Here is a 55547-nt window from a genome sequence, read left to right on the forward strand (position 1 = left end):
GCGACACCGGACCACGACGGTCCGGACACCCCGAGGAGTCCCGGCGTCGCCGCCCACGAGCCCGCGCAGCCGGTCCTCACCCGTTACTGGCTGCACAACTCCGGCCCGGCGCCGCGCGGCAACATGCCCGTCACGGCGTACCTGTCGCCCACGGCGCTCACGGCTTCCGGGCCCGTCACCGCCACGGTCCGGGTCGCCTCGGAACTCACGGACGCCCCCGTGTCGGGCACGGTGCACTTCGGGCTGCCGCCCGGCTGGTCCGCCGAGCCCGCCGAGCTGCCGTACGCGCTGGGCCCCGGCGGGTTCACGCTCACCGAAGTCACGGTGACGCCGCCGCCCGACGCGGCGCCCGGCCGCCACTGGCTCGCGGCCCGGCTGCCGTACGGCGGTCAGGTGTACGAGGACGTCGTCGCCCTCGACGTGCCGGGCGCCGTGTCCGAGGGCGAGCCGGACGGACGCACCGGGCCCACGCTCCTGACCCGGCTGGGAGCCGAGCGGGTCACCCTGCGCCGGGGCGAGCGGGTGCGGGTTCCGGTGACCGTGCGCAACACCACCCGCGGTCCGGTCGCCGGCACGCTGTGGGCCGTGTCGTCCTGGGGCACCTGGCCCGGGGTCGCACCGGGCTGCCAGGGCTTCACGGCGGGCGCCGGGGAGCTGCTGGAGTGCGGCATAGAGGTGGACGGAGCGGCGGTGCCGGCCGGCTCGTACTGGCTGATGGCGAAGGTCGCCTGGCACGGCTGCGTTGCCTACACGGAGGCCGTCGTGCTGGAGGTGACGCCATGAGCGGGCACGCGGCCGTGGTGCACGGCGAGGAGGTCCCGAAGGAGCGTGTGGACGCGTTGCTGGCGGCCGTCCCGCCCCGCGACCGGGAGACCCGCCCCGAATCCCTCGCCCGGGCCGAGCGGCAGCGGCGGCGCTGGGCGACCCAGGTGGTGGTCGCGGACGAACTCGCCCGCCGGGCCTGTGCGGAAAGGGGGCTGAAGCCTCCCGAGGAGGCGCCGCCGCCGCGGCTGCTCGCCGTGGACGGGACCGACGTCGCCGACCTCGGCAGCATCGTCGCGGCGGCCCTCGCCCACTCCCCCGCCGCACGCGTGCTGCTCGCCCATCTGGAGGGCCGGCAGCACGTCCCCGAGGAGGCGGTACGGGACTACTACGACCGCAACCAGGACCGCTTCCTCAGCCCTGAGGCACTGCGGCGCGGCGTCGACCCGTTCGGCGGCGGGGCACCAGGGGACTTCCTGCCCTACGAGCGGGTCCGCGACGGCATCGAGCGCGAGCTGCGCAAGGCGGCGGGCCGGCGTGCCTTCGTCGACTGGCTCGACCGGGCGCGCGCCGGGGTGCAGTACGCCCACGGCCACGAGCATCCGGGCGACCCCTCGCACCCGGACCACGAGCACCGGCACTGATCCCACACGCACGCTCGCCCGAGGACGCGCGTGCGGAACCGAAAAGCAACACGCAACCCATTGACCTCCGATGAATTCTGGTCCACCTTTTCATCAATCAGAGTCCAACTTGGTGATTTGAACCGACCGTCGAGTTGTGACCGTCCCAGGAGGGCAGCAATGCACGTAAGAAGACTCACCGGATCCCTGACCTGTCTGATCGTCCTGTCGCTCACGGCCGCCGGGTGCGGCCTGTCGGGCGGCTCGGACAGCGGCGAGGCCACCGCCGGCGGCTGCAAGGTCAACAAGGAGAACGTCGGATCCGGCAAGCTCTCCGGAGACGTCAAGGGCGACATCACCTTCCAGACCACCAACCTGAAGAAAGACTTCGGCGGCTTCTTCAACGGAGTGATCAAGGCCTTCGAGAAGGCCCACCCCGGCACCGAGGTCAAGTGGATCGACGACCCCGGCGACAACACCTTCACCCAGCGCACGGTCGCCGACGCGCAGGCCTGTACGTTGCCGGACGTCATCAACGTCAACGCCCCGACCGCGACCGCGCTCACCAAGGCCGGCTACCTGCTCGACCTGAGCGCGAAGGACCCCGACGTCGCGAAGCCGTTCGTCCCGTCGTTCTGGAAGTCCGCCACCTTCCAGGACCCCTCCGGGAAGGCGATCCACACCACGCTCCCCTGGTACACCGGCGGCGTCCTGCTGACGTACAACAAGGACCTGCTGAAGAAGGCCGGCATCGACCCGGCGAAGCCGCCGACGACGTTGTTCGGGCTGTTCGCCGACTACGAGAAGATCGCCAAGGCGGGCAACGGCGACTTCTACGCGACGATGGCCAACCCGGTCTGGCGCATCCCGTCCGACTGGGACCAGATGAACATCAAGATCCTCTCGGCGGACGGCAAGTCGGCCGTGTTCGCCGACGACCCGCGCACCACCCAGTGGGTCGCCTGGATGGCGAAGCTCTACAAGGAAGGCGCGATGCCGAAGGACTCGCTGTCCTCCAGCAACGACCCCTCCACGCTCTACAGCCAGGGCAAGGTCGCCTACGGCTCGACGAACCCGAGCTTCGTGCGGTTCGTGAAGCAGAACAGCCCGTCGATCTACTCCAAGACGGCCGTCGGCCAGCAGCCCTACGACGCGCTCGGCCGCGCCTCCGCCGGTGCCCCGCAGTTCATATCGGTCGCCGCTACCAGCAAGCACGCGCCGGTGGCGCTGGCGTTCGCCGAGTTCCTCACCAACGCCGAGAACCAGACGGCCTGGTGCAAGGACCCCAACGTGGTGATCTTCCCGACCACCTCGGCCTCGCTGGAAGACCCGTTCTTCCAGAACGTGACCGGTGACGATCCCTTCTCGCAGGCCCGCAAGCTCGTCGCCGACCAGCTCAAGACGGCCGACACCAACCAGACCAACCTCTCCCCGGCCGTGCAGAACGCCATCGTGAGCCAGGTGCAGCTGGCCATGCAGGGCAAGAAGAGCCCTGAGCAGGCCGTGAAGGACGCCCAGGCGAAGGCCGACGAGTTGCTGAAGCAGGGCAGCTGACCGTGGCGACGCAGACCGTGAAGCCGGTGCCCGTGCCCGGGGCGGAGTCCACCTCCGCGCCGGGCACGGCCCCGTCCCGCATCCGCCGGCTGGCCCGGGCCGTCACACCCGGCGCCGCCCCCGGCGCCAACGGCGCGGCGCTGTACCGCCGCTGGTGGCTGCCCTGGCTGTGGACCGCCCCCGCGCTCGTCTGTGCGGCGGTCTTCGGCGTGTTCCCGTTCCTCAACACCGTCCTGCTGTCGTTCACCAACGCCAAGCCGCTCGGCGGCGCCGCGAACTTCGTCGGGCTGTCCAACTACACCCGGATGCTGGACGACTCCGACTTCTGGCTGGCGACCCGCAACAGCCTGCTGTACGCGCTGGTCGTGGTACCGCTGATGGTGCTGCTGCCGCTGATGCTGGCCGTCCTGGTGGAGAAGAAGCTGCCCGGCATCGGGTTCTTCCGGTCGGCCTTCTACACACCGGTGCTCGCCTCCAGCGTGGTCGTGGGGCTGAGCTGGCAGTGGCTGCTGGCCGACGACGGGCTGATCAACACCTGGCTGCAGAGGGCCCATCTGATCAAGCAGGCCATTCCCTTCCTGTCCGACTCGTGGCTGATCCTGTTCTGCGCGATGGGCCTGACGCTGTGGAAGGGGCTCGGCTGGTACATGGTCTTCTACCTGGCCGCCCTGGGGAACGTGCCCCAGGAGCTGCACGAGGCGGCGTCCATGGACGGCGCCGGTGCGATCCGGCGCTTCTGGCACATCACCGTGCCGGGCGTGCGGCAGGCCATGATGCTGGTCGGCACGCTCACCGGCATCGGCTCACTGCGGGTGTTCACCGAGATCTTCATGCTCGGCAGCTACACCGGCGGCCCCGGCGGCGCCGACCGCACCCTGCCCTTCTACATCCGCGACGTCGGCCTGGACCCGATCACCGGCAACGCCGGTTACGGGTCGGCGGTCAGTGTGGCGCTGTTCCTGCTGACGCTGGGGCTGACCCTGCTGGCGCAGCGCCTGACGAAGGAGGACGAGTCATGACGACGGCTGTCGACAAGCGCGGGCGCCTGATGCCCCGCTGGCGGGACTACGGCCGCCCCCGGGAACTCGTCGTCCGCTATCTGCTGCTGCTGTTCGTGCTGGTCATCACCGTAGGACCGCTGCTCTGGCAGTTGCTGGCGTCGCTGAAGAGCACGAGCGAGGACGTCTTCGGGGCGAGCGCCACCCTGCTGCCGCGCCACCCGACCCTGCGGGCCTACGAGGCGATCTTCGAGCAGGTGCCGGTGGCCACGTACATCAGGAACAGCCTGATCGTGGTCGTCCTGTCGATCACCAGCCAGCTCGTCTTCTCCACCACGGCCGGCTACATGCTCTCCAAGCCCGGCTGGAAGGGCCGCAAGGCGGTCTGGGTCGTCCTGGCCGCCTCCATGATGTTCCCCTTCGAGTCGATCATGGTCTCGCTGTTCCTGAGCATCCGCGACCTCGGCCTGATCGACAACCTGGTCGGCGTGTGGCTGCCCGGCTTCGTCGGCGCCATCAACGTCCTGCTGATGCGCGGGGCGTTCCTGGCGGTGCCGCGCGAGATCGAGGACTCGGCGATGCTCGACGGGGCGAGCGAGTGGCAGCGCTTCCGGTACCTGTACCTGCCGTCGGCGTGGGGCGCGATCATGGTGGTCGTCATCAACACCTTCATCAGCGCCTGGGACGACTTCCTGTGGCCGCTGATCGTGCTGCGCTCGGAGAACCACATGACGCTGACGCTGGGTCTGTCCCGGCTGCAGAGCTCGTCGTTCGGCTACGACCAGCGGATGGTCATGGCCGGGTCGGTGATCTCCGTGATCCCGGTACTCGTGCTGTTCGTCATCACCCAGCGCTGGTTCTACAAGGGCGTCTCGGCGGGGGCCGTCAAGCTCTGAGGTCCAGCACGGCGGGTACGGCGGTCAGCGCGGCCCGCGAGGACTCGGCGACCCGGATCTCCACGGCTCCGGCGTCGCCGAGTCGCTCCGCGTCCAGGGGCAGGGTGACCGCACGGCACTCGCCCGGCGCGAGGTCGACGCCCTCGAACGCGCACAGTTCGAGGGTGCGCGGCCAGACGGACGTGATCAGGCGCCTGAGATAGACCTGCACGACCGTGCGCCCGTGCCGCTCACCGGTGTTGGCGACGTCGACGGTGACGGTGTGCCGGTCCGCACGCGGCGGGCCGTAGGAGAAGGTCGTGTACGACAGCCCCTGGCCGAAGGCGTAGAGGGGCTCGGCGTCGACGTCGACATAGGAGCCGTACTCGGTGTCCTTGTGGTTGTAGTAGACGGGGAGTTGGGCCGCCGAACGGGGGACGGAGACGGGGAGGCGGCCGGTGGGTTCCGTGTTCCCGAGCAGGACGTCGGCGATCGCCTCGCCGCCCCACGGCCCCGGGTACCAGGCGGTGAGCAGGGCGTCCGCACGCTCGGCCGCCTCGGGGACGGCGTGCGGGCGGCCCTGGACGAGCACGACCGCCGTGGGGGTGCCGGTCGCGGTGACGGCGTCCAGGAGCGCGCGCTGGGCCCGGCCGAGCCGCAGCCCGGCGAGGTCGACACCTTCTCCGCAGGTCATGTCGGAGCGTGTACGTCGTGCGGCCCCGTTGGCGTCGAACTCGGTGTCGGGCGTACGGGCGCTGCTGCCGCCCAGCACGAGGACGGCCAGGTCGGAGCCGGCGGCGAGGGCGACCGCTTCGGGTATGCCGGAGAGGTCGTCGCCGGTGAGGGCGCAGCCCCGGGCGTGGCGTACGTCGGTGCCGGGCGGGGCCAGCCGCCGCAGTCCGTCGAGCACGCTGCTGCCGGTGCCGGGGCGCTGCGGGGCGGTGTAGTCGCCCAGCTGGTGCGCGGTGGTGGCGCCGTGGGGGCCGATGACGGCGATGCGAGTGGCCCGTACGGGCAGCACGCGGCCGTCGTTGTGCAGGAGCGTGACGGCGGCCCGGGCCAGTTCGGTGCTCAGCTCGCGGCCGGCGTCCGGGTCCGGCGACGGGCTGTGGGCATACGGCTCTTCGAACAGGCCGAGCTGGAATTTCAGGCGCAGGACGCGGGCGACGGCCGTGTCGAGGACGTCCTCGGCGACGAGGCCGCGCTCGACGGCTTCCTCCAGGTGGGTGAAACCCTCGTCCCACAGGCTCAGGTCGACACCGGCGCCCAGGGCGAGGGCACCCGCGGAGACCTTGTCGCCGGTGATACGGGCCAGCCGGTCGACGGCCAGCCCGTCCGCCATGACGAGTCCCTGGAAGCCCCAGCTCTCGCGGAGCAGGTCGTGCAGCAGGGTCCGGTTGCCGCAGCAGGGCATCCCGTCGACCTCGTTGTACGCGGCCATGACGGCGGCGGCACCGGCCCGGATTCCGGCGCGGGCCGCAGGCAGGTGGATCTCGTGCAGCTCTCTTCGGCCGAGCTCGGACTCGGCGGAGTTGCGGCCGCCGACGGTGGCGCCCTGCCCGGCGAAGTGCTTGAGGACGACGGGCGCCTTGTCGGGGGCGAAGTGGGGTGCCGGGGCGCCCTGCATACCGCGGACGAGAGCCTCGGTGAGCCGGGCGGCCAGGTACGGGTCCTCGCCGAAGCACTCCTCCGTCCGCCCCCAGCGCGGATCGCGGGCGATGTCGAGCGCCGAGACGAGGGCGACGTGACCGCCGCGGGCGCGCAGTTCGGCGGCGGCGTGCGCGGCGGCACGCTCGTACAGCCCGGGGTCCCAGGTGGCGCCGACGGCCAGGTTGACGGGCAGGACCGTGCCGTCGAGCGCCATGAGGCCGTGCGGGACCTCTTCCACGAACAGCGCGGGGATGCCCAGCCGGCTGCGTTGAAGGACGTGGTGCTGGACGAGGTCGGCGAGTGCCGGGCCGTCCACGGCGACGGGGCCGCCGGTGTGGTCGACGCCGGACCAGGCGTCGGCACGCAGCAGGCCGTACAGCGCCCCGAGCCCGGCGAAGCGTTCGGTCTCGGCGTACAGGGCGTCGGTGAGCTCGAAGCCGCCGTCGGGGGTGCGGCGGTAGGCGTCCCAGCCGTACATCCGCTGGTTGAGCTGCCCCACCTTCTCCCGCAGGGTCATACGGGAGAGCAGGTCCCGGACGCGGACGTCGACGGGGGCGGCCCGGTCGCGGTAGACAGGGGGAGCACCAGCCTCGGTGAGGGTCATGCGGCCGGTCCCTTTCGGTGGGTGTCGTCGTGAGCGAGCCGGGCCAGGGCCGCGGCGCCCGCGCACCCGTCGGCCACCCTGTCGAGCGTCAGGCCGAGGAGGTCCAGCCGGGGGGTGAGGAGTGCGGTCAGCGGACTGTCGGGGCCGAGCAGGCCACCGGTGGCGACGATCCGCTCGCCGGGGAGCGGGTCGAGGGCGCGAACGGTGTCGACGAGGTGGCCGGCCGCTTCGGTGAGGATCGCCTCGGCGACCGGGTCCTTGTCCCCTGCGGCCTCGGCCACCAGCGGTGTGAGCCGCGCGAGTTCGACCGGCGGCCGGGCCATGACGGCGGGCAACAGGTGCATGCGGTAGGCCTGGCGCCGCTCCCGGGACCAGTCCTGCCCCTCGTACGGCACGACGTCGTCCGGCAGCCCCAGCGCCCGCCCGGCCGAAGCGGCCAGGGCCGTCGGCCCGCCGCGCCCGTCGGCCATGCGCAGCGCCGCCCGGACCGCGGCGCGGCCGATCCAGAAGCCGCTGCCGTCGTCCCCGAGCAGCCAGCCGTCACCGCCCGCGGTCGCCGTGCACAGGCGTCCGGTGATGCGGGCCGCGACCGCGCCGGTGCCCGCCACCAGCGCGAGGCCGTCGGCGGGGTGGCCGGGCGCGGAGGCGAACGCCGCCTCGATGTCGCTGCAGATCTCCACCGTCACGGCGGGCATGCCGAGCCGTTCCAGCGCGGCGGTGAGGGCGGAGTGCGCCCTGAGCCGGCCCGGCTCGGACGGCGCGGCCCGGGAGGCGCCGGCGAAACCGCCCGCCACCGCCACCACCCGCCCGCGCAGCCGTTCCGGCACGGCCCGGCCGACGGCCTCGGCGAGGTGGTCGGTGAGCTGCGGCACCGGAACCGTCAGCGCGTTACCAGGACCCGCGCTGCCCTCACCCACCGTCCGTCCGTCACGGGCCGCCGCCAGGACGGCGCGCGTACGGGTGCCGCCGGCGTCGAGGCCGACGACGTAATCCTGGTTCAATTCACTATTCATCAACGACCATGGTGGTTGATACATTCGCCAGAGACAAGGCCCGATGCACTCCCCGCTCCTAGGAGGCCGCCATCCGTACCCTTCGCTTTGGCGTCAACTACACCCCGCGCCGCGGCTGGTTCCACTCCTGGCACGACTTCGACCCGGCGCACGCGCGCGAGGACCTGGCGCAGATCGCCGGACTCGGCCTCGACCACGTGCGGGTGTTCCACCTGTGGCCGCTCCTCCAGCCCAACCGCACCCTCATCCGCGCCACCGCCGTCGACCAGTTGGCGCGGCTGGTCGACCTGGCGGCCGAGGCGGGTCTCGACGTCCTCGTGGACGGCGTCCAGGGTCATCTGTCCAGCTTCGACTTCTACCCCGAGTGGACACGCGCCTGGCACCACCGCAACGTGTTCACCGATCCGGAGGCGATCGAGGCGCAGGCGGACCTGCTGCGCACGCTCGGCCGTGCGCTCGCCGGCCGCCCCAACCTCATCGGGATCCAGCTCGGCAACGAGCTGAACAACCTGGTCGAGCACAACCCGGTGAGCGTCCAGGAGGTGGACCACTACCTCGACACCCTGCTCGCCGCCGCCCGGGGCGGCATCGGCGAAGGCCCCCTGGTCACGCACTCCGCCTACGACGCCGCCTGGTACGGCGACGACCATCCGTTCACCCCCGAGGCCTCGGCCCGCAAGGGCGACCTGACCACCGTCCACCCGTGGGTGTTCTCAGGCGACTGCGCCCGCCGTTACGGCCCCCGCTCCCCGCAGGTGCTGCACCTCGCCGAGTACGGCGTGGAGCTGGCCACTGCGTACGCCGACGACCCGGCTCGGCCGGTGTGGGTGCAGGAGACCGGAGCGCCCGAGCCGCACATCCCGGCGGCCGACGCCCCGGAGTTCGCCCGCGCGACCCTGTTGAACGCGGCCGGATGCGCGGGGCTGTGGGGCGTGACCTGGTGGTGCTCCCACGACGTGGACCGGTCCCTGGCCGACTATCCCGAACTCGAGTACACCCTGGGCCTGTTCGACTCCGCCGGCCGGGCCAAGCCGATCGCGGACGCCCTCGCCGACACCATCGCGAAGCTGCGCTCCGAGCCGCGCCGCGTGACCGGGCGACGCACCGCTCTGGTACTGGAGTGCACACGGGCCACGCGGTCCGTGTCCGGGCCGGGCGGCGCCTTCTTCGAGGCCTGGATGCGGCTGCGCGCGGAGGGCGAGCGCCCGGCGGTGGTCCTCGCGCAGCGGGCCGAGGACACGGCGTACCTGGCGGCCCGGGGCGTCACCGACGTGGTCCGCGTGTCCTGACGGGGGTGTCCAGGGTTCACGCCCCGGCCAGCGCCTCCGCCACCGCCTGCAGGTTCACCCGGCCGCGTCCGTAGGAGCGGAGCGCGTCGCCCTCCTCGGGCATCCCGGTGGACACCCGTACCGCGTCCGGCCGTCCGGCCAGCAGGGCGTCCCGCACCGCCGTCTGCCAGGGGTGCAGCCCCGCGTCGTACGTGGCGACGACCAGGGGTGCGCCCTGCGCACGGCGCAGGACGGCGGCGCCGAGCGCCTCGGGGTCGGCCGGCTCCTCGGTGACCGCCGTTCCGGTGGCCGTCGGATCGACGGCGCGCAGCTCCGTCAGGAGGTCCTCGCCGCCCCAGTTGAGCGCGGGATGCGGCGGCGGGAAGAGGTCGACGACATGGGCGCCCCGAACGGGCGCCGGGCCCGGGCGGGCGCGAACGGCCCGGCGCGCCGCTTCCAGCCCGGCGGCGCCGTCCCACCCCGCGACGGCCGTCGGCGCGGACGCGTACCGCTCGGCCAGCCGCCGCACCCGCCCTGCCGCCTGGTGCACCCGCTCCGCCGCCAGGTCTCCCGCGCCGAGCGCGTCGAGGACCGCATCCCGGCAGGCGAGGGTGGTCGCGAGATCCGGTACGGCGACGATGACCTGGTCGGCGCCCGCGGCGAGCGCGAGCCGTGCGCCCGCGGCCTCGCCGTAGCGGTCGGCGATCGCCTTCATCTCCAGGGCGTCGCTGACCAGGACGCCGTCGAAGCCGAGTTCGTCGCGCAGCAGGCCGGTGAGGATGCGAGGGCTCAGCGTGGCGGGCCGGCCGGGGTCCAGCGCCGGGAAGACCACGTGGGCGCTCATCAGCATCGGCACGCCCGCGGCGATGGCGGCCCGGAAGGGGGCGAGGTCGAGTTCCTCGTACGGCCGCGGGTCGAGAGCCGTCTCGTGGTGGCTGTCGGTGACGGTACCGCCGTGGCCCGGGAAGTGCTTGGCGCAGGAGGCGATGGAGCGGGCCTCGGTGGCGGCGATCCAGGCGCGCAGGTGGCGGGAGACCAGCTCCGGGTCGGACCCGAAGGAGCGGGTGCGCACGATCGGGTTGTCCGGATGGTGCTGAAGATCGGCGACGGGGGCGTAGGAGGCAGTGATGCCGAGCGAGGCGAGGTGCCCGGCCAGCGCGTCGGCGCATCGGGCGGTGAGCCCCGGGTCGTCGACGACGCCGAGCGCCCAGGAGCCGGGGACGTCGGGTGCGCCTGCGCTCGCCAGGTGGCCGATGCCCCCGCCCTCGTTGTCGATGGCCACCAGCAGATCGGGCCGGATGGCCCGCAGCGTGTCGGTGAGGTGGCGGACCTGTTCCGCGTCGCGCACGTTGCGGGTGAAGAGGATGACCCCGCCCAGGCCGCGGTCGATGAGTCGCTTCAGGGTGTCGGGGACGGTCGTGGTGCCCTCGAATCCGGCGACCAGGCAGCGGTGAGCGGCCTCCTCCAGGTCGGCGGACAGAGCGTGCGTGTGCGGGGTGTGGGTCACCCCGGCAATGTTCTGGCTCATTCATCCAGAAGTCAACAAGTAGATGGCTTGCCGATTCAGAACCTCCTCCTCGACACGCGGGATGCCGGAATCCGATGGCCTCGCGGCAGCAGGACAGTGCCACACCCGGGATGCGGCTCGGCGTTGAGGACGAGCACACGGTCGACCGCGCACGGCCGGCCGTAGACCGCCCGGGCGCACCGGATCACCCACATCTGGGCGGTGCGCGACCCGGACAAGCTCCGCCCCCTGGTGCTCTCCTGAGCGTCCCGGCGGTCTTCGGCGCTGCGCGAACTCTTGCCGCACCAACTTCCATACTGTAGACAATATTTCGTCGACACTCCGTATCGACCCCTTCGGCAGTTCTTGCCACCTCCGCGGTACTCCCTCGACCGAACGGAGTTGTTCCTGTGAAAGTCGCAGTTCTCGGCGCCGGTGCGATCGGCGCCTACGTCGGCGCCGCACTGCATCGTGCGGGCGCCGATGTGCACCTCATCGCCCGTGGACCGCATCTGGCGGCCATGAGGCGGCACGGAGTGCGGGTGCGCAGCCCGCGCGGCGACTTCACCGCGCACGCCCACGCCACCGACGACCCGGCCGAGATCGGCCCGGTCGACTTTGTGTTCCTTGGGCTGAAGGCCAACTCGTACGCGGCGTGCGGGCCGCTGATCGAGCCTCTCCTGCACAGCACGACGGCGGTCGTGGCCGCCCAGAACGGCATCCCCTGGTGGTACTTCCACCGCCACGGCGGCCCCTACGACGGCCGTCGCCTGGAGAGCGTGGACCCCGACGGCGCGGTCAGTGCGGTGCTCGCGCCGGAACGGGCCATCGGCTGCGTGGTGTACGCGGCGACCGAGCTCGAAGGCCCCGGTGTCGTGCGGCACTTGGAGGGCACCCGGTTCTCCGTCGGCGAGCCGGACCGCAGCATCTCCGAGCGCTGTCTGGCCTTCGGTGAGGCGATGCGGGCGGGCGGCCTGAAGTGCCCGGTCGAGCCGGACCTGCGCAGCGACATCTGGGTCAAGCTGCTCGGCAACATCTCCTTCAACCCGATCAGCGCGCTGGCCCGCGCCACCATGCGGCAGATGTGCCTGCACGGCGGCACCCGCAGGGTCATCGAGATCATGATGCGGGAGACGCTCACGGTCGCCGAGGCCCTCGGCTGCACGGTCGGCGTCTCCATCGAACGGCGCCTCGCGGGCGCCGAGCGGGTCGGCGACCACCGCACCTCCACGCTCCAGGACCTGGAACGCGGCAAACCGCTCGAACTCGACGTACTCCTCGCGGCCGTCGTCGAGCTGGCGGAGATCACCGGCGTCGAGGTGCCCACCCTGCGGACCGTGCACGCCATCTCGGACCTGCTCGCGCTGAGGAGCGCCGCATGAGGAAACGCCAACCGAAGACCTACACCCGGCTCACCCACCCGCTCGTGCGTGACTCCCGCGACGAGCCCTTCCGCCCCGCGACATGGGAGGAGGCGCTGGACCGCACCGCCCGGGGCCTCACCCGCAACCGCGGCGCGTTCGGCATGTTCTCCTGCGCCCGCGCGACCAACGAGATGAACTACGTGGCGCAGAAGTTCGCCCGGGTGGTGATGGGCACCAACAACGTCGACTCCTGCAACCGCACCTGCCACGCCCCGAGCGTCGCGGGCCTGTCGGCGGCGTTCGGCTCGGGCGGCGGGACGTCGTCGTACGAGGAGGTCGAGCACACCGACGTCATCGTGATGTGGGGCTCCAACGCGCGCTTCGCGCACCCGATCTTCTTCCAGCACGTGCTGAAGGGGATCAGGAACGGCGCGCGGATGTACGCCGTCGACCCGCGCCGCACGTCCACCGCCGAGTGGGCGGAGAGCTGGCTCGGTCTCAACGTCGGCACGGACATCCCGATGGCGCATGCCATCGGCCGCGAGATCATCCACGCGGGCCTGGTCAACGAGGCGTTCGTCGAGCGGGCCACCACCGGTTTCGAGGAGTACGAGGCGCTGGTCGAGCCGTGGACGCTGTCGCTCGCCGAGAAGGTGACCGGCGTACCGGCCCGCGCCATCCGGGAGCTGGCCCACGCCTACGCCCGCGCCGAGCGCGCCCAGCTGTGCTGGACCCTCGGCATCACCGAGCACCACAACGGCACCGACAACGTCCGGGCCCTGATCAACCTGGCCCTGCTCACCGGTCACGTGGGCCGCTACGGCTCCGGGCTGCAACCCCTGCGCGGCCAGAACAACGTGCAGGGCGGCGGCGACATGGGGGCGATCCCGAACCGCCTGCCCGGCTTCCAGGACATCCTCGACCCCGAGGCGCGCCACCGGTTCGAGTCCGCCTGGGACACCGTCATCCAGCCGCACTACGGGCTGAACCTGACGGAGATGTTCGAGGCGATGGAGGAGGGCTCGCTCCGGGCGGTCTACTGCATCGGGGAGAACCCGGCGCAGTCGGAGGCGGACAGCGAACAGGCCGTGCGGCGGCTGCGGCAGCTCGACTTCCTCGTCGTGCAGGACATCTTCCTGACGAAGACCGCCGAGCTGGCGGACGTGGTGCTGCCGGCGACGGCCGGCTGGGCGGAGACCGAGGGGACGACGACCAACAGCGAGCGCCGGGTGCAGCGGGTACGCCGAGCGGTCACGCCGCCCGGCCAGGCGCGCGAGGACATCGACATCCTCTGCGCCCTGGCGGCACGCCTCGGCCACGAGTGGAAGTACGCCGACGCGCAGGCGGTGTGGAACGAGCTGCGGTCGGTGTCGCCGGACCACTACGGGATGACGTACGCGCGCCTGGAGGAGCACCAGGGCATCCAGTGGCCGTGCCCGAGCACGGACCGGCTCGAACCCACCTACCTGCACGGCCGGTTGTGGGACACGGATCCGGAAAGGCGTGGCACGCCCGCGCCGTTCGGGCTCGTCCGGCACGACCCGCCCGTCGACCTCACCGACGAGCAGTACCCGATCCGGCTGACCACCGGGCGGCGGCTCGACTCGTACAACACCGGCGTGCAGAGCGGCGGTTACGCCTCCCCACTGCGGCGCGGCGAGTACGTCGAGCTGTGCCCGGAGGACGCGGAGCGCTACGGGGTCGTCGTCGGCGAGGAGGTGCGGGTGACCTCGCGGCGCGGGTCCGTGGTCGCCCCGGTGTGGATCGACACCGGCCTCAGGCCCGGGCTCGCCTTCATGACCATGCACTTCCCCGACGAGGTGGACACCAACCAGCTGACGATCGAGGCGAACTGCCCGATCGCCGGCACGGCGGAGTTCAAGGCGTCGGCGATCCGGATCGAGAAGCTGCCCGTCGCGACCATCGTGAGGTGACGCAAGTGGACCTGCACTTCGGTGACAGCAAGCCGACGGACGAGGAACGGGCGGCCGTCGACGCCCTGTTGGGCCCGCCAGAGTCCTCGTGGGAGGGCGCCGACCGTACGGACGCCGACCTGAGGTGGGCCCGCGGCGGCCGCGCGGCCCGGGACCGCCGCGACCTGCTGTTGCCGGGGCTCCACGCGCTCAACGACCGGGTCGGCTGGATCAGCGAGGGCGGCCTCGACTACCTGTGCCGGCGGCTGACCGTGCCGCCGGCCGAGGCGTACGGCGTGGCGACGTTCTACGCGATGTTCTCGGTCGGGCCCCGCCCGGCGACCGTGCTGCACGTCTGCACGGACCTCGCCTGCACCGCCGCCGGGGCGGGCGAGTTGTGCGCCGGTGTCGAGGCGCGGCTCGGCCCGGGCAGCGGGGTGAGCGTCGAGCGCAGCCCGTGCCTGGGCCTGTGCGAACGCGCCCCGGCGGCACTCGCGATCAGGGCGGGCGACCCGGTGCGTACGGCGGTGTCGGCACCGGGGACGGTGGAGGGGGCCGTCCTCGCCGCCACCGCGCCCGACTCGGCACCGGAGGAGCCGGAGGCGGCGATGGCGGTGCCCCAGGCCGGAGACCCGTCGTTGAAGCTGCTGCACCGGGTCGGCGTCGTCGATCCGTCCTCCCTGGACGACTACCGCGCCCGCGGCGGTTACACGGCCCTGCGGCGCGCCTTCGCACTCGGCCCCGCCGGGGTGATCCGCGAGGTCACCGACTCCGGTCTGCTCGGGCGTGGCGGCGCGGCCTTCCCCACCGGCCGCAAGTGGCAGGCCACCGCGTCCCAGCCCGACCACCCGCACTATCTCGTGTGCAACGCCGACGAATCCGAGCCGGGCACCTTCAAGGACCGGGTGCTCATGGAGGGCGACCCGTACGCGCTCGTCGAGGCGATGACGGTCGCGGGGTACGCGGTCGGAGCGCACCGGGGCTATCTGTATCTGCGCGGCGAGTACCCGCGGGCACTGCGCCGCCTGGAGCACGCCCTGGCGCAGGCACGCGCGCGGGGCCTGCTCGGTGACGACGTCCTCGGCCAGGGATACGCCTTCGACATCGAGATCAGGCGCGGGGCGGGCGCCTACATCTGCGGAGAGGAGACCGCCCTGTTCAACTCCATCGAGGGGTACCGGGGCGAGCCGCGCTCCAAGCCGCCGTTCCCCGTGGAGAAGGGCCTGTTCGGCAAGCCGACGGTGGAGAACAATGTCGAGACCCTGGTCAATGTGCTGCCGATCCTCACGATGGGCGCGTCCGCGTACGCGTCGATCGGCACGGAGACGTCCACAGGGCCGAAGCTGTTCTGCGTGTCGGGCAGCGTGGAGCGGCCGGGGGTCTACGAGCTTCCGTTCGGCGCCACCCTTGGCGAACTGCTGACGCTCGCGGGTGCGCGGGAGCGGCTGCGCGCGGTGCTGCTGGGCGGTGCGGCCGGCGGTTTCGTACGCCCCGACGAGCTGGAGATACCGCTCACCTTCGAAGGCACGCGAGAGGCGGGCACGACGCTCGGCTCGGGCGTCGTCATGGCCTTCGACGACACGGTCCCCCTTCCGCGGCTGCTGCTGCGCATCGCGCAGTTCTTCCGCGACGAGTCGTGCGGGCAGTGCGTGCCGTGCCGGGTGGGGACCGTGCGCCAGCAGGAGGCGCTCCAGCGGATCGTGGAGCGTACGGGCGCCGACGCCGCCGACGACATCGCCCTGCTCCGGGAGGTCGGCCGCGCGATGCGGGACGCCTCGATCTGCGGTCTCGGGCAGACCGCGTGGAACGCCGTGGAATCCGCCATCGACCGTCTGGGGGCGTACGCATGACCGCGATACCGGTGGGGGTGCCGCGCAGGCTCGTCGAGTTCACCCTCGACGGCCAGGAGGTCAGGGTGCCCGAGGGCTCGACGATCCTGGAGGCGTGCCGTGCCGCCGGGAAGGACGTCCCGACCCTCTGCCAGGGCGACACGCTCACCCCGAAGAACGCCTGCCGCGTCTGCGTGGTGGAGGTAGAGGGGTCGAGGACCCTCGTCCCGGCCTGCTCGCGGAAGGCCGAGCCGGGCATGGAGGTGCGGACCGGCACCGAGCGCACCCGGCACAGCCGGAAGGTCGTGCTCGAACTGCTGGCGTCCTCGGTGGACCTGTCCACCACGCCGCAGGTCGCCGAGTGGATCAAGGAGTACGAGGCGAAGCCGGACCGTTTCGGCCCGGACGCGGCCCGCGTCGACGAGCAGCCGAGGATCGACAACGATTTGTACGTGCGGGATTACGGTAAGTGCATCCTCTGTTACAAGTGCGTGGACGCGTGCGGCGAGCAGTGGCAGAACACCTTCGCGATCTCCGTCGCCGGGCGCGGCTTCGACGCCCGGATCGCCGTGGAGCAGGACGCGCCGCTGACCGACTCGGCGTGCGTGTACTGCGGCAACTGCATCGAGGTGTGCCCGACGGGCGCGCTGTCGTTCAGGTCGGAGTTCGACATGCGCGCGGCGGGTACGTGGGACGAGTCGGCGCAGACGCGGACCACCACGGTGTGCGCCTACTGCGGTGTGGGCTGCAACCTCACACTGCACGTGCAGGACAATGAGATCGTGAAGGTCACCTCCCCGCACGACAACCCGGTGACCCACGGCAACCTCTGCATCAAGGGCCGTTTCGGCTACCAGCACGTACAGAACCGGGGCTGATCAGGACATGGGACGAGTCACGGAACGACGCAAGGTGATCCGCATCCGGGACGGGGCGGTCTCCACCCGCCCGGACACGCTGGTCGCCGAGGAGCCGCTGGAGATCCGGCTCAACGGCAAGCCGCTGGCGATCACCATGCGCACACCCGGCGACGACTTCGCGCTCGCCGCCGGGTTCCTGGTCAGCGAGGGCGTGCTGGGCGACCACCGTGACCTGCAGAACATCGTCTACTGCGCGGGCGCCACGGTGGACGGCTCCAACACGTACAACGTGGTGGACGTGAAGACGGCGCCCGGTGTCGCGATCCCGGACATCACGCTGGAGCGCAACGTCTACACGACCTCCTCCTGCGGCCTGTGCGGCAAGGCCAGCCTGGACGCGGTCCGTACGACGGCTCGCTGGCCGATCGCGGACACGCCCCCCGTGCGGGTGGAGCCGGCCCTGCTTGCGAGCCTCCCGGACCGGCTGCGCGCGGCCCAGCGGGTCTTCGACCGGACCGGGGGCCTGCACGCGGCGGCCCTGTTCGCCGAGGACGGCGAGCTGCTCGACGTCCGGGAGGACGTGGGCCGGCACAACGCGGTGGACAAACTGGTGGGCCGCGCCCTGCAGAACGGGGACCTGCCGCTGTCCCGCGCGATCCTGCTGGTGTCGGGCCGGGCCTCCTTCGAGCTGGCGCAGAAGGCCGTGATGGCGGGTATCCCGGTCCTCGCCGCCGTGTCGGCGCCCTCCTCGCTGGCCGTGGACCTGGCAGCGGAGACCGGGCTGACCCTGGTGGGCTTCCTGCGGGGCAGCTCCATGAACGTGTACGCGGGCGAGGACCGCATCGCCCTGCGGGCCACGGCCGCCCAGGGCTGACCACCTCCCCGCGACACGGCGGCGGGGACCCCGGCCGGCGGGGAGCGCCCCCTGCGCCGCCGGGGCCCGCTGTGCTCTCACACCCGTAGCAGCGGGCCTTTCGCAGGTCGAGATCTCGGGTCGCCCATTCCGCCGTTCCGGTGGCGATGCCCTGCGGGTATCGCCGCGTACGGAAGAGGTCTTGGACGGCGAGGTGCCGCCGGACGCAGGCTGAAACCCTGTCGGACACACAGGAAAGGGGCATCGGACATGGGCCTGCGAGGACAGCGGATCGTGGTCGTCGGCGGTACGTCGGGCATCGGCCTGGCGGTCGCGGAAGGGGCCGCCCGTGAGGGTGCGGAGGTGGTGGTCGCCTCCCGCCGGCAGGAGAGCGTGGACGGGGCGCTGAAGCGGCTGCCTCCGGGCGCCGAGGGGCACACGCTCGACGCGACGGACGAGGCCGCGGTGCGAGACTTCTTCGAACGGATCGGGGGCTTCGACCACCTGGTCTACACGGCCGGTGAGTCGCTGCTGATGGAGAGCTTCCTGGAGTCGGACCTTCCGCGGGCCAGGCGGTTCCTGGACACCCGGCTGTGGGGCGCGTACACGGCCGTCAAGCACGGCGCGCCCTCGATCCGCAAGGGCGGCTCCGTGGTGCTGACCACCGGGATCGCGGGGCAGCGCCCGCTGCCGGGCACGACCGTCGCGGCGAGCCTGTGCGGGGCGATGGAGTCGCTCACCCGCGCACTGGCCCTGGAGCTCGCCCCGGTCCGGGTCAACGTGGTCTCCCCCGGCGTGGTCCGCACCGAGCTGTGGCGGGACATGACCGAGGAGGACCGGCGCGGCCTGTTCGAGTCGAGCGCGGCCGCGCTGCCCGTCGGCCGGGTGGGCACGCCGGAGGACGTCGCCGAGGCGTACCTGTATCTGATGCGCGGCGGCTACAGCACGGGCTCGGTGGTGGTCGTGGACGGCGGCGGGCTGCTGGTCTGAGCCCCTGCGACACCGGCTCCGGCGTGTCAACCGGTGGTGAGCCGCACCTGCGAGGCCGTCACGACCGATCCGAGGCGCGGGAAGTCCAGCCCGACCGACGCCTGGTGCTCGGCGGCGGTGAGGGCGGCCATGGCGTCCTCGACGAAGACGAGGTCGTAACCGAGGTCGGCGGCGGCACGGGCGGTGGACTCCACGCCGAGGTTCGTGGCGATGCCGCCGAACACCAGGGTGGTGATGCCGTGTTCGCGCAGGCGCTCGTCCAGGCCCGTGCCCTGGAAGCCGCCGATCGTCCGCTTCACCACCTCGAGGTCACCGTCCCGGAGCAGGCCGGCCACCAGTCCGCTGCCTGGCGGCTGCTCGGCGACACCGGGACGCTCGACACGGATGAGGACGACGGGAGCGCCGGCCGAGCGGAAGGCGTCCGCCAGCCCCTCGGCCGTGGCGAGGACGTCCATGCCCTTGCGCGGCTCCAGCGGCAGGGCGACGATGCGGTCCATCAGGTCGACGAGCACCAGGGCGGTGCGCGCCGGATCGAGTGCGTCAGCTGCGGTCATGACGGAACGTTAGCCCCCGTCAGCCGTCCGTACCGGAAATACGGATCAACAGATCCATGAACCGGTCGCGTTCGGCCACGGAGAGCGGGGCGAGCAGTGTGTCGTTCGCCTCGCGGGCCGCCTTCTCGCAGCGCTTCAGCAGCCGGCCGCCCTCCTCGGTGAGCGACACCGCGTTCTTGCGGCGGTCCCTGGGATCGGGCTCACGGAGGACGAGGCCCGCCGCCTGGAGGTCGTTGAGGACGCCGACCAGATCCTTCGGGTCGAGCGCGATGCCGCGGCCGAGATCGGCCTGGGCGACGGGGGCGAGGTCACGGACGGCGGAGAGCACCACGTGGTGCCACATCTTCATGCCCTCGGCGGCGAGGGCGTCGGCCACCAGGGCGCGACCGCGGGCGGCGGCACGGCCGAGGAGCCAGCTCGGCAGGGAGCGGATCGCGGGGAGGGGAGCTTGGGCCATGGTCGCAGCTTAGCGAAAAATCGTTGGGCCTCCCTACGAGTGTGCGATACCGTTGGGACTCCCAATGACCCTGGAGGTGCGATGCGTCGCGTCCGGTACGAGTCCACCGGCGGCCCCCTGTTCCTGGAGGAGGCGCCCGTCCCCGAGGCGGGCCCCGGCGAACTCCTGGTGCGCTGCGAGGCCGTCGGGATCACGCTGCCCGTCGTGCGCAAGGTCACCGAGGCCGCCGAGCCGATCGCGCTCGGCGGCGAGATCGCCGGCGAGGTGGTCGCGACCGGCGCCGGCGCCACCCGCTTCCGGACCGGCGACCGGGTGACGGCACTGTGCTTCGGGCACGGTTACGCCGACTTCGCCGTCCTGCACGAGGCCATGGCCTCTCCGGTCCCCGGCACGGCGAGCGCCGTCGACGCCGTCGCGCTGGTCCGCAGCGGGCTGGTGGCGCTCGGCGCGCTTCAGGCGGCACGCCCCGAGCCGGGCGAGTCGGCCCTGGTCACGGCGGCGGCGAGCGGCGTCGGCCATCTCGCCGTGCAGTTGGCCCGGGTGCACGGGGCGTCCCGCGTCGTGGGCGCCGTGTCCGGCTCCGGCAAGGCGGACTTCGTGCGCGCGCTCGGCGCCGACGAGGTGGTCGCCTACGGCGCCCCGAACTGGGGTGAGCCCGTCGACTACGCCCTCGACGCGGTGGGCGGCGACCTGCTCGGCCCGGCCGTCGCCGCGCTGGCGCCCGGCGGCCGGCTCGTCGCGTACAGCTCGGGCGGCGGCACCGTTCAGGCGTACGACCTGCTGGTGGGCGCCAAGTCCGTCATCGGCTTCCAGATGGCGCGGATCGCCCGCGGGAAGCCGGAGCTGTACGAGCGGTGGCGGCAGGAGTTGTGGCGGCTGTTCGCCGAGGGCGCGCTGAAGCCCGTCGTGCACGCCGAGTTCCCGCTCGAGGAGGCGGCGAAGGCGCACGCGGTCATCGAGTCGCGCGGCAACCTCGGCAAGGTGGTCCTGCGGCCCTGAGTCGCCGGGCGCCGACCGGTGGCGGTTCGGACGTGGGCCGACCCGTCAGGGACCACCGGGTGTCGAGGGCCGAGGGCCTCTGGCGCGTTCGGCGCGGAGGGACCTCAGCCGGAACGTGTCGCCGTACCGACCGCGGTTCGTGATGCCGCGGCCGGCTCCGGGCCGGCCGCCGGGCCGAGGGCGTCGTGGGAGCGGCGCTTGGCGATCACCGCGCAGACCATCAGCTGCATCTGGTGGAAGAGCATCAGCGGGAGCACGGCGAGGGAGGCCTGTGCGCCGAACAGGACGCTCGCCATGGGCAGTCCGGAGGCGAGGGACTTCTTCGACCCGGCGAACTGGATCGCGATCCGGTCGTCCCGGCCGAAGCCGAGGGCACGGCCGCCGTACCAGGTCAGCGCCAGCATCACGGCGAGCAGTGCGGCCTCCACGACGAGCAGGCCGCCGAGCCGGAGCGGGCTCACCTGGTGCCAGATGCCGCGCACCATTCCCTCGCTGAACGCGGTGTAGACGACCAGCAGGATCGAGCCGCGGTCGACGAACCCGAGCACCTTCTTGTGCCGGGTGACGAACCCACCGATCCAGCGCCGCAGGACCTGTCCCGCGAGGAACGGCACCAGCAGCTGCAACACGATCTTGACGAGCGAGTCCGCCGAGAATCCGCCACCGCTGTCGCCCAGCAGGGCCGCCGCGAGCAGCGGGGTGATGACGATGCCGGCGAGGGAGGAGAAGGAGCCCGCGCAGATCGCTGCGGGCACATTGCCGCGGGCGATCGAGGTGAAGGCGATCGACGACTGGATGGTGGAGGGGACGAGGGTGAGGAAGAGCAGTCCCGTGTAGAGGTTGTGCGTCAGGAACACCGGCACCAGGCCGCGGGCCGCCAGACCCAGCAGCGGGAAGATCACGAAGGTGCAGGCCAGCACGGTGACGTGGAGCCGCCAGTGCCGGAGCCCCTCCACCGCCTCACGGGTGGAGAGCCGGGCCCCGTACAGGAAGAAGAGGAAGGCGATCGCGGCCGTGGAGGCACCGGAGGTGACGCTCGCGGCCGTGCCCCGCGCCGGGACGAGGGCGGCGAGGCCCACGGTCCCCAGCAACAGGAGGATGTACGGGTCGACGGGCATCCGACGCGGCCATCGCAGGCGTTTCACAGTGCTCCACTACTTCGCTGTACGTCCGGTGCGGGGGCACGGTCGTGCCCGGTGCGAGGGCACGGTCGTGCCCTCTCCATCCTCCTCCCCCGGCGGGTGATCGGGAATCCGGCATAGCGCTCTGACTGTCATCGCATTCCGCGATAACCTTCCCGCCATGTACGACCCGTCCCACCTCCGCACGTTCCTCGCGGTGGCCCAGACGCTGAGCTTCACGCAGGCCGCCCGGCGGCTGGGGCTGCGCCAGTCCACGGTGAGCCAGCACGTACGGCGGCTGGAGGACGCGACCGGGCGCCCGCTCTTCCTGCGGGACACGCACTCCGTGGAGCTGACCGAGGACGGCGAGGCGATGCTCGGCTTCGCACGGCGGATCCTGGAGGTGCACGAGCAGGCGACGGCGTTCTTCACCGGGACCCGGCCGCGCGGCCGGCTGCGGTTCGGCGCCTCCGAGGACTTCGTGCTGACCCGGTTGCCGGAGATCCTCGAGGGCTTCCGGTACGAGCACCCCGAGGTGGATCTGGAGCTGACGGTCGAACTGTCGGGCACGCTGCACGAACGGCTGGCGGCGGGTCGGCTCGACGTCGTGCTGGCGAAGCGGCGCCCCGAGGACCCGCGCGGCGAACTCGTCCGGCACGACAAGCTGGTGTGGATCGGCGCGGAGCGGCTGCGTCTGGACCCCGACCGCCCGGTCCCGCTGATCGTCTACCCGCCGCCGGGCATCACCCGCGCCCGCGCCCTTGAGGCCCTGGAGAAACAGGGCCGGCCCTGGCGGATCACCTGCACGAGCGGCAGCCTCAACGGCCTGATCGCGGCGGCCCGCGCCGGCCTCGGCGTGATGGCCCACTCCCGGGGCCTCATCCCTCCCGGCCTGGTCAGGATCCCCGAGCGTGCGGGCCTGCCGGACCTGGGGGAGGTCGACTTCGTCCTGGTCCACGGAGAGCGCCTGGGGCCCGCCCACAGCGCGGCCCGGGCGCTGGCGGCGGCGATCCTCGCGGGCGGCGACCGCCTGCACCGACGGTAGTCACCGCGCCGGCCGCGGATGCATGAGCTGCTCGACCCGACGCAGGAACGGCGTCCCCTCGGCATGCTGGACACCGTCCAGGAGTCCCAGGGGCCCCCTCGGGGTACGCGCAGAGGTCCGCCGTGCTCCTCGCCAGGGCGGTCGCCACGCTGTTCGGGGCTTGTCGCGGAAGCGGCCGTATCGAGGCCGGTGCGGCAGCTGCGGGACCGAGTGACAGGATCGGCGCCGCGGACGCTGAAGAAGACAGTGGATACGGCAGGGTGACCGCCGGGGGCGGCGGCCGACGGAACGCCCGGCCACCGCCCCGCCCTACTCGCCGGTAGCGCGTACCGCGCGGTAATCGCCCCGTACAGATTCCGTGGAGATTACGGGACCGGAACTTACGCCGCCGTAAGGGATTCTGTCCGCCCCTTCCCCTTGTGCTCGCATTTTCCATGGCTGACCTGTGCGTTTGTGGGGAGTTCCGGGGTTCCCAGCCCTCTCCCGCCGGGCTCCTGGGTGGGGTAGCTTTCACGGCGCTGTGCGGAGCGCCACCAGTGAGCCTGACCGGCTGGAGCACCCCGCAGGCGAACCAAGGAGCCGGGAGCGGGGATTGCGCGAGTTCACCAACCCTCCGTTGGCGTCGGCGCCGCCGGTGGGCGGCCTGGCCGACGTCGTCTTCGAGTATGCCCAGGAAGATCCGCTCCGTGTCGCCCTCGGCCGCAAGGACGAGCAGGGCCGTTGGCGCGATGTGACCGCCGCCGAGTTCCGCGACGAGGTGCTGGCGCTCGCCAAGGGGCTGCTGGCCCAGGGCGTCCGCTTCGGGGACCGCGTCGCGATCATGTGCCGTACCCGCTACGAGTGGACGCTCTTCGACTTCGCCCTGTGGACGATCGGCGCCCAGGTCGTCCCCGTCTATCCCACCTCGTCGGCCGAGCAGGTCTTCTGGATGCTGCACGACGCGCAGGTGGTGGCCGCGATGGTGGAGCACGAGGACCACGCGATGACGGTCGCCACGGTCATCGACCGGCTGCCGCAACTGCACAGGCTGTGGCAGCTGGACGCGGGTGCCGTGCAGGAGCTGTACGACGCGGGCGCTCACATCGAGGACGAGGTGGTGCACCGGCACCGGCAGGCGGTCACCCCGGAGGCGGTGGCGACCGTCATCTACACCTCCGGCACCACCGGCCGCCCCAAGGGCTGTCTCCTCTCGCACGGCAACTTCATGTTCGAGGCCGACACGGTCATCGAACGGTGGGAGCCGGTGTTCCACTCCAAGCGCGGCGACGAGGCGGCCACCCTCCTGTTCCTGCCGCTGGCGCACGTCTTCGGGCGGATGGTCGAGGTCGCGGCCATCCGCGGCCGGGTCAAGTTCGGCCACCAGCCGCAGCTGAACGCGGCGGCACTGCTGCCCGACCTGGCCGCGTTCAGACCGACGTTCTTCCTCGCCGTGCCGTACATCTTCGAGAAGGTCTTCAACGCGGCCCGCCGCAAGGCCGAGAAGGAGGGCCGTTCCGGGCCGTTCGAGAAGGCGGTCGAGGTCGCCGTGAAGTACGCGGACGCCATGGAGGCGAAGGCGTGGGGCACCGGCCCCGGCCCGTCGGCGGGCCTGCGCGTGCAGCACCAGTTCTTCGACAAGGTCGTCTACGCCAAGATCCGCGCAGCGATGGGCGGCCGGGTACGGCACGCGATGTCCGGCGGCTCGGCGATGGACCGCCGGCTCGGCCTGTTCTTCGCGGGCGCCGGCGTGCACATCTACGAGGGCTACGGGCTGACGGAGTCGACGGCGGCGGCGACCGCCAACCCGCCCGAGCGCACCCGCTACGGCACGGTCGGCCAGGCCATCCCCGGCACCACCGTGCACATCGCGGACGACGGCGAGATCTGGCTGCGCGGCGCCCATGTCTTCCAGGGCTACCTCAACAACCCCAAGGCCACCGACGAGACGCTCCACGACGGTTGGCTCGCCACCGGCGACCTGGGCTCCCTCGACGAGGACGGCTACCTCACGATCACGGGGCGCAAGAAGGAGATCCTGGTGACCTCCGGCGGCAAGAGCGTCTCCCCCGGGCTGCTCGAGGAGCGCGTACGGGACCACCCGCTGGTCGCGCAGTGCATCGTCGTCGGCAATGACCGCCCCTACGTCGCCGCGCTCGTCACACTCGACTCCGAGGCCGTGGAGCACTGGCTGCAGATGCAGGGCAAGCCCAAGCTCTCCCCGGCCCAGATGGTGCGCGACCCGGAGTTGGAGACGGAGGTGCGGCGTGCGGTCGTCGCCGCGAACACCCTGGTCTCGCAGGCCGAGTCGATCCGTACGTTCCGTATCCTCGCCCACCAGTTCACCGAGGAGCACGGGCTCCTCACGCCGTCGCTGAAGCTGAAACGCAAGGCCATCGAGAACGCATACGCGAACGAGGTCGAGGCGCTGTACCGGACCTGAGACCGGCACCGCGCCCTCCCGCTCCGACCGGGTACTCGATGCCCGCCACTCCGACGGGGGTTCGCCGGGCCACCGCGGTTCGTCAGGCCAGTTCGTAGCCGCGGAGGTCGGTGAGCAGGAGGTAGGTGTCCCGCAGCGACCCGGAGGTGTCGCCCAGGGAGCGGTAGATGCCCCACTTCGGCCGCACCCGGTCGGCGAGGAAGGTGTCCACGCCTGTCTTCGATCTGTCGCTGACGGTGGTCGAGCCGCTCCACCGTGTGCATGTCGAAGCCCAGTTGTCGCCGGTGGCGAAGATGTGCGGGTGCCCGGCCGGGTGGGAGTCCGCGCGGTCGTCCTCGACGGTCTCGAAGGCACCGAGGCCGTCGTTCCTCGCCGAGGGGGACCACTTCGACTGCCAGGAGGCCGCCCGCGCCGTGGCCGCCGGCAGACCGACCGCCGCGGCCGTCGTGCCGCCGAGGGCCGTCGTGCCGCCGAGGGCCGCGCTCAGCAGCGTTCTTCTGGTGGGGCTCATGACCGTTCACCTCGCTGCGAAGGGGGTGGCTCGAGGAGCGTGCCTGGCAGCTCCGGTGCGACGGCGGGGAGTTGCCCTCTGCCGGTCACCGTGGCCTGGCGACCCGGCCAGTCAGGGACCTGCCGGACCGCTGTCCTCAGATGTCTCCCGAGAGCTCGGCTCCCGCCTACAGGGGGCCGCGTACACCTTTTCGTTCATGTCGGCGTACCCGGCTTCCAGCGAGTGGGGGGTGGCTCAGCCCACCGCACGGGAGGAAGGCGCACGTTGTTCACATGGATGCACTCGGTTCCACATACGCTCCGTGTCGCGATACAGAGCGGCGGGATGGCGTGGCCCGGTCAATGGTCTGGACCCATAAGGTCGGATCCATTTCCCGCCAATGTGGGGTTGTCGTCGAGGCTCGAACGGGGAACCCGCCGGTCAGGAATGCACGTAAGGTGGTGATCGTTGACGATAGGAGCACCACCCGACGACTGAAGGATCGAGAGCTCGTGAGCAGCAAGGTCCCCCCGATCATCCTGAACAACGGCGTCGAGATGCCCCAGCTGGGCTTCGGCGTCTGGCAGGTGCCGGACGACGAGGCGGAGAGCGCGGTCACCACCGCCCTGGAGGCCGGATACCGCAGCATCGACACAGCGGCGATCTACGGCAACGAGGAGGGCGTCGGCAAGGCCGTCGCCGCGTCCGCCATCCCCCGCGAGGACCTCTTCATCACCACCAAGCTCTGGAACAGCGACCAGGGGTACGACGCCACGCTGCGCGCCTTCGACACGTCGCTGGACAAGCTCGGCCTGGAGTACGTGGACCTCTACCTGATCCACTGGCCGCTGCCGTCCCGGGGTACCTTCGTCGAGACGTACAAGGCCTTCGAGAAGCTCCACGCGGACGGCCGCGCCCGGGCCATCGGCGTCTCCAACTTCCTTCCGGAGCACCTCGAGACGCTGATCGAGGCCACGTCCGTGATCCCGGCGGTCAACCAGATCGAGCTGCACCCGCACCTGCAGCAGCACGCCGCCCGTGAGTACCACGGGGAGCAGGGCATCGCGACCGAGGCCTGGTCGCCGCTCGGCCAGGGCAAGGGCCTCCTCGAGGTGCCGGCCATCGTCGCCATCGCACAGAAGCACGGCCGCACCCCTGCCCAGATCGTGCTGCGCTGGCACGTCCAGCTCGGCAACGTCGTGATTCCGAAGTCCGTCACCCCGGCCCGGATCAGGGAGAACATCGAGGTCTTCGACTTCTCGCTGGACACCGAGGACATGGCGGCGATCAGCGCGCTGAACGAGGACCGTCGCCTCGGCCCGGACCCGGCGACGTTCGACATGGGCTGATCTCTGATCGAAGACCGAACGGCGCGCCCCGGACCGCCTCCACGGCGAGTCCGGGGCGCTGCGGTGTCCCTCGGCGAGTCGCCGGCCAAGCAGTTCATCCGGAACGACTGAGCCCGTGAGGCCGGGCGCCCACCACCGGGCGCCCGGCATACGTCGGTCGGGCCGGCCGATCGGTCGTGGGGTGCGCTCCCCCTCAAGCCTTGACGGCCGTGTGCATCGTGTGCGCCTGAAGCACGTAGACATCGGGGCGGTGGTACAGACTCGCCTTGTCGTCCGGATCCAGGAGGCGGTCAAGGGTCGCGCGATCCGTCGCGTCCAGGCCGTCCGCGAGCTTGTCGCGACGGCGCTGGAACTCTGCGACGGCACAGGTGCGGGCCTCGTCGGAGAGCGGGGCGGTCAGCTCGAACAGGAAGGAGCGCGTCACCGGTGCGCGCAGCCCGACGGAGGTCATCAGCGCGCCCCAGTCCTCGGTCTCCGTGACCGCGCCGGGCAGCTCCGCGCGCATCGCGGTGAACCGCTCGGTCTCCACCGCGTCCAGCCGGGCCTCCAGACCCGGGCGTCCGATGCCGATGTCACGCGGGAGCCAGCGCGGGGGCAGGCCGCCCTCCAGCAGGGCCAGGACCCCGCCGGAAGCGAGACGATCCGCGAAGGCGGCGAGTGCCGCGCGCTGGTCACCGAGGTGGTGCAGGCTGCGACTCGCCCACAGAAGGTCCGCCGGATACTCCAACTCACCGAGCGCGCCCGGGAGTTCACCGGCCAGAGTGCTGAAGCGGTCGGCCAGCCCCAGCCGGGCGGCCCGCATACGGGCGCGTTCCAGCAGCGGCTCGGAGCCGTCGGCCGCCACCACGCGGGCGTCCGGGAAGGCCTCGGCGAGGACGCAGGTGACGGCTCCCGGTCCGCTGCCGGCGTCGACGATCAGCCCCGGCCGCGCACCGCGCTCCCCCAGCCAGCCCGCGATCCGCCGGTACATGGGGGTGAGCAGTTCGGCCTGCGACTCCAGCAGCGGGGCCATCGCGGACCAGTCGACGTCGGCGTGCGCGTGATGGTGGTGGTGCTCGTGCGCCATGGTGTTCACCCTCTCTTCTCGGTGCCGTCAGCCTGCGCCGACGCACCGTGAGCGGGCCACTTCTGTTGCCGGTACGGCAACAACACGAACTGGACCGCCCCGACGGCGGCCACCGCGCGGTGGAGTCGGCGATCCGCCGGGGCCCGGCCCGGGAGGGCTGACCCCGGCGGATCACCTCAGGTCACGGCAGAGGCGGGTAGGCGTTCTGCATCAGTTGCTGGAACTGGGCCGAGAACCAGTGCCCGGACAGCGGTGCGTTCGGCAGGGCGCCCGACATGTTGTTGTTGTTCCGCGGGTTGCCCGTGTACGTCGGGTCGCACATACGGTCGAAGCCCTTGCCCTCGTCGTTCGGGATCGCCGAGCTGGCGCCGTCGGACTCCCCCGGCGGCTTCATCCACACGTAGGCGTCGATGCCGGGGGCCGGGCTGGCCTGCGGACGCTCGCCGAGTCCGGCGCCCGCCTGGTTGCACCAGTTGCCGGTATTGATGCGCCGGTCGTAGCGGCCGCCGTTGACGTACGCGTCCACGTCCGTCCTGGGACCGGGGCCGGTGGGCCGCGCCGAGCCTCCCCAGCCGTTCCGGGACGTGTCGATCAGCATCCCGATGTCGGAGTTGAAGCCGACCGAGATGAGCTTGTCCCGGAAGGCCTGCGCGTACGACAGCTCATCGACGTACCGGTTCCAGTCCACCCACTTGGACTGGCGCACCGACGTGCCGTTCACGGTGTCGTCGATGGTGAAGTTGTCCTCCTTCAGGGCGCTGTAGTTGGCCGTGTTGGTGATGAAGCCCGCCACGTCGTCGACCGTCGCGCCCTCGCTGGTGGCCGCCTGCTTGAGCAGGTCGGCCGTAGGGGCGAAGTTGTCGTCCCAGCCGAGCCAGCCGTGGTGCCCGGCGTCCACGTAGTTGTAGACGTTCGGGATGGCGCCGAGTTTGCCGAGCGCGTAGCCGACACCCTTCACGTAGTTGCCGTTGGCCTTCATCGTGTCGCACTGCGGAGTGGCCGTCGCGCGGCTGCCGGTGTTGGTGATGAGGTTCGGCAGCGAGTCGAGCTCGACGGTGGTGACGATCCGGAGGGAGGCGTACTCGGGGTCGGAGAGGATCGCCGCGATCGGGTCGATGAACTGGGTCTTGTACTTCTCGATCTCCGTCGGGCCCAGCTCGCCGTTGGACGCCAGGGCCGAGCAGTCCCGTCCCGGCAGGTCGTAGACGACGAGCTGGACGACTTCCTCGCCGCTGCCCTTCTGCTTGAGCGCCTCGTCGAGGTGGGCGCGCAGGCCCATACCGCCGTTCACGCCGTTGATCGCGGCGATGCGGTCCAGCCAGACGCCGGTGGGCTGGTTGGAGACGCGGCTGCCGCCCGGCTCCGCGGCGGCGTGCGCGGACCACTCGGGGTTCACGTAGACCTTGGCGCCCGCGTACGGGTTGTCGACGCGGCTGCCCGAGCCGCTGCCGCCGCCATTGCCGCCTCCGCCACCCCCGCCGCTGCCACCGCCGGCGTCGACGTTGCAGGCGACGCCGTCGAGGGTGAAGGTGGCCGGGACCGCGTTGGTGCCGCTGTAGGAGGCGTTGAACCCGAAGCTGACCGAACCGCCGGTAGCCAGCGAGCCGTTGTAGCTCTCGTTGGCGGCGGTGACGGTGGCCCCGCTCTGACTGATTTTCGCGTTCCAGCCGCTGGTGACCCTCTGGTTGCCGGCATACGACCACTTCACCGACCAACTCGACTTCGCCGACGAGTTGTTGGTGACGGTGACGGCGGCGGTGAAGCCGGTGTCCCACTGGTTCTGCACCTTGTAGTCGACGGTGCAGGGGACGGCCGCGTGCGCGGGGGTGGTGACGACCGCGGTGCCGGTCCCGCCCGCGACGAGGGCGAGGGCGGCCAGTAACGACGTTCTGGTACGACTCATGAGTGCGGGTTCCTTCTGGGTGTGGGGAGTTACGGATTGACGGCGCGCAGGTGGTCGCGCAGCCCGATGCCGTACGACGTGGGCGTTCCGTCGTAGTCGGAGATCAGGGACGGCCCCGACGAGCAGTCCCAGGTGTTCCAGGTCCAGCCGAGGTAGGACAGGCTGCGGTCGTCGAACCACTTCATGACCTGGTCGACGAACCCGTGCGAGCAGGTGTTCTCCCCGATCTCCCCGGCCACCAGCGGCACCTGGGCCGCGACCGGGGCGAGCGTGGAGTTCCAGCAGCTCTCGTTCGCACAGGTGTTGAAGTTGTAGACGTGGTAGGCGGCGACGAGATTGCCCGCCGGGTCGCTCGGCTTGTACGTCAGCCACTGGCTCAGGTCGTTGGAGTACGCGAGCCCGCCCGCCAGGATCACGTTCTTGGCGCCGGTGGAGCGCACGGCGTCGACGAGGTCCTGCATCCCGGCGACCTCATACCCGATGCCCGGGCAGGTACCGCCGTCCTTCCAGCACTTCCAGGCGTCCGTGGCGCCGGAGGTCGCCCGGTCCGGATACGGCTCGTTGAACAGGTCGAACACCACCGCCGGGTCGTCCTTGAACGTGCTCGCGACCGACGACCAGAACGACGGGGTGTACTGGGCGTCCGGCATGGGCTTCTGGCAGGTGGCGTGCACGTCGGAGCAGCCCGCCGAGTTGCCGGTGTACTGGCCGTAGGTCCAGTGCAGTTCGACGACCGGCGTCATGCCGTGCGCCTCGACGCGGGCCACCAGGTCCTTGACCGCCTTGATGTAGTCGGTGCCCGCGTACTCCGGCTTGACGTTGGAAAGACCCAGCCAGCACTCCTCGTTGAGCGGGATGCGGACCGCGTTCGCCTTCCAGTCGGCGATCGCCTTGATCGCCGCGTCGTCCACCGGGCCGTCGAAGACGCCGTAGCCCTGGACGCACATGAACTCGCCGCCGGACCGGTTGACGCCGAGCAGGCGACGGGCCTTGCCTGCGGCGTCCACGAGCTTGTTGCCCAAGACGTGCAGGGCCGGGGCCGAGCCGCTCGCCGGAGGCTCGGTCGGCGGCGGCGTAGGCGTCGGTTCGGAGTCGACGTTGCACGTCGTCCCGTTGAGCTTGAAGGCCGTCGGGACGGCGTTGCTCCCCGACCAGGACGCGAGGAACCCGGCGCTGACGCTCGCACCGGTGGCCAGCGAGGCGTTCCAGCTCTCGTTGGTCGCGGTCACCGTCGTACCGGACTGGGACCACTTGGCGTTCCAGCCCTGACTGACCTTCTGACCGCCCGCGAAGTCGAACGTGAGCGCCCAACCACTCACAGCGGCACGGTTGTTGGTGATCCTTACGGCACCCTGGAAGCCGCTGTCCCACTGGCCCGTGACGGAGTACTCCACCGTGCACGCGGGGGCGGCGCCCGAGGCCGTGACCACCGGGACGACCACGCTGCCGACGACGGCGACCGCGACGGCCATGAGTAAGAGTGCTGAACGAGGGGGGTGTCGCATGAGCGATCCTTGCAGCTCGGGCGCGTCCGTGACGGACGCGTCGACTGATGGAGTCGCTCCCACTGGTGCCGGTGAAGGTAGCGCCAAGTGACGGCGAAGAACAGAGGAGTAGCTGACTTTCCTTCAGTTCCTCCCGTCGAATCTTTTCGACTCTTCAAGCACCTTGACCCCTTCTGGCCCCCTCCCCAATATGGGAGCGCTCCCACTGGTTCAAGGCTTGTTGCTCCTCCCCCCACCTCTGCTCCGAGCCGCAAGGAGGAACCAGCACATGGCACCCAGACGCAGACGTCGCAGCGCGCGACGACTCTGGACCGCCGCTGTGGCGGCCCTCGCGCTCCCCCTGACGATGCTCGCCAACGGCACGAATCCCGCCCATGCGGCGGCGGTTCAGTGCAGCATCGACTACAAGACCAACGACTGGGGCTCCGGCTTCACCGCGGACCTCACGATCACCAACCGCGGCACCGGCGCCCTCAACGGCTGGACGCTGACGTACGACTACACGGGCAACCAGGCGCTGACCAACGGCTGGAGCGGCACCTGGTCCCAGTCCGGCAAGTCGATCACGGTGAAGAACGCCTCCTGGAACGGCACGATCGCCGCCGGGGCCGCGGTGAACACGGGCGCCCAGTTCACCTACAGCGGGACGAACGCCGCGCCGACGAACTTCGCGATCAACGGCACGACCTGCGTGGGCGCCCACCAGCCGCCCGTCACGGTGCTGACCAGCCCGGCCGCCGGCGCGGTCTACACCCAGGGCGACGCCGTCCAGCTCGCGGCCACCGCGGCCGCCGCCGACAACGCGACGATCAGCAAGGTCGAGTTCTACGACGACACGACGCTGCTGGGCACGGACACGAGCGCGCCCTACTCGCTCTCGGTCTCAAGCTTGACCACGGGCAGTCATTCCCTGGTGGCCAAGGCGTACGACAGCCTGGGCGCGTCGGCGGAGTCCACGCCGGTCGGCATCACGGTCGCCTCGGGTCCCGCCCTGGTGGCCTCGCCGACCCAGCTCGGCGTCCAGCAGGGCAAGACGGGCACGTTCGGCGTCACGCTGTCCAAGCAGCCGAGCGCGAACGTGACGGTGTCGGTCGCCCGCACGTCCGGCAACTCGGGCCTGACCGTCACCGACGGTTCCGCGCTCACCTTCACACCGTCCAACTGGAACACGGCCCAGACGGTGACGGTCACGGCGGACGCCTCCGGTACCGGCTCGGCCACCTTCACGGCCTCCGCGACCGGTTACACCAAGGCCACGGTCACCGTCACGGAACTGGCGGCCACCAAGGCGTACGACGCCCGCTTCCTGGACCTCTACGGCAAGATCACCAACCCGGCGAACGGCTACTTCTCCCCCGAGGGCATCCCCTACCACTCGGTGGAGACGCTGATCGTCGAGGCGCCGGACCAGGGCCATGAGACGACGTCGGAGGCGTACAGCTATCTGCTGTGGCTGCAGGCGATGTACGGCAAGGTGACGGGTGACTGGTCGAAGTTCAACGGCGCCTGGGGTCTGATGGAGAAGTACATGATCCCTACCCACGCCGACCAGCCGACCAACTCCTTCTACAATGCCTCGAAGCCCGCGACCTACGCGCCCGAACTGGACACCCCGAACGAGTATCCGGCGAAGCTCGACACGTCCGTCTCGGTCGGCTCGGACCCCATCGCGGGAGAGCTGAAGAGCGCGTACGGCACGGACGACGTCTACGGCATGCACTGGCTGCAGGACGTCGACAACGTGTACGGGTACGGCAACGAGCCCGGCACGTGCGAGGCCGGCCCGGCGGCCACCGGACCGTCGTACATCAACACCTTCCAGCGCGGTCCCCAGGAGTCGGTGTGGGAGACGGTGCCGCAGCCGACCTGCGACGCCTTCAAGTACGGCGGCAAGAACGGCTACCTGGACCTGTTCACCGGTGACTCGTCGTACGCCAGGCAGTGGAAGTTCACCGACGCCCCGGACGCCGACGCGCGCGCCGTGCAGGCCGCGTACTGGGCGGACGTGTGGGCCAAGCAGCAGGGCAAGGGCGGTGACGTCTCCGCGACCGTGGGCAAGGCCGCGAAGATGGGCGACTACCTGCGCTACGCGATGTACGACAAGTACTTCAAGAAGATCGGCAACTGCGTCGGTGCCTCGTCCTGCCCGGCGGGCACCGGCAAGGACGCCTCGGACTACCTGCTGTCCTGGTACTACGCCTGGGGCGGTGCCACCGACACCAGCGCCGGCTGGGCCTGGCGCATCGGCTCCAGCCACGTCCACGGCGGCTACCAGAACCCGCTCGCCGCGTACGCGCTCAGCTCCTACGCCGACCTGAAGCCCAAGTCAACGACGGGCGCCTCGGACTGGTCGAAGTCGCTGCAGCGGCAGCTGGAGTTCTACCAGTGGCTGCAGTCGTCCGAGGGCGCCATCGCGGGCGGCGCGACCAACAGCTGGCAGGGCCGGTACGCGACCCCGCCGGCCGGCACGTCGACCTTCTACGGCATGTACTACGACTGGCAGCCCGTCTACCACGACCCGCCGTCCAACCAGTGGTTCGGCTTCCAGGCGTGGTCGATGGAGCGGGTCGCGGAGTACTACCAGCAGACGGGGAACGCCACGGCGAAGGCGGTCCTCGACAAGTGGGTGAAGTGGGCACTGTCCAAGACCACGATCAACCCGGACGGCACCTACCGGATCCCCGCCACGCTGCAGTGGTCCGGGCAGCCCGACACGTGGAACCCGTCATCGCCCGGCAACAACAGCGGGCTGCACGTCACCGTCGCGGACTACACCAACGACGTCGGTGTGGCGGCCGCGTACGCGAAGACGCTGACGTACTACGCCGCCAAGTCCGGTGACCTGACGGCGAAGTCGACGGCGAAGGCGCTCCTTGACGGCATGTGGAACAACTACCAGGACACCCTGGGCATCGCCGTCCCGGAGACCCGCACGGACTACAGCCGGTTCGGCGACACGGTGTACGTGCCGAGCGGCTGGAGCGGCACCATGCCGAACGGCGACGCGATCAACTCCTCCTCCACCTTCAGCTCGCTGAGGTCCTTCTACAAGAACGACCCGGCGTGGTCGAAGATCGAGGCCTACCTGAAGGGCGGCGCCGCGCCCTCGTTCACGTACCACCGGTTCTGGGCGCAGGCGGACATCGCCCTCGCCATGGGCTCGTACGCGGAGCTCCTCGAATAGGTCCCCGCCGGGTGCTCCGCGGGAGGACCGTGGTTCGACTGCTGGTCCGCTGTGGCTGGTCGCGCAGTTCCCCGCGCCCCTTCAGGGGCGCGGTACGCACCGCACCTTTCCGCAGAACCGCCTGAAAGCTCCGCGTGCGTGGCCCCGTCACCTGACGACGGGGCGCCGGCCGGGCGGTCCCCACCCGCACTGGGGGCCGTCCGGTCCTCGCGCGTTCTCCTCACGGAAGGACCCCTGTGCGAAGAACCTCCCGAAAGGGCCGCAGCCTCACGGCCGTGGTCGCGCTCGCGGCCGGCCTGCTCGCGGGCACCGGTCCCCGGCCACCTGTACCTCGCGTACAGCGAGAAGAGCGGCCCGTACGACGGCGGCAAGGGCCAGTTGTGGCGGTATGCGACGGCGACCGGCACCTGGACGAACATCAGCCCGGTCGCGGAGGCCGACACCTACTACGGCTTCAGGATCGACGTGTCGTCTCGCCCTGGCTGACCTTCGGCGCGAATCCGTCACCGCCCGAACAGACCCCGAAGCTCGGCTGGATGACCGAGTCCCCGGAGATCGACCCGTTCGACTCCGACCGGATGATGTACGGGACGGCACCGAGAACCTGACGAAGTGGGACGGCGGCGGCCAGTTCAACGTGAAGCCGATGGTGCAGGGCCTGGAGGAGACGGCCGTCAACGACCTGGCCTCTCCCCCGTCCGGTGGTGCCCAGCTCTTCAGTGCCCTGGGTGACATCGGCGGCTTCCGGCACACGATCTGGCCGAGGTCCCGTCGAGGATGTACACCTCCCCCACCTTCACGACGACCACCAGCCTGGACTTCGCCGAGACCAGCCCGAACACGGTGGTGCGGGTCGGCAACCTGGACTCGGGCCGGCACGTGGCGTTCTCGACGGACAACGGCGCCAACTGGTTCGCAGGCACGGACCCCTCTGGGGTCAGCGGTGGCGGCACGGTCGCGACAGCGGCGGACGGCAGCCGGTTCGTGTGGAGTCCGGCGGGGACGGGCGTGCAGTACACGACGGGTTTCGGATCGTCCTGGTCGGGGTCGAGCGGGATCCCGGCCGGGGCGGTCGTCGACGAAGGGCGACATCTGGCTGGCCGGCGGTGCGACGGACGGCGCGTACGGTCTGTGGCACTCGACCGACGGCGGGGCCACATTCACGAAGCTGCCGAACGTCGAGCAGGCCGACACCGTCGGCTTCGGCAAGGCGGCGACGGGAGCCTCGTACCAGACGCTGTACACCAGCGCGGAGATCGGCGGGGTGCGAGGCATCTTCCGGTCGACCGACAAGGGCGCGAGCTGGACCCGGATCAACGACGACGCCCACCAGTGGGGCTGGACGGGTGCGGCGATCACGGGTGATCCGCGTGTGTACGGGCGGGGGTACGTGTCGACGAACGGCCGCGGGGTGACCTACGGCGACACCTCCGAACACGAGCGGAGGCGGCGGCGGTGCTACGGATCCGACGCCGACGGGCGCCTGTTCCGTGACGTACGAGATCACCAATCAGTGGTCGGGCGGCTTCCAGGCGGACGTGACGCTCGCCAACACGGGCTCCTCCGCGTGGAGCGGCTGGTCGCTCGGCGGTCGTTCCCGGGCGGGCAGAAGAGCGGCCAGCTGTGGAACGCCGAGCACACCCAGTCGGGGTCGGCGGTGACAGTGAAGAACCTGGGCTGGAACGCCCGTGTGGCCGGGGGCTCGTCCGTGAGCTTCGGGTTCACGGGGAGCTGGTCGGGGTCGAACACCGAACCCACGGCCTTCAAGCTGAACGACCAGACCTGCACGGTGAGCTGACGGCCGGGGCGTGTGCCGTGCGCACGGCACACGCCCCCAACGGCGTGACCATGCGCACGCCGGATGGTTATGCCGGTCATGGAAGCATCTCGTTCCCGCAGGTCCGCCGCCCTCGGCGCCGTCACCTCGCTCCTGCTCCTCGTCGTCACCGTCCTGGCCGGGTCCCCGGCCACCGCCGCCCGTCACGCGGTCCCTTCGGCGGACCCCGCGGCGATCCGCGCATGGAACGCCATCGCCACCGACACCATCGCCACCAACCTCGGCCCCACGCGCCCATCTGGGCAGGCGGTCGTCTGGCACGGGTTCGTCTCGGCCGCCGTCTACAACGCCGTGGTAGGCATCCAGGGCGACTACGCGCCGTACAAGTGGCAGGAACGCGGCCCCTCCACCGCATCGCCCGAGGCGGCGGCCGTGGCCGCGGCGCACCGTGTCCTGCTCACCTACTTCCCGGCGTCCCGGGCCGGGCTCGACGCCGCCTACGCGGACTGGCTCGCCAGGATGCCCGACGGCCCGGTGAAGACACAGGGCGTGGACTTCGGAGAGCGCGCCGCCGGCCGCCTCATCACCCTGCGCGAAGGCGACGGCCGGGACGCGCCCGTGCAGTTCACCACCCCGCCGGCGCCCGGTGTCTGGCGGCCCACCCCGCCCGGCCATCTGCCCTTCATCGACCCCTGGCTCGGCAGGCTGCGCCCGATGCTGCTGCTCTCCCCGGAGCAGTTCCGTCCCGGTCCGCCACCCGCCCTGCACTCGGCGCGCTATGCCCAGGACGTGAACGAGGTGAAGAGCATGGGCGCGAAGACCGGCTCGCCCCGCACCGCGCTCCAGACCGAGACGGCCCTGTTCTTCGGGGGCAGTCTGGTGACACAGATCCAGGCGGCGCTCAGGGACTACACCGACCGGCACCACCTGGGCATCGCCGAGACGGCGCGCGTGTTCGCCGCGGCGAACACGTCGGCGACCGACGCCGTCGTCACCGCCTGGGACGCCAAGCTCCGGTACGGGCGCTGGCGGCCCATCACCGCCGTCCAACTGGCCGACACCGACGGCAACCCCGCGACCCGGGCCGACCCGCAGTGGCAGCCGCTGCTCCTCACGCCACCGCACCCGGACTACCTCAGCGGCCACACCACGGTCACCGGCGCGGTGACCCGGACCCTCAGCGGAATCCTCGGCACGACACGGCTGGACCTGAACATCCCGTCCGAGATCACCGGCACCACCCGGCACTACGCATACGCCGACCAGCTGGACCAGGACATGATCGACGCGCGTGTGTGGGCCGGAATCCACTTCCGCTCGGCGGACGTGGCCGGGGCCCAGGCCGGCAAGCGGATCGGCACCTGGGCGCTGACCCACTACTTCCAGCCACTGCGCCCGCACCGCTGATCCGGGGGGCCGCGTGCTGTACCAGCACGCGCCCCCCGGAAGCGCCAGGGCACGGAGAACAGCGGTTACAACCAGCCCCCGCACCCCAGCTTCTTCATCGCCGGCAACATGCCCGCTCCGCCCCGACCCACCGTCTACACGGCCTGAAGTCCGGCGACGGCTCCTACCCCCTGCTCAAGGACGTGCGAGGCCACGCCACGCTCGGCGAGCGGACCAGCGCCGGAACCGGCCCGAAGGGGTGCGACGAAGGCCCCGGTCATCGGCCGGGGCCTTCATTGCCGATGCTCAGCGTTTGGCGAGGTCGCCTACCTTGGTGGTCAGCGCGGCCATCGCTTCCTTGACGGTGCCGCTGTTCTTGCCGACCGCTTCGGTGAAGGTGTTGAGGGCTTCGGCGAGTTCGACGTTGCTCTGGGCCACGGCCAGGTTGACGGCTGCTTGCGCGAGGCGGACGGTGTCGGGATGGGCGCCCTTTCCGGCTGCTTGGTCCACCTTGCTCTTCGCCGTGCGGATCAGTTCCTTCGCGGTCGTTGCCACGGTCCCCCCTCGGAATCGGTGACGTGTCCCCGTCCACGGTAGATCGTGACCCGTGCACCGTGTAGGGCGCGTCAGGCAGCCCGGCTGCCGACGAGTGGCAGCCGGCCTCGCGGCCACCAGCGCGGAACCGACGGCGCGTCTGCGGTGGCGGTGCGGGGACGGGTGCTGCACGGGGCTCCTCCTGGGATGGCCGGGGAATCGCCGTGTCCTCAGTCGCCGCCGCCCGCACCGCGGTTGCCGTATCTTCCGGCCAGCTCGGACGCCGTCCGGGCGATCCGCCGGCGCAACTCCTCGGGTTCCAGGACCTCGATGTCCGCGCCCAGGCTCAGGAACTCGCCGTGCGCGTGCTCGACGGACTCGATCGGTACGGTGGCCAGCGTCCAGCCGTCGGCCATCTCGCGGCCGTTGGCTTCGACCGCCCTCCCCGCCGATCCGGTGAGCCGCGCACCGGGGGCAAGCCGGACGACCGCCTCGCCATGGTACAGCCGGTCGTGGAAATCCCGTTGGTACGCCGCCCAGTAGGTGGCCAGATCGAAGCCCTCAGGGATGGTGAACTCCTCTTCGCTCGATCTGAGTTCGAGGATCTGGTCGACGCGGAAGGTGCGCGGTCCCGGCCCGGCGACGACGTACCAGCGCCCCGCCTTCAGCACGAGTCCGTACGGCTCCAGACGGCGCTCCACATCGGTGGGCTCGCGCCAGCGCCGATACAGGACGTGCAGCACGCGGCTGTTCCAGACGGCGGCCGCGACGGCGGGCAGAAACGGGGCCTCGTCGGCGTCCGCGTACCAGCCGGGGGCGTCCAGGTGGAAGCGGCCGCTGATCCGGTCGGCGTGCACGCGCAGTTCGGGCGGCAGTGCGGCGCGGACCTTGAGCTGGGCTGCGGCGAGGACGGAGCCCAGTCCGAGTGCGGCGGCCGGCCCCGGGGCGCCGGACAGGAACAGGGCCTCGGCCTCGCCCGCGGTCAGTCCGGTGAGCCGGGTGCGGTAGCCGTCGAGCAGCCGGTAGCCGCCCGCGTGCCCGGCGTCGCCGTAGAGCGGGACGCCCGCGGCGTGCAGCGCCTCGACGTCCCGGTAGACGGTGCGCACCGAGACCTCCAGCTCCTCGGCGAGCTGGGCGGCGGTCATCCGGCCGCGGGTCTGGAGCAGCAGCAGGATGGAGACGAGCCGACTGGACTTCACTGACACAGGATGTCAGCAAACCGGCCTTAGCGTCCCTGGCATGGCCTTCAGGGAGAAACTCCTCACCGTGCCGCCGCCGATCGAGGTGGCGGGCCGTTGGATCAAGCGCTACCACGTCACCGCCGACCCGGCCGGCATCGCGCCGGACGTCGAGAAGGCGGCGTACGCGATGCTGCCCCACCTGCTGCCCGAGCCGGACGCCACGCCGCCCGCGACGTTCGTCGTGCTGCACCGGGGCGACGACGACGGCGCCTATCTGAACGCGTACAGCTGGGTGTGGGACAACGTCCTGCACTTCCGTGGCGCGGCGGCCGGCCAGCCCGTGCTCGGCTGCCCTGACCGGGACACCGCTCATTTCGTCCTGACCGAACGGCCGTGGATCGGCTGTGTCTGGGAACTGCCGCCGGTTCTGCACGAACGGGACGCCTGGGTGCGGCATCTGCTCGCACCCGACGTACCCGATCTCCACGCCTACTTGACCGATTCCCTGCCCGAGGGCACGACAGGAGACCGCTGATGAGCAGCCCGCGCGACTTCGACTTCCTCCACGGCGAGTGGCAGGTCCTCAACCGCCGCCGGACCGACTTCCTCGACCCCGGCAGCGGCTGGGAGGAGTTCACGGCGACGAGCCGTTGCCGGCCGCTGTTCGACGGGGCGGCGAACGTCGACGAGATCGACATGCCGCACCTGGGGTCGAAGGGGCTCACCCTGAGACTGTTCGACCGGGAGACCGAGCAGTGGTCGCTGAACTGGTCCTCCAGCACCAGCGGCAAACTGTTCCCGCCCGTGATCGGGCAGTTCGACGGCGGCCGGGGCGAGTTCCACGGCGACGACGAGCACGACGGCAAGGACGTGCGGGTCCGGTTCGTGTGGTCGGGGGTCTCACCCACGGCCGCCCGCTGGGAGCAGGCGTTCTCGGTGGACGGCGGGGAGACCTGGGTGACCAACTGGGTCATGGAGTTCAGCAGGCCCGTCTGAGGCCGCCCAGGTCCCCTCGTCAGAGTCCGGCCTTGCGGAAGGCCCGCAGGGTGAACACCGGGTCGGGGCGCGGCCGGTCCTGGTCCGGGAGTGCCGCGAGTTCGCCGGCGATCCGCTCGGTGAGCGAATGGCCGGGGGCCAGGGTGACGAACCAGCCGCGGCGCAGGTCCGCCAGGGTGCGGCGGGGGCTGCGGCCCTGGCCGGTCCCGGTGAAACGGGCCCCTCCGGCCGGGACCAGGCCGCAGGCTGCGGCGTGCGCCGCGACCGCTTCGGCGGCATCGTCCGCGGATCGGCGCGGGCGTGGGGCGAGGACGGCGTCGATGTCGCTGCCCACGTTGTGGGAGGCGGCCTTGTCGACGGTGGTGACGTAGACACCGCCCGGCCGCAGCACCCGGGCGCACTCGGCCAGCACGCTCCGCACCGCGTCGGGACCGTCCAGGAGATGCAGCAGCCACACGCTGGTGACCGCGTCGAACGCCCCGTCCGCGAACGGCAGTCGGCGGCTGTCGGCGAGGACGACGGCACCGGGCAGCCGGGCGGCGGCCCGCCACGCCATCCCGTACGCCAGATCCGCGCCCACGACCCGCAGCCCGGGCCGCGCGGCCGCGAGCCGCCGCGTCACGATGCCCGTGCCGCAGGCCACGTCGAGCAGTCGGCCGGCACCCTCGGGCACCAGTCCGAGCACGGCGTCGGCCGCCGCGGCGGCCCGGGGTTCGCCGCCGCGCAGGGCGTCGTACTCCGCGGCCTCCTTCTCGTAGTCCAGCACGTGGGGCGACCGCTCAGTGCGCGCCGTGGCCGGGCGCCAGTTCCTCGACCCTGCGCGCCAGTTCGAAGTCGAGGTCGGTGACCGCGCCGCCGGCGCTGTGCGTGTTCACCGTCAGGGAGACGGTGTTGTAGCCGAGGGTGAGGTCGGAGTGGTGGTCCAGCTCCTCCTGCACCTGGGCGATGTGCACGACCATCGCGGTCGCCGCGAAGTGCGTGCCGAGCCGGTAGGTGCGGGCGATCCGGTCGCCCTCGAGGGACCAGCCGGGCAACTCGGCCAGCCGGTCCTCGATCTCCTTCTGCGACAGTGGTTCGACGGGCATGACCTGGCTCCTTCCGTACGACGCGACGCGGGGACGGCCCCACCCTGTCACATCCCCTCCGTGCGGGCCCGTACGCGCGGCCGGGGCCCTCAGGGCCGGTGTGCCACGAACTCTCGGCGTCCTGCGCACTCCGCGGCGAAGTCGTCCGCCAGGACGGTCGTCTCGGCCCGTCCCTCGACGCGCTCCAGCCACTCGTGCGGCAGCCCGTGGTCGCCGTGGCGGGCGCCGAGGAGGTTGCCGCAGACGGCTCCCGTGGAGTCGCTGTCGCCGGAGTGGTTGACGGACAGCAGCAGCGCCTTGCGGACGTCGGGCTCGGCCAGGGCGCAGTACACGGCGATGGCCAGGGCCTCCTCGCCGATCCAGCCCCCGCCGAGCGTCTCCACCTTCTCCGCGGTCGGCCCGCCCTCGGCGGCCAGGTCGAGGGCGCGCCGCAGCGCGGCCGTGGTCTCCTCGTGGCCGGGGTGACGGGCGAGCAGGCGCAGGGCGCGCAGTACGGCGCCCTCCAGAGAGTCGCCCTCCACCAGGTACGCGACGATCGCGGCGAAGGCGCCCGCGGAGTAGTAGCCGGTGGGGTGGCCGTGGGTGGTCTGGGCGCACAGCGCGGCCATCAGGAACGCGGTCTCACCGGACACCCGGGCGAGACCGAAGGGCGCCGAGCGCATGACCGCGCCGCAGCCCTTGGAGTCGGAGTTGACCGGGCCGGGACGGCCCAGTGCGGCGCCGGGGTCGGGCACGAAGTCCTGGGCGAGGCCGGAGAGGCAGGCGTTGCCGGGAGCGCGGCGCGCGTACAGCCACCCCTGCGCGGCGAGTCCGGCGGCGCCGGCGGGCGGGGCGGGCAGGTGCTGGGTGTCGAGCCAGCGGCCGTACGCGTCCCGCACCAGCCGGGACCAGCCCCCGCCGATGCCCTTGTGGCGCTCGCGCTCGTGCGCCTGCCGCAGACCCTCCACCGTGAACAGGGTCATCTGCGTGTCGTCGGTGACGCGGCCCACGGTGCCCTGCCCGTCGGGTACGAGACCGGTGACGCCCTCGGCGCCGTGCTTGGCGCGGATACGGGCCAGGGAGGCGAACTCGATCGGGTAACCGAGTGCGTCCCCGATCGCGCCGCCGAGGAGCGATCCGCGCACCCTGGCGCGGTAGATCGCGGTCGCCTCCCAGGACGGGTTCAGCCGGTCGTCCATGCACCACTCCTCGACTACGGTCCTCCGTATGACCATTGTCGCGTCCTCCACCGCCGCTCCCTCCCCCGCCCCCTCGGAGCAGGGGATCGGCCCACTGCTGCGCGGGTGGCGGGAACGGCGGCGGGTCAGTCAGCTGGAACTGGCGCTGCGGGCGGGCTCGTCGGCGCGGCACATCAGCTTCGTCGAGACGGGCCGGTCACGGCCAAGCGAGGAGATGGTGCTGCGGCTCGCCGCACATCTGGACGTACCGGTGCGGGAACGCAACGCCCTGCTGCTGGCGGCGGGTTACGCCCCGCACTACCCGGAGACGCCGCTGGACGACCCGTCGATGGAGGCGCTGCGGGCCGGTGTGGAGCGGCTGTTGCAGGGCTACGAGCCCTACCCGGCGCTGGTGGTGGACGCGACGTACGAGGTGGTGGCGGCGAACCGGGGCATCGCGATGCTCCTGGAGGGCGTCCCGGAGCGCCTGCTCGCCCCGCCCCTGAACGCGATGCGTCTGACGCTGCATCCCGAGGGCCTGGCGCCGCGCATCCGCAACCTGTCCGAGTGGCGCGGCCACCTGCTCGCGCAGATGGAGCGCCAGATCGCGCTGCAGCGCTCGCCGGCTCTGCGTGCGCTGTACGAGGAGGTGGCGGCGTACCCGGTCCCGGACCGGAGCCGGTCCGCGTCCGGACCGGACGAGGAGACCGAACAGGTCCCGTACTTCGCGCTGCCGATGCGGATCGAACACGAGGGCCGGGTGCTGTCCTTCGTGTCGTCCATCTCCACCTTCAACACCCCGATGGACGTGACGGTCGCGGAACTCGCCATCGAGACGTTCCTGCCGGCGGATCCGGCGACGGTGAAGTACCTGCACTCGCACGGGACGTGACGGCTCGTCGGTGACCGGCGGTACACCGCCGTCCGCGCATCCGAGTGTTCTCCGACTCCGTGAGACTCACCCGGGAACACGTCACACTGCTCGCGTACTTCGGCGCGTGGGGAGGCGTGGCGTGAGTGAGCGGCGGGCTGCGCCGACCGTCGGACAGGTGGTGCTCGGTCGGCGGCTCCAGGAGTTGCGGGAGGCCGCCGGGCTGAAGCGCGAGGAGGCGGCGAAGGTGCTCCGCGTCGCCCCGGCGACCGTGCGGCGCATGGAGACCGCCGAGGTCGCGCTGAAGATCCCGTACGTGCAGGTGCTGCTGACGACGTACGGCGTGCCCGAGGAGGAGATCGCCTCCTTCGTGCGGCTCGCCGAGGAGGCCAACCAGCCGGGCTGGTGGCAGCGGTACCACGACGTTCTGCCGGACTGGTTCAGCCTGCACGTCAGTCTGGAGGGCGCCGCCCGCATCATCCGGTCCTACGAGCCGCACTTCATGCCCGGGCTGCTGCAGACCGAGGGCTACGCGCGTGCCGTGCTGGAGGCCGGGACGGTCGGGCAGGACCGCCCCCAGGACATCGAACGGCATGTGGCGCTGCGGCTGGCCCGGCAGAAGCTGCTCACCGGGGAGAACCCGCCCCACCTGTGGGTGATCATGGACGAGACGGTGCTGCGGCGCCCGGTCAGCATCCGCTCCCGGGTGATGCGCGACCAGCTCGACCGCCTCCTGGAGGCCTCCGAGAACCCCGCGATCACGCTGCAGGTGGCGCAGTACGCCTCTGGCCCGCACCCGGGGACGTACACGCCGTTCGTGCTGTTCCGCTTCGCGGAGCCGGAGCTGCCCGACATGGTCTACAGCGAGTACCTGACCGGCGCCCTCTACCTCGACTCGCGCACCGAGGTGGCCCTGCACCTGGAGGTCCTGGACCACATGGCGGCGAAGGCGGCCTCCGTGACGCGCACGCGGGAGATCCTGCGGGAGTACCGCGACAGGTTCTGAGGCGGCACCGCCGCGCCCGGCGGCCCGGTCACGGTGGTTCGTCCGCCCACATGTCCAGCAGGTCCGCGTCCGAGTCGGACGCTGTCCCCGCGGGGGTCCCGCCGGCTTTGGGGAGCGCCTGCTCGGCCCAGATGACCTTGCCCTGGGGCGTGTACCGGGTGCCCCAGCGCTCGGTCATCCGCGACACCAGGAACAGGCCCCGGCCTCCCTCGTCGGTCGTCGCCGCGTACCGCAGATGCGGTGAGGTGCTGCTGCCGTCGGCCACCTCGCAGACCAGCGTCCTGTCGTCGTGGATCAGCCGCACATGGATCGGCGGGGAGCCGTACCGGATGGCGTTGGTGACGAGTTCGCTCAGGACGAGTTCCATGGCGAAGCCGAGTTCGGCCAGGCCCCACTCGTCGAGCTTGTGGGACAGGGCGACGCGCATCCCGGCGACGGCGGACGGGTCGGGCGGCACGTCCCAGTCGGCGACCCGGTCGGCCGGCAGCGCCCGGGTGCGGGCGATGAGCAGGGCGACGTCGTCCTTGGGCCGTCCGGGCAGCAGCTGGTCCAGCACGGCCTGGCAGCTCTCCTCGGGCGAGCGGTCGGGGTGGCCGGCGAGCACGGCGCCCAGCATCTCCATGCCGACGTCCAGGTCCCGGGTGCGGTCCTCGATGAGGCCGTCGGTGTAGAGCACGATCTGGGTGCCCTCGGCGAGGTCCAGCTCGGCCGTCTGGAAGGGCATGCTGCCGAGGCCGAGCGGCGGTCCGGCCGGCAGGTCGGGGAAGGTGACGCCGCCGTCGGGGTGGACCAGCGCGGGGGCCAGGTGTCCGGCGCGTGCCATGGCGACGCGGCGCGCGACGGGGTCGTAGACGGCGTAGAGGCAGGTGGCGCCCACGATGCCCGCGGCCGTCTCGCTGCCCGCCTCGTCCTGGTCGATGCGGCCGACCAGGTCGTCGAGATGGCTGAGCAGCTCGTCGGGCGGCAGGTCGAGGGCGGAGAAGTTGTGCACCGCGGTCCGCAGCCGGCCCATCGTCGCCGCGGCGTGCAGTCCGTGGCCGACGACGTCGCCGACGGCCAGCGCCACCCGGCTCCCCGGCAGGGGGATCACGTCGAACCAGTCTCCGCTCACGCCGGACTGGGCGGGCACGTAGCGGTAGCCGACATCGAGGGCGCTCTGCTCGGGCAGGGCCCGCGGCAGCAGGCTGCGCTGGAGGGTGACCGCCAGGGTGTGCTCGCGGGTGTAGCGGCGGGCGTTGTCGATGCTGACCGCGGCGCGGGCCACCAGCTCCTCCGCCAGTGACAGGTCCTCCTCGTCGAAGGGCTTCTGCTGGGTGGAGCGCCAGAAGTTGGCCATGCCGAGCACGACACCGCGGGCCTGGATCGGGGCGGCGATGAGGGAGTGGATGCCGTAGTCCACGACCTCCTTGGTGCGCTCCGGGTCCTGGGCGTGCCAGCCCGCGGCGGTCGCCAGGTCGGTCACCAGCTCGGCGCGGCCGGTGCCGTAGCCGAGTGCCTGGGGCGTGGAGGGCACGAAGTCGAGCAGCCGGCCCCTCTCGTAGAGCGGGTGGTCGTCCCGGACGCCCCGCACGGCGGTGCGCCGCATGTCCGTGGCCGTGGGGCCGGGCTCCTCGCCGTGCAGCACGGCGTCGGCCAGGTCGACGGTGACGAAGTCGGCGAAGCGGGGGACGGCGACCTGGGCCAGCTCGTCGGCGGTGCGGACCACGTCGAGTGTGGTGCCGACGCCCAGTCCGGCGTCGTAGAGCAGCTTCAGCCGCTCCCGCGCGACCTCCGCCCTGCCGGACACCGCCTGCAGCTCGGTGGAGTCGCGCAGGGTCACCACGGTGCCCTTGGGGCCTCCGTCACGGTCCGTCGGCCGCTGGTTGACCGCCAGCAGCCGTTCCCCGGCGAAGACCACCTCGTCGGTCGCCTCGCGCCCGGAAACCAGCAGCGCCACCGTCGCGGGGTCGAGCACGGCCAGGTCCGACACGCGCTGTCCCTCGGCGTCCAGGGGCAGCTCCAGCAGCCGTCTGGCCTCGTCGTTGGCGAGCAGCAGCCGCCCGTCGTCCCCGATGATGAGGACTCCCTCGCGCACCGAGTGCAGCACCGCGTCATGGTGCTCGTACATGCGGGTCATCTCGTCGGGGGCCAGGCTGTGGGTCTGCCGCCGCAGCCGCCTGCCGACGAGTGCCGTGCCGCCGGTGGACACCGCGAGCGCGCCGGCTCCGGCGCCGAAGATGATCGGGAGTTGCCGGTCCACCTCGCTGGTCACGTTCTTGACCTTCAGACCGGCGGAGACGAGGGCCACCACCTTGCCCTGGGGATCGTCGACGGGAACGGTGGCCTGGACCTCCTCGCCGAGCGGGCCGTGGACGCTCTCGGTGTAGACCTTCCCGGCGAGCGACGGGCCGATCGTGCCCACGAACCGGTGGCCGATCCGGCTCGGCAGGGGGTGGGTGTAGCGGATGCCCTTGGTGTTCATGACCACGATGAAGTCGACACCCGCCGACTTGCGCCCCGCCTCGGTGAGGGGCTGCAGCACCTTCGTGGGGTCGGGAGTGCGCAGCGCCTGGAGGATGCCCGGAGAGTGCGCGAAGGTCTGCGCGACGGCTATGGAGCGGCGCTTGGCCTCGGAGCCGGTGTCCCGTTTGGACTGCAGCACCAGGGCGACCACGGCGCAGACCACGAGCAGCACGACCAGCGCCACCTGCAGGACGAATACCTGCCCGGCGACGCTTCGTGGACTTTTGCCGATCAAGAACCGCATCGGTATGCGTCGAAATCGAGCGTTTCCGCTCGCCATGCGATATTTCTAGCACAGCGTTCCCCGCGGTCCGCCGGGTCGACGGATTCGCGCCAGATCCTGGGCCACCGCACGGGGGCCGCGCGCCCCCGGCCGCAACGGCAACCCGGCGGGCCCGTGCGACCGCGCCCACCTGCACAAACGGGGGTCCGTCGAACGACGTCCAGGGCTGTCCGACCCTCGCGGGATCCACCCCTGGTCCCCCCCCCGGAATCCCCACACCGGTCCGGCCGGAAGATCCTCGTCGCGGATCCGGCCCGTACGGCGCGGGCGCGCACGAAACCGCCGGTGCGGGGGTCATCGGGCGCGGGGCGTGGTTCAGGCCGCGCCCCCCTTGGTGTCCCTGTCCTCGTCGACGATCTCCGCGTCCACCACGCCCTCTTCGTCCTGCGGTGCCGTGTGCTGCCGGGTGCCTTCCTCGGACGCCTGCTGGGACTGGGCGTACATCGCCTGGCCCATCTTCTGGCTGACCGCGGCGAGCTTGTCCACACCGCCCCGCAGGGCCGCGGTGTCGGCACCCTCCTTGAGCAGGTCCTTCAGCTCGGCGACCGCCGCCGTCACCTCGTCCTTCGTGTCCGCCGGCACCCGCTCCCCGTTCTCCCGCAGGAAGTTCTCCGTCTGGTAGACGAGCTGCTCCGCCTGGTTGCGCGCCTCCGCGGCCTCCCGGCGCCTGCGGTCCTCCTCGGCGTACTGCTCCGCGTCCCGCATCATCCGGTCGATCTCGTCCTTGGGGAGCGCCGAGCCGCCGGTCACCGTCATCTTCTGTTCCCGGCCCGTCGCCAGGTCCTTCGCCGAGACGTGCATGATCCCGTTGGCGTCGATGTCGAAGGTCACCTCGATCTGCGGCACCCCGCGCGGCGCCGGCGGCAGCCCGGTCAGGTCGAAGACGCCGAGCTTCTTGTTGTACGCCGCGATCTCCCGCTCGCCCTGGTAGACCTGGATGCCGACCGACGGCTGGTTGTCCTCGGCGGTGGAGAAGATCTCCGAACGCCTCGTGGGGATCGTCGTGTTGCGTTCGATCAGCTTGGTCATGATGCCGCCCTTGGTCTCGATGCCGAGGGACAGCGGGGTCACGTCGAGCAGCAGCACGTCCTTGACGTCGCCGCGCAGGACACCGGCCTGGAGTGCCGCGCCGACGGCCACGACCTCGTCCGGGTTGACGCCCTTGTGCGGGTCCTTGCCGGTGAGTTCCCGCACCAGGTCGGTGACCGCCGGCATCCGGGTGGAGCCGCCGACGAGGATCACGTGGTCGATCGCGGAGAGTTCCACGCCCGCGTCCCGGACCGCCTGGTGGAAGGGTGTCCGGCAGCGGTCCAGCAGATCGGCCGTGAGCTCCTGGAACTGGGCGCGGGTCAGCTTCTCGTCCAGGTGCAGCGGGCCCTCGGCGGAGGCGGTGATGTAAGGGAGGTTGACGGTCGTCTCGGTGGAGCTGGACAGCTCGATCTTGGCCTTCTCCGCGGCCTCCCGCAGCCGCTGCAGCGCCATCTTGTCCGTGCCGAGGTCGATGCCGTACTGGCCCTTGAACCGCTTCACCAGATGGTCGACGACCCGCTGGTCCCAGTCGTCGCCGCCGAGGTGGGTGTCACCGTTGGTGGCCTTGACCTCGATCACTCCCTCGCCGATCTCCAGCAGGGAGACGTCGAAGGTGCCGCCGCCGAGGTCGAAGACGAGGACGGTCTGCTCCTCGCCGCGGTCGAGTCCGTACGCGAGGGCCGCCGCCGTCGGCTCGTTGATGATCCGCAGGACCTTCAGCCCCGCGATCTCCCCAGCCTCCTTGGTGGCCTGCCGCTGGGCGTCGTCGAAGTACGCGGGCACGGTGATCACGGCGTCCGTGACGTCCTCGCCCAGATACGCCTCGGCGTCCCGCTTCAGCTTCTGCAGGACGCGTGCGGACAGCTCCTGCGCCCGGAAGCGGGTGCCGTCCACGGACCCGTGCTCAGGGAAACGCCACTGCGCGTCGCCCATGTGCCGCTTCACCGAGCGCGCCGTGCGCTCGACGTTCGTCACGGCCTGCCGCTTGGCGACCTCGCCGACCAGCACCTCGCCGTTCTTGGCGAAGGCCACGACCGACGGTGTGGTCCGCGCGCCCTCGGCGTTGCTGATGACGGTGGGCTCACCACCCTCCAGGACGGCCACCACCGAGTTCGTCGTCCCCAGATCGATCCCGACCGCACGTGTCATCGCCGTCCCCTTCCGCCAGGGCGTTTCCGCACTCCATCACAAATCTTGAGTGGCCCCGTGTCAATGCGCGCGACCGGGGGCTCCCGATGGGATGCCGGGTACCCGGAAACGACGGTGCCGCGCCCCCCTCGACGGGAAGCGCGGCACCTTCCAGGACGTGGGGCTCAGGCGAGCTTGGCGTCCAGCGTGATCGTGGTGCCGGCCAGGGCCTGGCTGACCGGGCAGTTCTTCTTGGCGTCCTCGGCCGCGGCGACGAACGCGTCGTTGTCGATTCCGGGGACGGTGCCCTCGACGGTGAGGTGGATGCCGGTGATGCCCTCACCCGGCTGGAAGGTGACGTCGGCCTTCGTCTCGAGCTTGGCGGGCGGGGTGCCGGCGCCGGCCAGGCCGTGCGACAGCGCCATGGAGAAGCAGCTGGAGTGGGCGGCGGCGATCAGCTCCTCGGGGCTGGTCTTGCCGTTCGCGTCCTGGGAGCGCGAGGCCCACGTGACCGGCTGCCGGCCGATGCCGGAGGAGTCGAAGGTGACGACGCCGTTGCCCTCGAGCAGGTTGCCTTCCCAGACGGTGTGAGCGGTGCGCGTGGTTGCCACGGTTCTTCCTTTCGATGGGGCCCGTTTCCGGGGTTCCGTCGCTCCCATCCGATCACACCCGGCCCCCGCGGACCCAGTTTCCCGCCGCGTCGACGTCCGTCCCGTCGTCAGGCGGCGCGTTCGTCCTCCTCCTCGGCGGTGGGCAGCGGCACCTGGGGCCCCTCGCACTCGCCCAGCCAGCGGCGGAAGACCTGGTGGACCTGCTCGGCGCCGACGAGTTCGGTTCCCTCTTCGACCGGGGCGGACAACTCCACCGGCCACAGCAGGAAGGGCCGGCCCTGGGCGCCGCCGAGCCCGCCGTGCGAACCGATCTGCTCCTCGAACGCCAGGACTTCGCCCTCGGCCGGGTCGTACCAGGAGTTGACCATGATGTCGGCGGCGTGCGGGAAGGAGTGCGTGCGGCGCACGGCGTCGGCGGCACCCGGCCCGAAGCCGGCGAGCGGACCGGTCTCGTCCGCGAGCCGGTCCACCGGGATCTCGGCGCCGAACGCGCCCAGCACCACCCCGCCGTGCTCCTCGCTGCGGACGAGGACGAAACCGACACCGGGATGGTTGGCGAGCGTCGACAGCAGCGCGGGGTACCGGCGGTCGATCTCCTCCTTGCTCATCCGGTGCGGCACGTCGGGGAAGGAGACGAGCCCGAGGTTCCCGGAGGCGAGCACGATGGGCTCCGAGTGGCGGCGGGCGGCCCTGTGGTGCTCGGCCTTCTCCTCGACGGGCCGGCGCAGCGCGGCACGCACGGCGGCACGCGCCTCGGCCCCGCTGTGCGTGTGCTCCACCTTGCGCGGCACGTGCAGCCCGCAGCCGGCCCGCACCAGGTCGGCGAGGCTCAGCCCGTACCGGGTGCGGAAGGTCTCGCCGGGGCTCTGCCCGTGATCGGACAGGACGACGATCCGGTACGGGCGCGGGGCGTGCTCGGCGACCTGCGTGAGCAGCGCGAGCGAGCGGTCGAGCCGGTGCAGGACCTTCTCGGCGTCGCGGCTGTGCGGCCCCGAGTGGTGGGCCACCTCGTCGTAGGCCACCAGGTCCGCGTAGATCGCGCTGCGCCCGGCGAGCATGTCGCCGATCACCGCTGCGACGACCACGTCCCGTTCGACGACGGTGGCGAAGGCGCGCACGAGGGGGTAGAGGCCGCCGCGGCCCACACGCGGCCGCTGCCGCCTCAGCCGGGCCCGGGTGGACTGGCCGATCTCGCGGGCGACCTCGGCGGCGAACGACATGGCGGTGCGGACGGCGTTGGCCGGGTCGCTGAAGTACGCGAAGTAGCCGACACGTGAGCGGTTCGCCCTGCCCCGCCGGGCGGAGACGGACAGCACCAGCGCGAGCTGGTCGGCGCCGCCGCTGAACAAGTTGCCGCGGCTCGCGCCGTCGACGGTGAGCAGACCGCCGTCGCCGGTCCGTTCGATGGCGCGGCGCTGGAGTTCCGCGGCGCTCGTCGGGCGGTTGCACACGACGACCTCGCGGGTCTCCTTCTCGTACCAGCGGAACGCGGGGACGTCGTGGTTGGAGCCGTGCAGGATGCCGAGCTGGCTGGCGCCGGTCTGGCTGGACCAGTCGGTGCGCCAGGCGGTGAGCCGGTGGCTGGGGCCGCCGTCGCGCGGGCCGAGCCAGGAGGCGACGGTCGGCATCAGGCCCTTGGCCACGGCCGCCCGCAGCACGTCGTGTCCGACGCCGTCGAACTGGACGAAGACCGTGCCGGGCGTGACATGGCCGAAGCGTGCGTCGCCGCGTCTGCGGCGACGGTCGGCGAGCCGGTACAGCCTTCTGCGGTACGCGTCGTCGTCCCGTACGGCGAGGGCGGCACCGGTGGCCGAGGCGACGGCGGACATCGCGGCGGCGACCACCACGGCGGTCTCGGGGGCGGCCTCGGCGTCGCCGGAGGGGTTGACGCGGAGGGCGAGGAGCAGGAGGGAGCCGTTGAGGAAGAAGACGAGCAGGCCGAGGACGAGGGCGGGGACGAGCAGCAGGAGCCGTACCAGCAGGGGCCACACCAGGGACGACAGCAGGCCGAAGACACCGGCTCCGGCAGCGGCCGTGACGGCTATGCGGGTCGCGCTGTCGCCGCCGGGGGACTGAAGCCGGAAGTCGGGCAGGACGGCGGCGAGGACGAGCATGGTGACGGTGGAGGCGGCCCACACCGCGACACTGCGTCCCACACCGCTGAGCAGCTTCCGCCAACGCCCGTGCCCCACGCCCAGCTCACCTCACGTCATGGCCCTGCCGCCCTCTCGGATGCGCCCCCACCTTGTCACAACGCGGGAGCCCCCGGTCAGCGGCCGTCGTAACCCGCCGTGGGCAGCGACAGGCGGCGGTGGACCCGGGCCTTCATCCCGGCGTCGTACGACGGCTCGGCGCGGCCGACCGTCTCGACGCGGACGCCTCTTCGGGCGCACTCCGCGGTGAACTCGTCCACCGAGGTCAGGGCCCGCTCCAGGACGCGGCGGCTGGGGGCCACGAACAGGTCGACCAGACCCGCCTCCACATCCGTCCACAGCGCGCAGTGGTCGGGGCGCAGGCCGCGGACGAGGAGTTCCCGCGTCACCACGTAGCCGCGCTCCGCCGCCCAGCGGGCGCACATCGCGTGCTGGCTGCGGGAGTCGACGAGGAAGGGTTCCGCATCCAGTTCCTCGAGCGGCGTCAGGCTGGCGATCGCCGTGACCCGGACCGTGCCCGGCCGGCCGCGGGCGTCGCGTGCGCCGGCGGTGCCGTGCGCCTCTCCCATGGGGTCCCCCCTCACCTCAGGGTTTCCCCGCCGACCCTACCCCTGCCCGTAGGCTCGGGGGGAGTCGCGCGAAGGAGGCAATGGAGTGCCGGTGGAGGTCACGTGGTGGGGTCACGCCACCTGCACGGTCGAGGACTCCGGCGTACGGGTGCTCACCGATCCCCTGTTCGCGCGCCGCCTCGCGCATCTGCGGCGGCGCCGCGGTGCTCCGCCGCCGCCCGAGGCCGCGGTCGCCGACGTGACGCTGGTGTCGCATCTGCACGCCGACCATCTGCATGTGCCGTCGCTGGCCCGGCTGGCCCCGGGCAGCCGGGTGCTGGTGCCGCGCGGCGCAGCCGCTCAGGTGCCGGGGCTGCGCAGGCTGGGCCGTCTGCGACTCACGGAGGTCGCGCCCGGGGACCGCGTGCGGGTCGGTGACCTGGTCGTGCGGGTGGTGCCCGCACGGCACGACGGGCGCCGGCTGCCGGTGGGGCCGCACCGCTCCCCCGCGCTCGGGTTCGTCGTCGAGGGGGACGCGCGGACCTACTTCGCCGGTGACACGGGTCTGTTCGAGTCGATGGCGCAGGAGGTGGGACCGGTCGACGTGGCGCTGCTGCCGGTCGGCGGCTGGGGGCCCCACCTCGGCGAGGGGCACCTGGACGCGGGGCGCGCGGCTCAGGCGCTGGCCCGGCTCATGCCGCGCAGCGCGGTGCCGGTGCACTACGGCACCTACTGGCCGATCGGGATGGACGCCGTGCGCCCCCACGAGTTCCACGCACCGGGCACCGAGTTCGCCCGCCTCGCCGCGCGGTACGCGCCGGACGTCAGGGTGCACCTGCTGTCCCACGGTGAGAGCGTCCGCCCGGAGGTCGCCCGGTGATGCACCTCGCCGCCGCGACCACCGCCGCGACCACCGCCGCGACCACCGTCGTGCCCACGGAGTCCACCCAGCAGGCCGTCGGCTACCCGTCGTTGTTCCTGCTGGTGCTGATCGGGGCACTGGTGCCGGTGGTGCCGACAGGGGCGCTGGTCAGTTCAGCGGCGGTCGTCGCCTTCCACCGGACCGCGCCCTACTCGCTCGCCCTGGTCTTCGTCGTCGCGGCGCTCGCGGCCTTCCTCGGGGACATCGCGCTGTACTGGCTCGGGCGGCGCGGCATGCGGTCGAAGAACGGTTCCCGCTGGCTGGAGAACCTCCGCGGCCGCGCCCCCGAGGACCGGCTCGCCCAGGCGCAGGAGAAGCTGAACGAGCACGGCATCGCTGTGCTCACCCTCTCCCGGCTGGTCCCGGCGGGCCGCATCCCGGTGATGCTCGCCTGTCTGCTGGCCCGTATGCCGCTGCGGGAGTTCGCCCGCGGCGACGCCCCGGCCTGCCTCGCCTGGACCGCGACGTACCAGCTGATCGGCATCCTCGGCGGCTCGCTGTTCCCCAAGCCGTGGGAGGGCGTCGTGGCGGCGATCGTGCTGACGGTCGTGATCAGCGCGGCACCCGGCCTGTGGCGCCGGATGCGCAAGGCCGCCACCTCGTGAGTCCTGGGCACCGGCTCACTCCAGGACCCGTGACGCCCCCACCGGCAGGTCCCACAGGTCCTCGCGGGCCAGTCCCTCCTTCTCCCAGGCCGCCCGCACCCGGGTCAGCGGTTCCAGAACCGGCTCCGCCGACAGCACGAACGTGGCCCAGTGCATGGGTGCCATCCGCCGTGCGCCCAGGTCGAGCGTCGCCCGGACCGCCTCCTCCGGGTCACAGTGGACGTCGCTGAGCCACCAGCGCGGGTCGTACGCGCCGATCGGCATGAGGGCCAGGTCGATCCCCGGATAGCGCTGCCCGATCCGCTCGAACCAGTGCCCGTATCCGGTGTCGCCGGCGAAGTAGACCCGCTGCCCGTCGGGCGCCGTCAGCACCCAGCCGCCCCACAGCGAACGGCACGTGTCGGTCAGGGTGCGCTTGGACCAGTGGTGGGCGGGCACGAAGTCGAACCGGACACCCCCGACCTCGGCGGCCTCCCACCAGTCCAGCTCGGTGACGCAACGGAACCGCCGGCGGCGGAACCACGCGGCGAGCCCGGCCGGTACGAGCACCGGGGTGTCGCGCGGGAGACGGCGCAGCGTCGGGGCGTCGAGGTGGTCGTAGTGGTTGTGGCTGATGACGACCGCGTCGACGCGCGGCAGGGCGTCCCAGTCGATGCCGACGGGCGTGATCCGGGCAGGTGTGCCGAGGATGCGCCGGGACCAGACGGGGTCGGTGAGGACCGTCAGCCCGCCGATCCGCACCACCCAACTGGCGTGGCCCGCCCAGGAGACGGCGACCGTGCGCGCGTCGACCCGCGGCAGCGGGCCCGGCTCGTAGGGCAGCCGGGGAATGTCCTTCAGGCCCTCGGGGGACGGCCGCACCGCGCCCTCGCGGGCGAAACGGGCGAGCGCCTTGAGGCCGGGCAGCGGCGTGGTCAGCCGGTCCGTGAAGGAGCGCGGCCAGATACGGCGCTCACCGAGCGGGCGGGGTGCTGCCGGCGGGGGCGCCGCCAGCGGCGTGGGGTCCTGGCTCAGCAGG

At 71.7% G+C, this 55547-nt stretch carries 45 protein-coding genes and 1 pseudogene; 25 read left to right on the forward strand and 21 right to left on the reverse strand.

All coding sequences use genetic code 11. The annotated features are described in order from the left end of the window. The 5 genes from C3488_RS21070 to C3488_RS21090 form a co-directional block, all read left to right on the forward strand. The coding region (locus C3488_RS21070; protein ID WP_258053551.1) for an NEW3 domain-containing protein at window positions 1–783 on the forward strand (783 nt) is incomplete at its 5' end. Then, entirely contained in the window at window positions 780–1406 is a 627-nt protein-coding gene (locus tag C3488_RS21075; protein WP_103841652.1) for a malonyl CoA-ACP transacylase, read from the forward strand. The genes C3488_RS21070 and C3488_RS21075, both read left to right, overlap by 4 nt. A gap of 159 nt (window positions 1407–1565) precedes the next feature. Next, a complete protein-coding gene (locus C3488_RS21080) occupies window positions 1566–2939 on the forward strand; it encodes a sugar ABC transporter substrate-binding protein (RefSeq protein WP_103841654.1) in 1374 nt (457 codons plus the stop codon). Beyond that, a complete protein-coding gene (locus C3488_RS21085) occupies window positions 2936–3958 on the forward strand; it encodes a carbohydrate ABC transporter permease (RefSeq protein WP_374955444.1) in 1023 nt (340 codons plus the stop codon). Before C3488_RS21080 ends, C3488_RS21085 begins: the two co-directional genes overlap by 4 nt. Beyond that, the gene (locus C3488_RS21090) at window positions 3955–4833 is read left to right on the forward strand and encodes a carbohydrate ABC transporter permease (RefSeq protein ID WP_103841658.1); all 879 of its coding nucleotides are present in this window, start codon (window positions 3955–3957) and stop codon (window positions 4831–4833) included. The genes C3488_RS21085 and C3488_RS21090 overlap by 4 nt, the downstream gene beginning before the upstream one ends. Here C3488_RS21090 and C3488_RS21095 read toward each other — a convergent pair. Continuing rightward, a complete protein-coding gene (locus tag C3488_RS21095) occupies window positions 4823–7066 on the reverse strand; it encodes a glycoside hydrolase family 3 N-terminal domain-containing protein (RefSeq protein WP_103841660.1) in 2244 nt (747 codons plus the stop codon). The genes C3488_RS21090 and C3488_RS21095 overlap by 11 nt on opposite strands. After that, window positions 7063–8079, reverse strand: a complete 1017-nt coding sequence (locus C3488_RS21100) for an N-acetylglucosamine kinase (protein WP_103841662.1) — start codon at window positions 8077–8079, stop codon at window positions 7063–7065. Before C3488_RS21100 ends, C3488_RS21095 begins: the two co-directional genes overlap by 4 nt. 71 nt (window positions 8080–8150) lie before the next feature. Between C3488_RS21100 and C3488_RS21105 the strand changes: the two genes are divergently transcribed. Then, window positions 8151–9368: a cellulase family glycosylhydrolase gene (locus tag C3488_RS21105; protein WP_103841664.1), complete on the forward strand. Its 1218-nt coding sequence runs from the start codon at window positions 8151–8153 to the stop codon at window positions 9366–9368. Between the two features lie 16 nt (window positions 9369–9384). Here C3488_RS21105 and C3488_RS21110 read toward each other — a convergent pair whose 3' ends face one another. Beyond that, complete coding sequence (locus C3488_RS21110; RefSeq protein ID WP_103841666.1) at window positions 9385–10875, reverse strand: glycoside hydrolase family 3 N-terminal domain-containing protein; 1491 nt, start codon at window positions 10873–10875, stop codon at window positions 9385–9387. Window positions 10876–11264: 389 nt separating this feature from the next. Between C3488_RS21110 and C3488_RS21115 the strand changes: the two genes are divergently transcribed. The 6 genes from C3488_RS21115 (at window position 11265) to C3488_RS21140 (ending at window position 18663) form a co-directional block, all read left to right on the forward strand. Further along, on the forward strand, window positions 11265–12236 hold the full coding sequence (locus tag C3488_RS21115) for a 2-dehydropantoate 2-reductase (protein WP_103841668.1): 972 nt from the start codon (window positions 11265–11267) through the stop codon (window positions 12234–12236). After that, window positions 12233–14152: a molybdopterin oxidoreductase family protein gene (locus C3488_RS21120; protein WP_103841670.1), complete on the forward strand. Its 1920-nt coding sequence runs from the start codon at window positions 12233–12235 to the stop codon at window positions 14150–14152. Before C3488_RS21115 ends, C3488_RS21120 begins: the two co-directional genes overlap by 4 nt. 5 nt (window positions 14153–14157) lie before the next feature. Further along, window positions 14158–15981 carry an NADH-ubiquinone oxidoreductase-F iron-sulfur binding region domain-containing protein gene (locus C3488_RS21125; RefSeq protein ID WP_103841672.1) on the forward strand — a complete coding sequence of 608 codons (1824 nt, stop codon included), beginning with the start codon at window positions 14158–14160 and terminating at the stop codon, window positions 15979–15981. After that, a complete protein-coding gene (locus C3488_RS21130) occupies window positions 15978–16838 on the forward strand; it encodes a 2Fe-2S iron-sulfur cluster-binding protein (protein WP_103841674.1) in 861 nt (286 codons plus the stop codon). Before C3488_RS21125 ends, C3488_RS21130 begins: the two co-directional genes overlap by 4 nt. Before the next feature lie 7 nt (window positions 16839–16845). Next, window positions 16846–17694 (forward strand): formate dehydrogenase accessory sulfurtransferase FdhD, encoded by an 849-nt coding sequence (fdhD, locus tag C3488_RS21135; RefSeq protein WP_103841676.1) that lies wholly within the window; start codon window positions 16846–16848, stop codon window positions 17692–17694. Between the two features lie 249 nt (window positions 17695–17943). Further along, window positions 17944–18663 carry an SDR family oxidoreductase gene (locus C3488_RS21140; protein WP_103841678.1) on the forward strand — a complete coding sequence of 240 codons (720 nt, stop codon included), beginning with the start codon at window positions 17944–17946 and terminating at the stop codon, window positions 18661–18663. Window positions 18664–18689: 26 nt separating this feature from the next. On the opposite strand, the gene C3488_RS21145 is transcribed toward C3488_RS21140, so the two are convergent. Beyond that, complete coding sequence (locus tag C3488_RS21145) at window positions 18690–19217, reverse strand: isochorismatase family protein (RefSeq protein ID WP_103841680.1); 528 nt, start codon at window positions 19215–19217, stop codon at window positions 18690–18692. Between the two features lie 19 nt (window positions 19218–19236). Then, a complete protein-coding gene (locus C3488_RS21150; RefSeq protein ID WP_103841682.1) occupies window positions 19237–19674 on the reverse strand; it encodes a MarR family winged helix-turn-helix transcriptional regulator in 438 nt (145 codons plus the stop codon). An 81-nt stretch (window positions 19675–19755) separates the two neighbouring features. Here C3488_RS21150 and C3488_RS21155 point away from each other — a divergent pair, with 81 nt between their 5' ends. Beyond that, on the forward strand, window positions 19756–20673 hold the full coding sequence (locus tag C3488_RS21155) for a zinc-binding dehydrogenase (protein ID WP_103841684.1): 918 nt from the start codon (window positions 19756–19758) through the stop codon (window positions 20671–20673). Window positions 20674–20777: 104 nt separating this feature from the next. Here C3488_RS21155 and C3488_RS21160 read toward each other — a convergent pair whose 3' ends face one another. Further along, entirely contained in the window at window positions 20778–21791 is a 1014-nt protein-coding gene (locus tag C3488_RS21160; RefSeq protein WP_258053553.1) for a bile acid:sodium symporter family protein, read from the reverse strand. Between the two features lie 184 nt (window positions 21792–21975). Between C3488_RS21160 and C3488_RS21165 the strand changes: the two genes are divergently transcribed. After that, window positions 21976–22839, forward strand: a complete 864-nt coding sequence (locus C3488_RS21165) for a LysR substrate-binding domain-containing protein (RefSeq protein ID WP_103841688.1) — start codon at window positions 21976–21978, stop codon at window positions 22837–22839. A 592-nt stretch (window positions 22840–23431) separates the two neighbouring features. Next, window positions 23432–25258 carry a long-chain fatty acid--CoA ligase gene (locus C3488_RS21170; RefSeq protein ID WP_103841690.1) on the forward strand — a complete coding sequence of 609 codons (1827 nt, stop codon included), beginning with the start codon at window positions 23432–23434 and terminating at the stop codon, window positions 25256–25258. An 82-nt stretch (window positions 25259–25340) separates the two neighbouring features. On the opposite strand, the gene C3488_RS21175 is transcribed toward C3488_RS21170, so the two are convergent. Then, a complete protein-coding gene (locus tag C3488_RS21175; protein WP_103841692.1) occupies window positions 25341–25769 on the reverse strand; it encodes a hypothetical protein in 429 nt (142 codons plus the stop codon). Window positions 25770–26260: 491 nt separating this feature from the next. Here C3488_RS21175 and C3488_RS21180 point away from each other — a divergent pair, with 491 nt between their 5' ends. Beyond that, on the forward strand, window positions 26261–27097 hold the full coding sequence (locus C3488_RS21180; RefSeq protein ID WP_103841694.1) for an aldo/keto reductase: 837 nt from the start codon (window positions 26261–26263) through the stop codon (window positions 27095–27097). A 193-nt stretch (window positions 27098–27290) separates the two neighbouring features. On the opposite strand, the gene C3488_RS21185 is transcribed toward C3488_RS21180, so the two are convergent. The 3 genes from C3488_RS21185 to C3488_RS21195 form a co-directional block, all read right to left on the reverse strand. After that, window positions 27291–28163, reverse strand: a complete 873-nt coding sequence (locus C3488_RS21185; RefSeq protein ID WP_103841731.1) for a trans-aconitate 2-methyltransferase — start codon at window positions 28161–28163, stop codon at window positions 27291–27293. Window positions 28164–28344: 181 nt separating this feature from the next. Then, complete coding sequence (locus C3488_RS21190; protein WP_103841696.1) at window positions 28345–30066, reverse strand: glycoside hydrolase family 6 protein; 1722 nt, start codon at window positions 30064–30066, stop codon at window positions 28345–28347. Between the two features lie 29 nt (window positions 30067–30095). After that, complete coding sequence (locus C3488_RS21195; RefSeq protein ID WP_258053554.1) at window positions 30096–31538, reverse strand: cellulase family glycosylhydrolase; 1443 nt, start codon at window positions 31536–31538, stop codon at window positions 30096–30098. A 301-nt stretch (window positions 31539–31839) separates the two neighbouring features. Here C3488_RS21195 and C3488_RS21200 point away from each other — a divergent pair, with 301 nt between their 5' ends. The 3 genes and pseudogenes from C3488_RS21200 (at window position 31840) to C3488_RS21210 (ending at window position 37939) form a co-directional block, all read left to right on the forward strand. Further along, window positions 31840–34755, forward strand: coding sequence for a glycoside hydrolase family 48 protein (locus tag C3488_RS21200; RefSeq protein ID WP_103841698.1), 2916 nt, complete (start codon window positions 31840–31842; stop codon window positions 34753–34755). Window positions 34756–35073: 318 nt separating this feature from the next. Continuing rightward, window positions 35074–36553 (forward strand): annotated as a pseudogene (locus tag C3488_RS21205) (cellulose binding domain-containing protein); the annotation flags it as partial. A 78-nt stretch (window positions 36554–36631) separates the two neighbouring features. Next, window positions 36632–37939 carry a vanadium-dependent haloperoxidase gene (locus tag C3488_RS21210; RefSeq protein WP_103841735.1) on the forward strand — a complete coding sequence of 436 codons (1308 nt, stop codon included), beginning with the start codon at window positions 36632–36634 and terminating at the stop codon, window positions 37937–37939. Between the two features lie 285 nt (window positions 37940–38224). On the opposite strand, the gene C3488_RS21215 is transcribed toward C3488_RS21210, so the two are convergent. Then, the gene (locus C3488_RS21215; RefSeq protein WP_103841700.1) at window positions 38225–38473 is read right to left on the reverse strand and encodes a hypothetical protein; all 249 of its coding nucleotides are present in this window, start codon (window positions 38471–38473) and stop codon (window positions 38225–38227) included. 209 nt (window positions 38474–38682) lie between these two features. Then, a complete protein-coding gene (locus C3488_RS21220) occupies window positions 38683–39651 on the reverse strand; it encodes a YafY family protein (protein ID WP_103841702.1) in 969 nt (322 codons plus the stop codon). A 40-nt stretch (window positions 39652–39691) separates the two neighbouring features. Here C3488_RS21220 and C3488_RS21225 point away from each other — a divergent pair, with 40 nt between their 5' ends. Together C3488_RS21225 and C3488_RS21230 are read left to right on the forward strand one after the other, a co-directional pair. Beyond that, window positions 39692–40168, forward strand: coding sequence for a hypothetical protein (locus C3488_RS21225; protein ID WP_103841704.1), 477 nt, complete (start codon window positions 39692–39694; stop codon window positions 40166–40168). After that, window positions 40168–40629, forward strand: a complete 462-nt coding sequence (locus tag C3488_RS21230) for a hypothetical protein (RefSeq protein WP_103841706.1) — start codon at window positions 40168–40170, stop codon at window positions 40627–40629. The genes C3488_RS21225 and C3488_RS21230 overlap by 1 nt, the downstream gene beginning before the upstream one ends. 19 nt (window positions 40630–40648) lie before the next feature. Here the strand turns inward: C3488_RS21230 and C3488_RS21235 are convergent, their stop codons facing one another. The 3 genes from C3488_RS21235 to C3488_RS21245 form a co-directional block, all read right to left on the reverse strand. Then, complete coding sequence (locus tag C3488_RS21235) at window positions 40649–41395, reverse strand: class I SAM-dependent methyltransferase (RefSeq protein ID WP_103841708.1); 747 nt, start codon at window positions 41393–41395, stop codon at window positions 40649–40651. 13 nt (window positions 41396–41408) lie between these two features. After that, window positions 41409–41714, reverse strand: a complete 306-nt coding sequence (locus tag C3488_RS21240; protein WP_103841710.1) for a 4a-hydroxytetrahydrobiopterin dehydratase — start codon at window positions 41712–41714, stop codon at window positions 41409–41411. A gap of 89 nt (window positions 41715–41803) precedes the next feature. Continuing rightward, window positions 41804–42892 carry an ADP-ribosylglycohydrolase family protein gene (locus tag C3488_RS21245; protein WP_103841712.1) on the reverse strand — a complete coding sequence of 363 codons (1089 nt, stop codon included), beginning with the start codon at window positions 42890–42892 and terminating at the stop codon, window positions 41804–41806. A gap of 28 nt (window positions 42893–42920) precedes the next feature. On the opposite strand from C3488_RS21245, the gene C3488_RS21250 reads away from it, so the two are divergent. After that, the gene (locus C3488_RS21250; RefSeq protein ID WP_103841714.1) at window positions 42921–43763 is read left to right on the forward strand and encodes a helix-turn-helix domain-containing protein; all 843 of its coding nucleotides are present in this window, start codon (window positions 42921–42923) and stop codon (window positions 43761–43763) included. Window positions 43764–43884: 121 nt separating this feature from the next. Then, window positions 43885–44748: a helix-turn-helix transcriptional regulator gene (locus C3488_RS21255; RefSeq protein WP_103841716.1), complete on the forward strand. Its 864-nt coding sequence runs from the start codon at window positions 43885–43887 to the stop codon at window positions 44746–44748. Window positions 44749–44776: 28 nt separating this feature from the next. Here the strand turns inward: C3488_RS21255 and C3488_RS21260 are convergent, their stop codons facing one another. The 5 genes from C3488_RS21260 to C3488_RS21280 form a co-directional block, all read right to left on the reverse strand. Next, on the reverse strand, window positions 44777–47494 hold the full coding sequence (locus C3488_RS21260; RefSeq protein ID WP_258053555.1) for a SpoIIE family protein phosphatase/ATP-binding protein: 2718 nt from the start codon (window positions 47492–47494) through the stop codon (window positions 44777–44779). A gap of 354 nt (window positions 47495–47848) precedes the next feature. Beyond that, window positions 47849–49711 (reverse strand): molecular chaperone DnaK, encoded by a 1863-nt coding sequence (gene dnaK, locus C3488_RS21265; RefSeq protein WP_103841720.1) that lies wholly within the window; start codon window positions 49709–49711, stop codon window positions 47849–47851. 164 nt (window positions 49712–49875) lie between these two features. Then, entirely contained in the window at window positions 49876–50301 is a 426-nt protein-coding gene (locus C3488_RS21270) for an OsmC family protein (protein WP_103841722.1), read from the reverse strand. A 107-nt stretch (window positions 50302–50408) separates the two neighbouring features. Beyond that, window positions 50409–52493, reverse strand: a complete 2085-nt coding sequence (locus C3488_RS21275; RefSeq protein WP_181139125.1) for an alkaline phosphatase family protein — start codon at window positions 52491–52493, stop codon at window positions 50409–50411. A gap of 77 nt (window positions 52494–52570) precedes the next feature. Then, on the reverse strand, window positions 52571–53023 hold the full coding sequence (locus C3488_RS21280) for a hypothetical protein (protein WP_103841723.1): 453 nt from the start codon (window positions 53021–53023) through the stop codon (window positions 52571–52573). Between the two features lie 85 nt (window positions 53024–53108). Between C3488_RS21280 and C3488_RS21285 the strand changes: the two genes are divergently transcribed. Together C3488_RS21285 and C3488_RS21290 are read left to right on the forward strand one after the other, a co-directional pair. Then, window positions 53109–53882: an MBL fold metallo-hydrolase gene (locus C3488_RS21285; RefSeq protein WP_103841725.1), complete on the forward strand. Its 774-nt coding sequence runs from the start codon at window positions 53109–53111 to the stop codon at window positions 53880–53882. After that, window positions 53882–54529, forward strand: coding sequence for a DedA family protein (locus tag C3488_RS21290; protein ID WP_103841727.1), 648 nt, complete (start codon window positions 53882–53884; stop codon window positions 54527–54529). The genes C3488_RS21285 and C3488_RS21290 overlap by 1 nt, the downstream gene beginning before the upstream one ends. A 15-nt stretch (window positions 54530–54544) precedes the next feature. Here the strand turns inward: C3488_RS21290 and C3488_RS21295 are convergent, their stop codons facing one another. Beyond that, window positions 54545–55546 (reverse strand): MBL fold metallo-hydrolase, encoded by a 1002-nt coding sequence (locus C3488_RS21295; protein WP_258053556.1) that lies wholly within the window; start codon window positions 55544–55546, stop codon window positions 54545–54547. Window position 55547: the final 1 nt, after the last annotated feature.

Origin of the sequence: Streptomyces sp. Ru72 (assembly GCF_002920635.1) — a bacterium.
GTDB lineage: Bacteria > Actinomycetota > Actinomycetes > Streptomycetales > Streptomycetaceae > Streptomyces.

What these genes read in the sequence shown, in the direction of transcription:
- C3488_RS21075 (WP_103841652.1), top strand. Translation starts at nt 780, where the DNA reads ATGAGCGGGCACGCGGCCGTGGTGCACGGCGAGGAGGTCCCGAAGGAG.
- C3488_RS21080 (WP_103841654.1), top strand. Translation starts at nt 1,566, where the DNA reads ATGCACGTAAGAAGACTCACCGGATCCCTGACCTGTCTGATCGTCCTG.
- C3488_RS21090 (WP_103841658.1), top strand. Translation starts at nt 3,955, where the DNA reads ATGACGACGGCTGTCGACAAGCGCGGGCGCCTGATGCCCCGCTGGCGG.
- C3488_RS21095 (WP_103841660.1), bottom strand. Translation starts at nt 7,066, where the DNA reads ATGACCCTCACCGAGGCTGGTGCTCCCCCTGTCTACCGCGACCGGGCC.
- C3488_RS21100 (WP_103841662.1), bottom strand. Translation starts at nt 8,079, where the DNA reads ATGAATAGTGAATTGAACCAGGATTACGTCGTCGGCCTCGACGCCGGC.
- C3488_RS21110 (WP_103841666.1), bottom strand. Translation starts at nt 10,875, where the DNA reads ATGAGCCAGAACATTGCCGGGGTGACCCACACCCCGCACACGCACGCT.
- C3488_RS21120 (WP_103841670.1), top strand. Translation starts at nt 12,233, where the DNA reads ATGAGGAAACGCCAACCGAAGACCTACACCCGGCTCACCCACCCGCTC.
- C3488_RS21130 (WP_103841674.1), top strand. Translation starts at nt 15,978, where the DNA reads ATGACCGCGATACCGGTGGGGGTGCCGCGCAGGCTCGTCGAGTTCACC.
- fdhD (WP_103841676.1), top strand. Translation starts at nt 16,846, where the DNA reads ATGGGACGAGTCACGGAACGACGCAAGGTGATCCGCATCCGGGACGGG.
- C3488_RS21140 (WP_103841678.1), top strand. Translation starts at nt 17,944, where the DNA reads ATGGGCCTGCGAGGACAGCGGATCGTGGTCGTCGGCGGTACGTCGGGC.
- C3488_RS21145 (WP_103841680.1), bottom strand. Translation starts at nt 19,217, where the DNA reads ATGACCGCAGCTGACGCACTCGATCCGGCGCGCACCGCCCTGGTGCTC.
- C3488_RS21150 (WP_103841682.1), bottom strand. Translation starts at nt 19,674, where the DNA reads ATGGCCCAAGCTCCCCTCCCCGCGATCCGCTCCCTGCCGAGCTGGCTC.
- C3488_RS21155 (WP_103841684.1), top strand. Translation starts at nt 19,756, where the DNA reads ATGCGTCGCGTCCGGTACGAGTCCACCGGCGGCCCCCTGTTCCTGGAG.
- C3488_RS21160 (WP_258053553.1), bottom strand. Translation starts at nt 21,791, where the DNA reads ATGCCCGTCGACCCGTACATCCTCCTGTTGCTGGGGACCGTGGGCCTC.
- C3488_RS21165 (WP_103841688.1), top strand. Translation starts at nt 21,976, where the DNA reads ATGTACGACCCGTCCCACCTCCGCACGTTCCTCGCGGTGGCCCAGACG.
- C3488_RS21175 (WP_103841692.1), bottom strand. Translation starts at nt 25,769, where the DNA reads ATGAGCCCCACCAGAAGAACGCTGCTGAGCGCGGCCCTCGGCGGCACG.
- C3488_RS21185 (WP_103841731.1), bottom strand. Translation starts at nt 28,163, where the DNA reads ATGGCGCACGAGCACCACCACCATCACGCGCACGCCGACGTCGACTGG.
- C3488_RS21190 (WP_103841696.1), bottom strand. Translation starts at nt 30,066, where the DNA reads ATGAGTCGTACCAGAACGTCGTTACTGGCCGCCCTCGCCCTCGTCGCG.
- C3488_RS21195 (WP_258053554.1), bottom strand. Translation starts at nt 31,538, where the DNA reads ATGGCCGTCGCGGTCGCCGTCGTCGGCAGCGTGGTCGTCCCGGTGGTC.
- C3488_RS21200 (WP_103841698.1), top strand. Translation starts at nt 31,840, where the DNA reads ATGGCACCCAGACGCAGACGTCGCAGCGCGCGACGACTCTGGACCGCC.
- C3488_RS21210 (WP_103841735.1), top strand. Translation starts at nt 36,632, where the DNA reads ATGGAAGCATCTCGTTCCCGCAGGTCCGCCGCCCTCGGCGCCGTCACC.
- C3488_RS21225 (WP_103841704.1), top strand. Translation starts at nt 39,692, where the DNA reads ATGGCCTTCAGGGAGAAACTCCTCACCGTGCCGCCGCCGATCGAGGTG.
- C3488_RS21230 (WP_103841706.1), top strand. Translation starts at nt 40,168, where the DNA reads ATGAGCAGCCCGCGCGACTTCGACTTCCTCCACGGCGAGTGGCAGGTC.
- C3488_RS21240 (WP_103841710.1), bottom strand. Translation starts at nt 41,714, where the DNA reads ATGCCCGTCGAACCACTGTCGCAGAAGGAGATCGAGGACCGGCTGGCC.
- C3488_RS21245 (WP_103841712.1), bottom strand. Translation starts at nt 42,892, where the DNA reads ATGGACGACCGGCTGAACCCGTCCTGGGAGGCGACCGCGATCTACCGC.
- C3488_RS21250 (WP_103841714.1), top strand. Translation starts at nt 42,921, where the DNA reads ATGACCATTGTCGCGTCCTCCACCGCCGCTCCCTCCCCCGCCCCCTCG.
- C3488_RS21260 (WP_258053555.1), bottom strand. Translation starts at nt 47,494, where the DNA reads ATGCGGTTCTTGATCGGCAAAAGTCCACGAAGCGTCGCCGGGCAGGTA.
- dnaK (WP_103841720.1), bottom strand. Translation starts at nt 49,711, where the DNA reads ATGACACGTGCGGTCGGGATCGATCTGGGGACGACGAACTCGGTGGTG.
- C3488_RS21280 (WP_103841723.1), bottom strand. Translation starts at nt 53,023, where the DNA reads ATGGGAGAGGCGCACGGCACCGCCGGCGCACGCGACGCCCGCGGCCGG.
- C3488_RS21290 (WP_103841727.1), top strand. Translation starts at nt 53,882, where the DNA reads ATGCACCTCGCCGCCGCGACCACCGCCGCGACCACCGCCGCGACCACC.